This window comes from Burkholderia sp. PvR073, assembly GCF_054055695.1.
In genome coordinates, this window is sequence record NZ_JBSRXO010000021.1 from 1 (window position 1) to 57,671 (window position 57,671).

Annotated in this window: 51 protein-coding genes and 1 pseudogene (1 of these 52 running past the window's edge); 20 read left to right on the forward strand and 32 right to left on the reverse strand. The window is 64.2% G+C overall.

Annotated elements, in window-relative coordinates; all coding sequences use genetic code 11:
* From ACVK00_RS33190 to ACVK00_RS33210, 5 genes are all read left to right on the forward strand, one after another.
* On the forward strand, positions 1–1,569 hold a 1,569-nt coding region (locus tag ACVK00_RS33190; protein WP_456826985.1), incomplete at its 5' end, for a biotin/lipoyl-containing protein.
* 91 nt (positions 1,570–1,660) lie between these two features.
* Positions 1,661–2,593 carry a LysR family transcriptional regulator gene (locus ACVK00_RS33195; protein ID WP_284901883.1) on the forward strand — a complete coding sequence of 311 codons (933 nt, stop codon included), beginning with the start codon at positions 1,661–1,663 and terminating at the stop codon, positions 2,591–2,593.
* A gap of 407 nt (positions 2,594–3,000) precedes the next feature.
* A complete protein-coding gene (locus ACVK00_RS33200; RefSeq protein ID WP_284901881.1) occupies positions 3,001–3,870 on the forward strand; it encodes an IclR family transcriptional regulator in 870 nt (289 codons plus the stop codon).
* 7 nt (positions 3,871–3,877) lie between these two features.
* A complete protein-coding gene (locus ACVK00_RS33205) occupies positions 3,878–4,666 on the forward strand; it encodes an IclR family transcriptional regulator (protein ID WP_354123340.1) in 789 nt (262 codons plus the stop codon).
* 69 nt (positions 4,667–4,735) lie between these two features.
* On the forward strand, positions 4,736–5,191 hold the full coding sequence (locus ACVK00_RS33210) for a YybH family protein (RefSeq protein WP_284901876.1): 456 nt from the start codon (positions 4,736–4,738) through the stop codon (positions 5,189–5,191).
* 89 nt (positions 5,192–5,280) lie between these two features.
* Here ACVK00_RS33210 and ACVK00_RS33215 read toward each other — a convergent pair whose 3' ends face one another.
* Entirely contained in the window at positions 5,281–6,192 is a 912-nt protein-coding gene (locus ACVK00_RS33215) for an alpha/beta fold hydrolase (protein ID WP_284901885.1), read from the reverse strand.
* 497 nt (positions 6,193–6,689) lie between these two features.
* Between ACVK00_RS33215 and ACVK00_RS33220 the strand changes: the two genes are divergently transcribed.
* A complete protein-coding gene (locus ACVK00_RS33220; protein WP_456826986.1) occupies positions 6,690–7,367 on the forward strand; it encodes a TetR/AcrR family transcriptional regulator in 678 nt (225 codons plus the stop codon).
* A gap of 51 nt (positions 7,368–7,418) precedes the next feature.
* Here ACVK00_RS33220 and ACVK00_RS33225 read toward each other — a convergent pair whose 3' ends face one another.
* From ACVK00_RS33225 to ACVK00_RS33245, 5 genes are all read right to left on the reverse strand, one after another.
* A complete protein-coding gene (locus ACVK00_RS33225; protein ID WP_284901872.1) occupies positions 7,419–8,330 on the reverse strand; it encodes an alpha/beta fold hydrolase in 912 nt (303 codons plus the stop codon).
* Positions 8,331–8,490: 160 nt separating this feature from the next.
* On the reverse strand, positions 8,491–9,603 hold the full coding sequence (locus tag ACVK00_RS33230; protein ID WP_284901884.1) for a porin: 1,113 nt from the start codon (positions 9,601–9,603) through the stop codon (positions 8,491–8,493).
* A gap of 711 nt (positions 9,604–10,314) precedes the next feature.
* Entirely contained in the window at positions 10,315–11,133 is an 819-nt protein-coding gene (locus tag ACVK00_RS33235) for an SDR family NAD(P)-dependent oxidoreductase (protein ID WP_354123338.1), read from the reverse strand.
* 100 nt (positions 11,134–11,233) lie between these two features.
* Positions 11,234–12,688, reverse strand: a complete 1,455-nt coding sequence (locus ACVK00_RS33240; RefSeq protein WP_284901869.1) for an MmgE/PrpD family protein — start codon at positions 12,686–12,688, stop codon at positions 11,234–11,236.
* A gap of 92 nt (positions 12,689–12,780) precedes the next feature.
* Positions 12,781–13,602, reverse strand: a complete 822-nt coding sequence (locus ACVK00_RS33245) for an SDR family NAD(P)-dependent oxidoreductase (protein ID WP_284901867.1) — start codon at positions 13,600–13,602, stop codon at positions 12,781–12,783.
* Between the two features lie 343 nt (positions 13,603–13,945).
* Between ACVK00_RS33245 and ACVK00_RS33250 the strand changes: the two genes are divergently transcribed.
* The 8 genes from ACVK00_RS33250 to ACVK00_RS33285 all read left to right on the forward strand — a co-directional run bounded on the left by ACVK00_RS33250 (position 13,946) and on the right by ACVK00_RS33285 (position 24,127).
* Positions 13,946–14,752, forward strand: a complete 807-nt coding sequence (locus tag ACVK00_RS33250; protein ID WP_284901865.1) for an enoyl-CoA hydratase/isomerase family protein — start codon at positions 13,946–13,948, stop codon at positions 14,750–14,752.
* Positions 14,753–14,818: 66 nt separating this feature from the next.
* Positions 14,819–15,709, forward strand: a complete 891-nt coding sequence (locus ACVK00_RS33255; RefSeq protein ID WP_354123336.1) for an SMP-30/gluconolactonase/LRE family protein — start codon at positions 14,819–14,821, stop codon at positions 15,707–15,709.
* Positions 15,710–15,737: 28 nt separating this feature from the next.
* A complete protein-coding gene (locus tag ACVK00_RS33260; RefSeq protein WP_284901860.1) occupies positions 15,738–17,228 on the forward strand; it encodes an aldehyde dehydrogenase family protein in 1,491 nt (496 codons plus the stop codon).
* A 32-nt stretch (positions 17,229–17,260) separates the two neighbouring features.
* Positions 17,261–18,730: an aldehyde dehydrogenase family protein gene (locus tag ACVK00_RS33265; RefSeq protein WP_284901857.1), complete on the forward strand. Its 1,470-nt coding sequence runs from the start codon at positions 17,261–17,263 to the stop codon at positions 18,728–18,730.
* 15 nt (positions 18,731–18,745) lie between these two features.
* Positions 18,746–19,843: a zinc-dependent alcohol dehydrogenase family protein gene (locus ACVK00_RS33270; protein ID WP_284901855.1), complete on the forward strand. Its 1,098-nt coding sequence runs from the start codon at positions 18,746–18,748 to the stop codon at positions 19,841–19,843.
* 80 nt (positions 19,844–19,923) lie between these two features.
* Positions 19,924–21,279, forward strand: coding sequence for an MmgE/PrpD family protein (locus tag ACVK00_RS33275; RefSeq protein WP_284901853.1), 1,356 nt, complete (start codon positions 19,924–19,926; stop codon positions 21,277–21,279).
* 75 nt (positions 21,280–21,354) lie between these two features.
* Entirely contained in the window at positions 21,355–22,644 is a 1,290-nt protein-coding gene (locus ACVK00_RS33280) for an MFS transporter (protein WP_284901851.1), read from the forward strand.
* A gap of 58 nt (positions 22,645–22,702) precedes the next feature.
* Positions 22,703–24,127, forward strand: coding sequence for an MmgE/PrpD family protein (locus tag ACVK00_RS33285; protein ID WP_354123334.1), 1,425 nt, complete (start codon positions 22,703–22,705; stop codon positions 24,125–24,127).
* 211 nt (positions 24,128–24,338) lie between these two features.
* On the opposite strand, the gene ACVK00_RS33290 is transcribed toward ACVK00_RS33285, so the two are convergent.
* The 6 genes from ACVK00_RS33290 to ACVK00_RS33315 all read right to left on the reverse strand — a co-directional run bounded on the left by ACVK00_RS33290 (position 24,339) and on the right by ACVK00_RS33315 (position 30,216).
* A complete protein-coding gene (locus ACVK00_RS33290) occupies positions 24,339–25,190 on the reverse strand; it encodes an HpcH/HpaI aldolase/citrate lyase family protein (RefSeq protein WP_284901847.1) in 852 nt (283 codons plus the stop codon).
* 3 nt (positions 25,191–25,193) lie between these two features.
* A complete protein-coding gene (locus ACVK00_RS33295; RefSeq protein ID WP_284901845.1) occupies positions 25,194–26,384 on the reverse strand; it encodes a CaiB/BaiF CoA transferase family protein in 1,191 nt (396 codons plus the stop codon).
* A 10-nt stretch (positions 26,385–26,394) separates the two neighbouring features.
* Positions 26,395–27,252 carry an FAS1-like dehydratase domain-containing protein gene (locus tag ACVK00_RS33300; protein WP_284901843.1) on the reverse strand — a complete coding sequence of 286 codons (858 nt, stop codon included), beginning with the start codon at positions 27,250–27,252 and terminating at the stop codon, positions 26,395–26,397.
* 72 nt (positions 27,253–27,324) lie between these two features.
* Positions 27,325–28,257: an electron transfer flavoprotein subunit alpha/FixB family protein gene (locus tag ACVK00_RS33305; protein WP_354123333.1), complete on the reverse strand. Its 933-nt coding sequence runs from the start codon at positions 28,255–28,257 to the stop codon at positions 27,325–27,327.
* A gap of 16 nt (positions 28,258–28,273) precedes the next feature.
* A complete protein-coding gene (locus ACVK00_RS33310) occupies positions 28,274–29,023 on the reverse strand; it encodes an electron transfer flavoprotein subunit beta/FixA family protein (RefSeq protein WP_354123332.1) in 750 nt (249 codons plus the stop codon).
* Positions 29,024–29,043: 20 nt separating this feature from the next.
* Positions 29,044–30,216, reverse strand: a complete 1,173-nt coding sequence (locus ACVK00_RS33315; RefSeq protein WP_284901555.1) for an acyl-CoA dehydrogenase family protein — start codon at positions 30,214–30,216, stop codon at positions 29,044–29,046.
* A 112-nt stretch (positions 30,217–30,328) separates the two neighbouring features.
* On the opposite strand from ACVK00_RS33315, the gene ACVK00_RS33320 reads away from it, so the two are divergent.
* Complete coding sequence (locus ACVK00_RS33320) at positions 30,329–31,258, forward strand: LysR family transcriptional regulator (RefSeq protein ID WP_284901553.1); 930 nt, start codon at positions 30,329–30,331, stop codon at positions 31,256–31,258.
* A 14-nt stretch (positions 31,259–31,272) separates the two neighbouring features.
* On the opposite strand, the gene ACVK00_RS33325 is transcribed toward ACVK00_RS33320, so the two are convergent.
* The 9 genes from ACVK00_RS33325 to ACVK00_RS33365 form a co-directional block, all read right to left on the reverse strand.
* On the reverse strand, positions 31,273–32,769 hold the full coding sequence (locus tag ACVK00_RS33325; RefSeq protein WP_284901551.1) for a class I adenylate-forming enzyme family protein: 1,497 nt from the start codon (positions 32,767–32,769) through the stop codon (positions 31,273–31,275).
* A gap of 47 nt (positions 32,770–32,816) precedes the next feature.
* Positions 32,817–33,503 carry a nitroreductase family protein gene (locus ACVK00_RS33330; RefSeq protein WP_284901549.1) on the reverse strand — a complete coding sequence of 229 codons (687 nt, stop codon included), beginning with the start codon at positions 33,501–33,503 and terminating at the stop codon, positions 32,817–32,819.
* A gap of 12 nt (positions 33,504–33,515) precedes the next feature.
* Positions 33,516–34,682: a CaiB/BaiF CoA transferase family protein gene (locus ACVK00_RS33335; RefSeq protein ID WP_284901547.1), complete on the reverse strand. Its 1,167-nt coding sequence runs from the start codon at positions 34,680–34,682 to the stop codon at positions 33,516–33,518.
* 2 nt (positions 34,683–34,684) lie between these two features.
* Positions 34,685–35,923: a CaiB/BaiF CoA transferase family protein gene (locus ACVK00_RS33340; RefSeq protein WP_284901546.1), complete on the reverse strand. Its 1,239-nt coding sequence runs from the start codon at positions 35,921–35,923 to the stop codon at positions 34,685–34,687.
* A 106-nt stretch (positions 35,924–36,029) separates the two neighbouring features.
* The gene (locus ACVK00_RS33345) at positions 36,030–37,196 is read right to left on the reverse strand and encodes an acyl-CoA dehydrogenase family protein (RefSeq protein WP_284901544.1); all 1,167 of its coding nucleotides are present in this window, start codon (positions 37,194–37,196) and stop codon (positions 36,030–36,032) included.
* A gap of 25 nt (positions 37,197–37,221) precedes the next feature.
* Positions 37,222–37,683 carry a MaoC family dehydratase gene (locus tag ACVK00_RS33350; RefSeq protein ID WP_284901542.1) on the reverse strand — a complete coding sequence of 154 codons (462 nt, stop codon included), beginning with the start codon at positions 37,681–37,683 and terminating at the stop codon, positions 37,222–37,224.
* Positions 37,684–37,712: 29 nt separating this feature from the next.
* On the reverse strand, positions 37,713–38,600 hold the full coding sequence (locus ACVK00_RS33355) for an HpcH/HpaI aldolase/citrate lyase family protein (protein ID WP_284901539.1): 888 nt from the start codon (positions 38,598–38,600) through the stop codon (positions 37,713–37,715).
* A 207-nt stretch (positions 38,601–38,807) separates the two neighbouring features.
* Positions 38,808–39,422, reverse strand: coding sequence for a TetR/AcrR family transcriptional regulator (locus tag ACVK00_RS33360; RefSeq protein WP_284901537.1), 615 nt, complete (start codon positions 39,420–39,422; stop codon positions 38,808–38,810).
* Between the two features lie 329 nt (positions 39,423–39,751).
* Positions 39,752–40,666: an alpha/beta hydrolase gene (locus ACVK00_RS33365; protein ID WP_284901535.1), complete on the reverse strand. Its 915-nt coding sequence runs from the start codon at positions 40,664–40,666 to the stop codon at positions 39,752–39,754.
* Between the two features lie 379 nt (positions 40,667–41,045).
* Here ACVK00_RS33365 and ACVK00_RS33370 point away from each other — a divergent pair, with 379 nt between their 5' ends.
* A complete protein-coding gene (locus tag ACVK00_RS33370; protein WP_354123331.1) occupies positions 41,046–42,200 on the forward strand; it encodes an NADH-dependent flavin oxidoreductase in 1,155 nt (384 codons plus the stop codon).
* Positions 42,201–42,309: 109 nt separating this feature from the next.
* On the opposite strand, the gene ACVK00_RS33375 is transcribed toward ACVK00_RS33370, so the two are convergent.
* The 8 genes from ACVK00_RS33375 to ACVK00_RS33410 all read right to left on the reverse strand — a co-directional run bounded on the left by ACVK00_RS33375 (position 42,310) and on the right by ACVK00_RS33410 (position 49,184).
* Positions 42,310–42,972: a flavodoxin family protein gene (locus ACVK00_RS33375; RefSeq protein ID WP_284901532.1), complete on the reverse strand. Its 663-nt coding sequence runs from the start codon at positions 42,970–42,972 to the stop codon at positions 42,310–42,312.
* An 8-nt stretch (positions 42,973–42,980) separates the two neighbouring features.
* Entirely contained in the window at positions 42,981–44,252 is a 1,272-nt protein-coding gene (locus tag ACVK00_RS33380) for a carbohydrate porin (protein ID WP_284901530.1), read from the reverse strand.
* 100 nt (positions 44,253–44,352) lie between these two features.
* A complete protein-coding gene (locus ACVK00_RS33385; protein WP_284901529.1) occupies positions 44,353–44,838 on the reverse strand; it encodes a hypothetical protein in 486 nt (161 codons plus the stop codon).
* An 87-nt stretch (positions 44,839–44,925) separates the two neighbouring features.
* Positions 44,926–45,660 carry an SDR family oxidoreductase gene (locus tag ACVK00_RS33390; protein WP_284901527.1) on the reverse strand — a complete coding sequence of 245 codons (735 nt, stop codon included), beginning with the start codon at positions 45,658–45,660 and terminating at the stop codon, positions 44,926–44,928.
* A 12-nt stretch (positions 45,661–45,672) separates the two neighbouring features.
* A complete protein-coding gene (locus ACVK00_RS33395; RefSeq protein ID WP_284901525.1) occupies positions 45,673–46,308 on the reverse strand; it encodes an SDR family oxidoreductase in 636 nt (211 codons plus the stop codon).
* Positions 46,309–46,416: 108 nt separating this feature from the next.
* Positions 46,417–47,190, reverse strand: a complete 774-nt coding sequence (locus ACVK00_RS33400) for an SDR family NAD(P)-dependent oxidoreductase (protein ID WP_284901523.1) — start codon at positions 47,188–47,190, stop codon at positions 46,417–46,419.
* Between the two features lie 87 nt (positions 47,191–47,277).
* Positions 47,278–48,213, reverse strand: coding sequence for an alpha/beta hydrolase (locus ACVK00_RS33405; protein ID WP_284901521.1), 936 nt, complete (start codon positions 48,211–48,213; stop codon positions 47,278–47,280).
* A gap of 53 nt (positions 48,214–48,266) precedes the next feature.
* Complete coding sequence (locus ACVK00_RS33410; RefSeq protein WP_284901520.1) at positions 48,267–49,184, reverse strand: alpha/beta hydrolase; 918 nt, start codon at positions 49,182–49,184, stop codon at positions 48,267–48,269.
* A gap of 285 nt (positions 49,185–49,469) precedes the next feature.
* On the opposite strand from ACVK00_RS33410, the gene ACVK00_RS33415 reads away from it, so the two are divergent.
* From ACVK00_RS33415 to ACVK00_RS33430, 4 genes are all read left to right on the forward strand, one after another.
* Positions 49,470–49,691, forward strand: coding sequence for a hypothetical protein (locus ACVK00_RS33415; RefSeq protein ID WP_284901518.1), 222 nt, complete (start codon positions 49,470–49,472; stop codon positions 49,689–49,691).
* 14 nt (positions 49,692–49,705) lie between these two features.
* Positions 49,706–51,751, forward strand: a complete 2,046-nt coding sequence (locus ACVK00_RS33420) for a hydantoinase/oxoprolinase family protein (protein WP_284901516.1) — start codon at positions 49,706–49,708, stop codon at positions 51,749–51,751.
* Positions 51,752–51,758: 7 nt separating this feature from the next.
* Positions 51,759–53,729, forward strand: coding sequence for a hydantoinase B/oxoprolinase family protein (locus tag ACVK00_RS33425; protein ID WP_284901514.1), 1,971 nt, complete (start codon positions 51,759–51,761; stop codon positions 53,727–53,729).
* A gap of 271 nt (positions 53,730–54,000) precedes the next feature.
* A complete protein-coding gene (locus ACVK00_RS33430) occupies positions 54,001–54,792 on the forward strand; it encodes a helix-turn-helix transcriptional regulator (RefSeq protein ID WP_284901513.1) in 792 nt (263 codons plus the stop codon).
* Between the two features lie 195 nt (positions 54,793–54,987).
* Here the strand turns inward: ACVK00_RS33430 and ACVK00_RS33435 are convergent, their stop codons facing one another.
* The 3 genes and pseudogenes from ACVK00_RS33435 to ACVK00_RS33445 all read right to left on the reverse strand — a co-directional run.
* A complete protein-coding gene (locus ACVK00_RS33435) occupies positions 54,988–56,169 on the reverse strand; it encodes a porin (protein WP_284901511.1) in 1,182 nt (393 codons plus the stop codon).
* 440 nt (positions 56,170–56,609) lie between these two features.
* Positions 56,610–56,981 (reverse strand): hypothetical protein, encoded by a 372-nt coding sequence (locus ACVK00_RS33440; RefSeq protein ID WP_284901509.1) that lies wholly within the window; start codon positions 56,979–56,981, stop codon positions 56,610–56,612.
* Between the two features lie 283 nt (positions 56,982–57,264).
* Positions 57,265–57,671, reverse strand: a pseudogene (locus ACVK00_RS33445) (hypothetical protein); its annotated part runs 387 nt beyond the window's last position; the annotation flags it as partial.

Consider the following 57,671-nt stretch of genomic DNA (forward strand, 5'->3'; position numbering starts at 1 on the left):
CGCTTCTTCGTGCAGCAGGCCGCAAGCGCCGGCGTCGACGTGTTCCGCGTGTTCGACTCGCTGAACTGGGTGCGCAACATGCGCGTGGCGATCGACGCGGTTGGCGAAAGCGGGATGCTGTGCGAAGGCGCGATCTGCTACACCGGCGACCTGTTCGACACATCGCGCTCGAAGTACGACCTCAAGTACTACGTCGGCATCGCGCGCGAATTGCAGCAAGCCGGCGTGCACGTGCTCGGCATCAAGGACATGGCCGGCATCTGCCGTCCGCAGGCCGTCGCGACGCTCGTGAAGGCGCTCAAGGAGGAAACCGGGCTGCCCGTGCATTTCCATACGCACGACACGAGCGGGATCGCCGCGGCGTCGGTGCTCGCGGCGGTCGAAGCGGGCTGCGACGCGGTGGACGGCGCGCTCGACGCGATGAGCGGCCTCACGTCACAGCCGAACCTGTCGAGCATCGCGGCCGCGCTGGTCGGCGGCGAGCGCGATCCGGGGCTCGACGCGGACCGCCTGCACGAAGCGTCGATGTATTGGGAAGGCGTGCGTCGCTATTACGCGCCGTTCGAATCGGAGATCCGCGCGGGCACGGCCGACGTCTATCGTCACGAGATGCCCGGCGGCCAGTACACGAACCTGCGCGAGCAGGCGCGCTCGCTCGGCATCGATCATCGCTGGACCGAGGTGTCGCGCGCGTATGCGGACGTGAACCGCCTGTTCGGCGACATCGTGAAGGTCACGCCGACGTCGAAGGTGGTCGGCGACATGGCGCTGATGATGGTCGCGAACGACCTGAGCGTGGACGACGTGCGCAACCCGGACAAGGACCTCGCGTTCCCCGAGTCGGTCGTGTCGCTGTTCAAGGGCGAGCTCGGCTTCCCGCCCGACGGCTTCCCGGCGGAGCTGTCGCGCAAGGTGCTCAAGAGCGAACCGCCGGCGCCGTATCGGCCCGGCGACCAGATTCCGCCGGTCGATCTCGACGCGGTACGCACGCAGGCCGAGGCCGCCTGCGAGCAGCCGCTCGACGACCGGCAACTGGCGTCCTACCTGATGTATCCGAAGCAGACGATCGACTATTACGCGCACGTTCGCGCGTACAGCGACACGTCGGTGGTGCCGACGCCGGCGTTCCTGTACGGGCTGCAGCCGCAGGAGGAAGTGGCGATCGACATCGAACCGGGCAAGACGCTGCTCGTGTCGCTGCAGGGCCAGCACGCCGATGCGCAGGACGGCATCGTGAAGGTGCTGTTCGAGCTGAACGGCCAGTCGCGTTCCGCGCTGGTCGAGCAGAAGACGGTCGTGCAGGCGGGCAAGGAGCGCCACGGCTTGCAGCGTGCCGATCCGGCGAATCCGCTGCATGTCGCCGCGCCGATGCCGGGCTCGGTGGTGACGGTCGCCGTGCAGCCGGGGCAGCGCGTGACGGCCGGCACGACGCTGCTCGCGCTCGAGGCGATGAAGATGGAAACGCACATCGCCGCAGAGCGCGACTGCGAGATCGCGGCCGTGCATGTGAAGCCGGGCGAGCGGGTCGCGGCGAAGGATCTGCTGATCGAGTTGAAGGGAGCCGTGTAACGCTGGCTCGTTTGCCGGACCACGATTTCAGGCGCGTGTGGTTATCTGTCGCGTACCTTTGATCGGATCGATTTGATTAGGAAGTGATCGGTTGGACAAGCTTCAGGCAATGAAATTCTTCGTGCGCGTTGCCGAAGAAGGCAGCTTTACCGGCGCGGCAGAGCGTATGGGCGTGACAACCGCGCTCGTGTCGCGTGCGGTAGGTGCGCTCGAAACGCATCTGCGGACGCGGTTGATCAACCGAACGACGCGACGGATCGCACTGACGGAAGCGGGGGAACGCTATCTGAGTCGGTGCGAGCAGATTCTCGACGGCATCGACCTGGCTGAGGCGGAGGCCGCCGACGCGCATGCAAGGCCGGCCGGGCGCTTGCGTGTGCATGCGACACCGGGATTCGGCCAAAGCTACGTATTGCCTGCTGTCTTGGCATATCGGCAATCCTATCCGAACGTGCAGGTCGAGCTGACGCTGTCTCAGCATGTGCCTGACCTGATCGATGATGGCTACGACGTTTCATTGCAATTGAGTGCGACGGACCTGCCGGATTCTGGGCTCGTGTCGAAGCGTCTCGGCGGGCTCAGCAGCGTGCTATGTGCATCACAGGCTTATCTCGACACACATGGCGTACCGCTCGATACGCAAATGCTCGCCGAACACGCTTGCCTGCAAATCGTCTCGTCCGTGTTCCCGAACAACCACTGGCAGTTGACCGGGCCGCAGGGCGCCGAGCGGTTCGAACTGCCGCCGGCCAAGCTCCGGGTCAATACGGCAGAAGCGCTGGCCGTTGCCTTGCGTGCCGGCGCCGGTATCGGCGCGTTGCCCATGTCGACGGCCGTGCCGACACTGCGAGGTGGCGGATTGGTGCGGGTGCTGCCCGGCTACACGCTGCAGTCGCTGACCGCATACGCGCTCTATCCATCGCGCCAGTATCTCGATGCGAAGATCAGGACGTTCGTCGAGTCGCTGCAAGCGTCCATTCCGACCGCCCTCGAAGCGGATATGGCCGCGCTCAAAGTGACCTGAGGTTTCGAGATTGCTCCGGAGATCGCTTGATCGCCGGTCATTCGATGGCGCGGCATCGCGCCGAATGACGGTCGGGGTGCGGCCGCCGCACCCCGATGTACGCGGCTGCATCGGGATGTGTGTTCCGTACTTCGACGGATCCCGGTGCGCGCGCCTCGCCTCGAAAGGGGCGGGAAAACCCCGTGCCGTACCGTGATGCGGGACCGTTTGCACGTTTGGCCGTATTTTCAAAGTACGGAACATATCGCTGCTACGATTGACTCGATTCCTTCCAGCTCGTGTAATGCAAGACATCGGATGGCCGCACATCGTGCGTGCCGCCCCGATGCGCGGCGTTCCGCCGCGACCGCCGGTACATGCAGTTCATGGCCGCTTTCAGAGCCGGATCGAGACAAACGGAGCAATCGATGTCGCCTCAGGCAAACCGGGCAGCGCCGCGCGTGTCGGCGCAGGAGGAAGCGAGTTGGCATGCCACGTCGACCGGAGACGGCGACGGCCCGGACGGCGGGCACGCGTCTCGGGCGATGGTCGTGCCGTTGGCGCGCAGCCTGTCGATACTGGCCGCGTTTTCGCCGCATGCACCGTGGCTCGGCAATCAGGATCTCGTACTCGAAACGGGCATTCCCGCACCGACGGTATCAAGAATGGTGCGCTCGCTGGTCGCGCTCGGCTACCTCCGCTATTCGCCGCAGCGCCGCAAGTATCGGCTGGCAGCCCCGGTGCTGTCGCTCGGCTACGCGGCGATCGCGCATTCCAACGTTCAACTGCTCGCCCGCCTCGAAATGCAGGCGTTCGCGAACGCGAACGAAACCTACGTGATGCTCGGCACGCGCGATCGTCTCGACGTGATCGTCATGGAGACGTGCGCGGGCAAGCCGGCGTCGGTCGATCTCAAGCTGCACGCGGGTACGCGCCTGCGCATCGCGTCGTCGCCGATGGGCTGGGCGCTGCTGGCGGCGCTGCCGGAACTCGAGCGTTTCTACCTGCTCGGCAACATCGAACGCAAGACGGGGCGCGACTGGCCCAACCTGCGTCGCCGCATCAGCGAAGGTATTTCGCAGGTGCATAACGTCGGCTACTGCATGTCGCTCGGCGAATGGGAGCCGGACCTGACGATTCTCGCGGTGCCGCTGGTGGTCCAGGATCACACGCCGCTCGTGCTGGCCTGTATAGGCCGCAGCGAGCGGCTGGGGCGTGCGCGAGTCGAACGGGAACTCGGGCCGAGGCTGGTCGCAGCCGCGCAGCACTTGCAGGAGCAGGCAGTCGTCATCGACTGACACGAACATGAATACGACCGACAAGCAACAGGGCGTCACGCTGACCGTCGAACGCGGGCTCGAGGTGCTCCATGCGTTCCGCGCGGCCCGCGCGCCATTGTCCAACGCGGAACTGGTTCGGCGCACCGGGCTTCCGAAGGCCACGGTGTCCCGCCTGACGACGACCCTGATCTCGATCGGCTATCTGCGCAGGGTGGGCGGCGGGCGCCAGTTCGAGCTCAGTGCCGGTGCACTGAGCATCGGTCATGCGTACCTGGAGGCGAATCCCGTCACGCGCCTCGTCACCCCGGTGATGCAGAAGCTCGCCGACAAGCTGAACCTGTCGGTCGCGCTGGCCGTCCCGCATCGGCTCGACATGGTGTATATCGCGTGGCGCGCGAGCGCCAGGATCGCCACACTGCGCCTGGGCGTCGGTTCGCTGTTGCCGATGGCGTCGACCGCGGTCGGGCGCGCTTATCTGTACGGGCTGCCGGATGCGATGCGCGAGCCGCTGATCGCCGCGTTGCTCGAAGCCGCCGGCGACGATGCGAGCACGGTCCGCGAGAACCTCGATGCTGCGTTCGAGGATCTCAAACAGACAGGCGTATGCATGTCGGTGGGTGAATATCAACGCAATGCCTACGGCATCGCAGTGCCGATCGTGGTCGGCCGAACCCGCACGCTGATGGCGCTGAATTGCGGCGCGGTGGAACTGGAGCCGGACATGGCGGCAATCCGCCAGCGCGTGGCGCCCGAACTGAAGAGCGCGGCAGACACGCTGTCTTTCATCCTGAGCGATATCGACTGCGAGCCTTGATACGCGGCTGATGCCACCGTGTGCCGGTAGGCGCCGCAAAGGCACACGATCAGCTAACTAATGATAGTTTTGGATGCCGTATCCGGCGTTACCGAAAAGGAGAATGGCACGATGGTTGGAGTGAATGACGTTCCCGGCCCCGCGCTGGCGATCGTGCAAGCCGCATGGAACGCGGCGGCGCGCGATTGGAATCCGGATGCGCTGGCCGACGTGTATACGGCGGATGCGCTGTTCTTTGGCGGCAGGCCCGGCCACTCGACCGGAGACGATGCGATTCGTGCGTACTTTGCGTCATACAACGGTGTGATCCGGTCCGCCACGCTGGAGCTGGTGGAGCAGCATTTCATCCGGTTCGGCGACGACTGCTTTCTCGCGCAAGGTTATGGCGAATTCGCGTTTGTGCTCGGCGACGGCAACACCTCCCGTTCGCGGTTGCGCACGACGCTTGTGATCGCGTCGCAGGACGGTTCATGGAAGATCCGTCAGCATCATTTCTCGACGTCACCGGAGACGCCACCGATCTGAAGCGCGCAGCGGATCTGCGTGCGCCCGGCCGGGGCCGTGGCGCAAGCGGGAACGCACATTCTCCAGCCGCTCATTCGCTTGAACGGGTTCTATGCCGCGTTGACGTGACGCGCCAGGAACTGCTCGGCGGCTTGTCCGAACACATCGTTTCGATCGCCGGCGACCATGTGTCCCGCGGCGGCGACATTCACGTATTCGGCGTGCGGGCACAGTTCGAGAAATTCGCGCACGCCAGCTTCGCTGACCACGTCCGAACTGCCGCCGCGTACCAGGAGCGCGGGCAGTGTCAGGTTGCGCGCGCATGCCGAGAGGCGAGCGTGGCGCTCGGACAGGTCGATCGTGCGGGACAGGAACCGCGGATCCCAATGCCAGTGGTAGCGACCGTCATCGCCGAGCCGGACATTCTTGGACAGGCCGGCCGGATTGCCCTGACGTGTGCGGTTCGAGCGGTAGCGGCCGATCGCGTCGGCGACCTCGTCGAGCGAGCCGAATCCGTTAGCGTTCTGCTGCATGAATGTCCTGATTCGCGCGACGCCGGCCGGCTCGGTGTACGGCACGATGTCGACCAGGATCAACGCGCGCGCGTCGACCTGGCGCTCGCCGATCGCAACGAGACCGGTACCACCGCCAAGCGATGCGCCGATCAGCGCGGGACGACGCCCGCCGAGCGTGGCGACGACGTGGCGCAGATCCCGAACGAACGCGTCCTGGCTATAGTCGCCGTTGGGGCTCCAGTCTGAATCTCCATGCCCCCGCGCGTCGTAGGCGAGTGCGAAGTATCCCGCGTCGGCCAGCCGTTCGCCGGTGCCGCCCCATGCGTGGCGCGTCTGGCCGCCGCCGTGCAGCAGCACGACTGGGGGCGCCTCCGGTCGTCCCCACGTATCGCCGGCGAGCCGCACGCCGTCCGCTCCCTGCCATGTGTGCATGGGATCTGGTGTACCGGGAAGCCGGCTCCCTGATTTCGTCGGTGCTTGAATGAACGGTTCAGTCGATGGAGGCATGGGTTGGGCGATGGTTGGCCGAGTAGAGAAGGGCGCGCCGCTCGGGCGGCCCGCTAACGCTTCAAACTTCGCCGGTGCAAGCACGAGTGTCAACGTGCGTGCGCCCGGCGTTCCGTACTGTGACTCTGCGGGCGCTGAGTCGCTCAATGCGATCCTCTGTGGTGCCGACGCGCGAGGCGCAGCGATTTCCAGTTGCGGGCAGGAGATTCAGGCAATCTCGGCTGTGATGAATCGCGTCCGCCGTGTCGGCCAGTGATGACCCGGTTCGCTGGCCCGGCTGATGAAAATCAGATACCCTGTCAAACATTAGTTTTGTACCGGATGGCGGTGAGCAAGAGAATCGGGCAGCATCGTCGGCAGATGGAGACATGCCGTCGGTGAGCCGGCCGGCAACGGGATGATCGGCATGCGCGGCGTCCGGCGCGGCCGGGCACCGGCCATCCGGCATTCGAACTTCCTCATTCATCTTGATAACAGCGGACGGCTGATACACCAACGTGCGAAAGAAAAATGTAAGCCCCAGTGCGGATACCCGTGAGACCTTGTTGCGCCTGGCCGCGCGCTCCTTTGCGACGCAGGGCTATGCGGCGACGACGATGCGTTTCATCGCCGATCAGGCGGGGATCGAAGCGGCCAGCATCTACTATCACTTTTCGTCGAAGGAAGAGTTGGTCGACGTCGTGATGGAACACGGTGCGGACAGCATCGTGCAGCACATCAAGGAGCACTTCGACGCATTGCCTCCCGGCGCGACGGCGGAAGCGCGCTTCAGGGCGGCGCTGATTGGGCAGATGAGCGCACTGATCAAGTTCGGAGACTACGCGCTGGCGCACAGCCGGCTCCTGACCCAGCTTCCGGACAAGGTGCGGGAGCGCCAGATCAAGCGGCGCGAGCGGCATCAGCAGCTCTGGACCGCGGTGTTCGATGACCTGCGCGCCGAAGGGTGGCTGCGTGAAGATGTCGACGAAGCGCTGTGTCGCGTCTTCGTGCTCGGTTGCATCAACTCGGTCCAGACCTGGTTCGATCCGAAGAAAGGGTCGCTCGACCACGTCGCTGACCAGCTCGTCGCGATGTTCTTCGAAGGCGTGCGGCCGGCTGAGAAAACGCCTGCCGTGAAAGCCCCCGCCGCGAAAACGCGACGCGGCAGCCGCAAGACGGAACTCACCGCGTCCTGACCTCGGCGCCACCGATAGCGGCCGGCCGCACGGTGTCGTGCTGCCGCCGCGTCAGGCGGCTGCATGCAGCGACATCGCCGGGGCGTGCGCCGCCTGGCGTGCGAGAAAGCGCAGCACGGCGTGGGCGAACAGGTCGTAGTGTTCTCCTGCCACCGTGTGGCCGGCATCTTGCACATCCGCATATTCGGCATGCGGGCACAGCTTCAGGAATTCACGCGCGCCGTTCTTGCTGACGATCTCCGACGCTTCGCCGCGCACGAGCAAAGTCGGCAGCCTCAGGCGGCGGGCGCTCGCTGAAAAGCGCACATGGCGGCGCGTCAGGTCTCGCGGCCACGCGAGAAAGCGCGGGTCCCAATGCCACCGGTATTTGCCGTCATCGTAGCGAAGGCTGCGGGTCACGCTTTCCTGCGACAGCGCATACGCCGGCAGCGAACGATAGCGGCGGATCGCGTCGGCTGCTTCGTCGGGCGACCTGAACCCTTCCACGGGTTGCCGCATGAACGCATGCAGGCGCGACGCGCCGTCGGGTTCGATGTGCGGCGCAATATTGACAAGCACGAGCGCCTGCGCGTCGAGATACCCTTCGCCGACGGCGAGCAGGCCCGTGCCGCCGCCCAGCCCGGCGCCGACGACGATCGGCCGCCGGCCGTCGAGCGTGGCGACCACGCGTTCGAGATCGCGGATCATCGCGCTCTGGCTGTAGTTTGCGGTCGGCGACCAGCCTGAATCACCGTGGCCCCGCGCATCGAAGGCGATCGCACGAAAGCCCGCCGCGCCGAGCGAGCGGGCCATGCCGGCCCATGCGTGGCGAGTCTGCCCGCTGCCATGCAGCAGGATGACGGGCATGCCGTCGGGGTCGCCCCATGCACTGCCCGCCAGTTGAATCCCATCCCTGGTCTGCCACGCAAGCGGCGTGCCGGTCAGGCAGGCCGTGCGTGTTCCCGTCGTTATCGAAGTGTTCATGATCCGTTGCTTCCCGCGTTGCGATGTCGCGCCGCGCTGAAATCGACCTGTAGGTGCATAAGGTCGCGGCCGCATGCAGCCGGGTCAATCGGGATCGACGAAACGTTCCGTACTCCGGTCGAATCGGGCGAGGCGGGCCGGCTGCCCGGCCCGTGCCCGATCAGAACTTCTTGTTGATCCCGACGATGGTGCCGATGGTGGTGCCCGGCGCGCCGAACAGCGCATTGTCGATCGCCAGCCCGGTTTTCTCGGTGCCGCGATTGTTGACCGCGCCGAACTCCCAGTACAGCGAAGTCGATTTCGACAGGAAATACCGTGTCGTCAGCGCGCCCATGATCGAGCGGTTGTTCGAGTCGTGCGGGTCGCGAATGTACCACACGCCCGAGTTGATATCGACCTGCGGAACCGGGTAGTAGTCGAAGCCGAGATTCCACACATTGTTGGTGCCGCCGTGCACGGCGCCGCCGACGATCGACGCAGGCAATTTGTAGCTGGTGAACGACCCCTTCACCGTGACCGGGCCGAAGGTGTAACCCGCGCCGATCATGCGACCGAGGAACGGCTGCTGGAACGTCGTGAGTGTCGCCGTGCTCCTGCCCGAGGTCGAGTCGTACATCGCCGCGTTGATGAAGAGCCCGCGATACGCGTAGCGCAAGGCGACCGAATACTGTTGCCCCGCGCGAAAGTCGCCCGCGACGCCGCCGGGCGCGTACATCGCGCTCGCGGAAAAGCCGGCGATCTGCGGGCTCGAATAGGTGATCGCGTTTGGGTTGAACGTGCCCACGAAGGTTTGGTCGGCATAGACCGAGAACGCAGTGCCGAACTGCCCGGCGTTGCGCGGGTCGGATTCGTAGATCGCCAGCACGAACGGCGAGTACTGAACCCCGGCCTTCAGTTCACCGTAACGGCCGCTGAGCGCGAGCCACGCCTGCCGCCCGAAGAAGTTGCCGTTGCTGTTGTCGTAGCCGCCGTTGGCCACGCTGAAACCGTTTTCCAGCTTGAAGGTCACCTTCATCCCGCCGCCCAGATCCTCCTGCCCGAGCAGGCCGAAATTGGACGGTTCCAGCCCGCCGTTGATCAGCCCGAACTGCTTGCCGCCGTTGCCGCCGGTCGCCGGATTGCGCGTCTTGCTGGTGTACAGGAAGCCCGTATCCAGCGTGCCGTAGAGCGTGACGCTGCTTTGCGCCCAGGCCCATGCTGGCAGGATCGAGATGCCCAATGCAAGGATCGTCTTCTTTTTCTTGAATTGGCCTGACAGGGAGCGAACATTCATTTCGTTATCCGAATTTAATGGGTGACTGGAAAGGCATCGCTTCTGGTGAACTCGTTGCTGCAACGAACCGTGCGGAAATCCCCCCGGAGCAGGCGGTCGGGATCACGCTGAATTCAATCTAACGTTCGGTAGAGTGTATGGCGGGGCATCGAATCTCCATTGGGTCTAACCCGCATCGGATTCGCGCCTGCTTGACCGAACGAATCGATACGTTCCGTACTTCAATTTGTGAGCGGGTGGGAAAATCAGGATGTTATTTCGTCATGCGTAGTAATTTTCTCCGTTGTAGGTGGTGGAGACAGGTGTTGGTTCGATGTCGTGCGCATGTAGCAGGCGGTGATGACGGGCTGTCACATTTCGTCGAGCGGAACGATACTTTCTGGCAGATTTTTTTTGCCTGATCTGTGGCATCGACCAGGACTGAAAATGTGTTTCCGGATATTTCTTGCGTGATCTGTCCGGACGAGTTTGACCGCGACACGCTCCGTGTTCGCGGCGTCGATGAAGAAGGTGCGGGCCGGCATCTTGCGTGAGCGACGTGCGAAACACGCGGATCGATACGGGCGAGGCGGGCGCCATTGACGCATGCCATGCGACGGGTGCGCTGCGCGTATCGATCGCGCGAGCGGGATGGCCGCCCCGAACAGGGCGGCAGGCGGTTCGTGCGGAGAGGGCGCCGTACGGATTGCTGGCGCCGTCGATTCGCGCTGCCTACTTCCCCATCGGCTTCGCGAACATCATGTGCGACATGCCGCCGTCGCACGCGATCGCCTGGGCCGTGAGATAGCCGGCGGCCGGTGACGCCAGGTACACGATGAGATCCGCGACCTCGTGCGGCTGGCCCACGCGGCTCATCGGCAGCATGGTCGCAAGCTGGTCGAGCAGTGCCTGCGGGACGGCGCCGCGTGCCATCGGCGTGTCGATCACGCCGGGCAGCACGACGTTCACGCGCACGCCGTAGGGAGCCCATTCGTGTGCCATCTGGCGGCTGAGCGTGATGAGCGCCGCCTTGCTGGGACCGTACGCACCGCCCTGCGAATAGCCGTGCACGCCCGCGAGCGAAGCGGTGTTCACGATGGCCGCGTGCGGGCTCTTCTTCAGATGGGGCAGCGCGCTGCGGGCGAGCATCAGCGCTCCGTCGACGTTGACCTGGAAGCCGGCGCGCCATTCGTCGAGCGAGACGTCCTCGAGCATCGCGGCGCGCACGAGCGCGGCGGTGTTGATCACGACGTCGAGCCGGCCGAAGTGCGAGATCGTCCTGTCGATCGCCGTGTCGATGTCGAGCTGCTTCGACACGTCGAGCCCGAGTGCGATCGCGTTGCCACCTTGCCGCCCGATTCCGGCTGCGACGCGCTCGGCCTGGTCGGCATGCAGGTCGGCCACGGCCACGAGGCCGCCGTTTGCCGCGAAGGTTGTCGCGGCGGCTTCGCCCATGCCGCTGCCGGCGCCGACGACCAGTGCGACGAGGCCCTGGATGCGCGAATGGATCATCCAGTCGCGCGGCGATTCATGTCCGGATTCGATGCTCATGCGATATGTCTCCTGAGGGGATGTGTCTTCGTGTCGCGGTACGTCGCCGCGACACGATGTGGTGGTGATGCGAGGTGCCGATAAGGCAAAGGCGGCAAGCTCAGCCGGCCGATCGTGCCCGCACGACGGCACGGGCGGAATCGGGGCCGAGCATGCGCATGATCGACGCGACATCGTCGATGCGCTCGAGCGTGAAGACCGCGTCGATCACGTCGTCGATCCGGCCGGCGGACAGCAGGTTCTCGACGTTGCGGCGGAACTTTGCGATCAGTTCGTCATCGGTCATCAGGCTCGCCGGATCCGGCGACGGGCTGCCCTTCGGGTAACGCCGCTCGTCGACGAAAGTCCGGCCGCGCGCGGACACTTCGAGCTTCGCCGGCCGGCTGGCGGCGTGGCCGGACAGCAATTCGACATAGTTCGGATGCACTTCGTGCGTGACCTTGTCCATCAGCGCCATGACGGACGGCCCGAAGACAAGCGCGGGATCCTGCCAGGCCTTGCCGGGCGGCACGCGATGCGCGCCGAGCGCAAGGCCGTGCGCGATGCTGAACTGCGCGTCGTGAACGTGTTCGATGTGCCGGTTGAGCCACACGGGCTGCTCGACGAAGCCCTCGACCCAGGCCTTGATGCCGGTGATTTCGTGCGGTGCGATGTCGTTCGTTTCGACGATTTCAGTGAGGCCGTCGAGCAGCGCGTGAAGGATGCGGCAATGCGGGTAGGGCTTGAACGCCTGTTCGGATGGAAAACGCCAGTCGGCGCCCAGCGCGTCGGTAATGCACTGCGGTTCCCAGCGCTGCGTGCCGATGAAGCGCGGGAAGCCGTACTCGCGATCGTCGAGGATCTGCACGTCGCCGCGATGGCCGAGTTCGGCCATGTGCGCGGCCGTCATCGCCGCCTGCGTGAGCGCGCCCGCGAGCAGGTACTTGATCGTCGAGCTCGGTGCGTGCTGAAACCACGCAACCTGCGAATTCACCGGCGCAATGCTGCCTGCGATGCCGAGCGCGTTCGGCAGCACACAGGGCGGCAGCGCTTTCAGCCTGACGATCGCGGCCGTCGCACCGAACACGGTGCTGCTGTAGCCGTACACGGGCGGCGGCGCCACCTTGCCGTCGCGCGTATCGCGCAGGTAATCCATCGCCTTGCCGATGCGGTACGACATTTCGTGCGACAGCGCGATCGCCTCGATCAGCGCCTGGCCGCTCGCGTGTGACGTCTCGGCGACGGCGAGCGCGCCGGGCAGCACGTACGGCGTGACATGGCCGGGAGGCACGACGGCGTCCATGTCGAGCGCGTTGATGAGTTCGCCGTTCGCGAATGCCGCGCCGAACATCGACACGCGCTCGCCGGTGCCGATGATGGTCGCGTCGCCGTGGCCGCCCGTCAGCCGCGCATAGTCGATGCCGATGCGCCCCTTCGGTTCGTCGACGGCGGCGACCGCGCAGCCGATCGAGTCGAGCAGGATGCGTTTGCACGCATCGACGACGAGGGCAGGGAGCTGATCGTAACGGGTGCCTGCGGTGAAGTCCGCTAACTGCTGGATGATGGTGTCAGGCATGGTGCGGTGGGTCCGGTGGGAGCGGCGGTGAGGCGTGATGCATCGGCATCGCGCGGCGGGTCGGGTCTCGCAGCAGGGACGACCGTGCGCGGCTACGGCGATGCAGGTTCGGGATGCGTGTCTTGCTGCGCCTTCCTGCGCCGGTAGATCTCGGCCATGTAGCCGCCCGCGGCGATGAAGCCGCCGTCGACCGCGATCGTGACGCCGTTGAGAAACGACGCGTGCGGCGACGCGAGGAACCCGACCGCGTGGGCTACGTCCTCGGGTTTACCGAGCCTGTGGACCGGAATCCGCTCGGCGGCTTCGGCGACCATGTCGGCCGGCCAAGCCGCGCGCAGCAATTCGGTGTCGATCGGGCCGGGCGCAACCGCATTGGTGGTGATGCCGTGCTCGGCGAGTTCGAGCGCCATCGCCCGCATCAGGCCGAACTGGCCGGCCTTCATCGCGCCGTAGGCGGACAGCTCGATCGGCCCGGCGAGCCCAGTGACGGACGACACCAGCACGATGCGTCCGTAACGGGCCGCGCGCATCTTCCGCGCACAGGCCTGCGCTACCGCGTAGACGCCGGCGAAGTTCAGCGACATCTGGAACGCCAGCTCGTCTTCCGTGACCTCCAGGAACGGCTTGGCTTTTCCCGCTCCCGCATTGCTCACGAGGATGTCGATCCGGCCGTGTTTCGCGTGCAATGCGTCGACTACGCCGTGTACAGCTTGCGCATCCGTGACATCGAGCGTTGCGGCGTCGGCCGAGAACCCACGCGTGGTCATTTCCGCGGCCGTTCGCGCCGCGGCGTCCTGGTCGATGTCGGTGACAAGCACATGTGCGCCGTCTTCGCCGAGGCGCATTGAGATGGCTTTTCCGATGCCCCTTGCCGCACCCGTTACCAGTGCAATCCGGCCTGCCTGTTCGTTCACGAAAAACTCCTGCTGATCGTCGGTCCGTGGGACGTGCGCCGCACGAACGTATGTCGCCGTGCGCATGATCAGATCATTTAGTCGGGTGCGCGCTTGAGTACACAAGGTTTGCGATCAAAGCGTTCCATCGTTCGAAAATGCCGTTCAGCGCGGCGCGCACGGCTACGGGGATTCCCTGATGGGAAATCAGGATCAGAGAAATAGAATAACGATTGTTAGTTAGATTATCGGCGCTATGATGATCCCAAGCATTTCTCATGGCCGCCACGCGTCAACATACCTTCCATCCATCGGCGGGTTCGACACTTGTCATCCGCCACTCAACAGAATCTCCGGGCCACGCATGAAATACGAAGACTTTCAGTTCCTCTTGTTCGATCGCAAGCCGGACGGCGTCCTGCTCGTCACACTCAATCGGCCGGAGGTGATGAACGCAACGAACAACCGGATGCATTGGGAACTGACCAAGATCTGGGGCGTGATCGGCGACGACCCGAACGTCAAGGTAGTCGTCGTGACGGGGGCCGGCGATCGCGCGTTCTCGGCCGGCGGCGACCTGTCGATCGTGGAAGAAATGGCGAACAGCCAGGAGGCGACCCTGCGCGTCATGAAAGAGGCGTCCGACATCGTCTACAACATGCTCGCCTGCGACAAGCCGATTGTCTCCGCGATCAACGGCACGGCCGTCGGCGCAGGTCTTGCGGTCGCGCTGCTGGCAGACGTGAGCGTGATGGCCGAGGACGCGAAGTTGACCGACGGACATACGCGCCTGGGCGTCTCGGCGGGGGATCACGCCGCTATCGTCTGGCCCCTGTTGTGCGGAATGGCCAAAGCCAAGTATTACCTGATGACGGCCGATTTCGTCGACGGCAAGGAGGCGGAACGCATCGGCCTGGTCAGCTTTTGCGCACCGCGAGCCGAGGTGCTGTCGCGATCGCTGGCCATCGCCGCCAGTCTGGCGCGCGGCAGCCAGACCGCGATCCGCGCGACCAAGAAATCGCTCAACAACTGGATGCGCATCGCGGGGCCGGTATTCGACAATTCGCTCGCGCTGGAGATGCTGTGTTTCCTCGGCGCGGACGTCAAGGAAGGCGTCGCGGCATTGCGCGGCAAGCGCCAGGCCGACTTCCCGTCGGCCCGGCTGCCGTAGTCGCGAGCGGCCGCACGCGCCGGTAGCGATTCGTTCGCACTTCTCAACCTAACTAACAAACGGTAAATGAGACAACTCACCCTGCTTCTCGACGGCATGACGCATACCGAAGCCGCCCGTTGGCATGACGGTCGTTTCTGGTTCAGCGACCTGTACACCGAATGCGTGTATTCGATCCGGGAGGACGGCAGCAACCTGTGCGAGGAAATGCATGTTCCCCAATGCCCGTCGGGTATCGGGTGGTTGCCCGACGGGCGCCTGATTGTCGTGTCCATGCACGACCGCACGTTGCTGCGGCGCGAGCACGACGGTTCGGTGGTGCGCCATGCCGATCTGTTTCCGCACCTGGAATTCGAGCCCAACGACATGGTGGTGGACGTGCAAGGCCGTGTGTGGGTCGGCAATCTGGGTTTCGATGTGATGAAGCTCGCGCCGCGCCGTCCGGGCCGGTTGGCGCGCGTCGATCCGGATGGCACGGTCACGATGGTGAGCGAGCCGCTGCATTTCGCGAATGGCGCCACGATCATCGACGGGCGCACGCTGGTGGTGTCCGAATCCTGGGGCAACCGCATGTCGGCGTTCGACATCCGTCCCGACGGATCGCTGTCCGAGCGCCGCGACTGGGCGACGTTTGGCCCGGTGCCGCAGAACGAGGACGTGATCCAGTCGATGGCGGAAATCGTCGTGGCGCCGGACGGCATCTCGCCGGTCGACGCCGAGGGCGCGATCTGGGTGGCCGATTTCACGAAGACGCGGGTACTGCGCGCGGCACCTGGCGGCAGGATTCTCGAGGAAATCCAGACCGGCGACCGCAACTGTTACGCATGCGCGCTGGGCGGCGAGGATGGGCGCACGTTGTTCATGTGCGTCACGCCCGCCGACTTCAATCCGGAAGTGCGTCGCGCCAATCCGCTGAGCGCGGTGTTGTCGACCCGGGTCGACGTGCCGCTGGCCTGACGCACGACCTCACTCATATGGAGATTTCATGACGACAGTAACCGACGCCGCGCAAGCCGCGCGCGCGAAAGCACTCGCGTGGATCAACCAGGGCGCGAAGCGCCTGCTGATCGGCGGGCGCTGGGTCGATGCCGCATCGGGCAACACGTTCGAGACCATCAACCCCGCGACCGAACAGGTGCTGTGCCGCGTGGCCGAGGCCGACAGCGCCGACGTCGACGCCGCCGTGATCGCGGCACGCAAGGCCTTCGAAGCGCCGTCGTGGTCCGCTTTGTCGCCGCATGCCCGCACGCGCGCGCTGTTGAAGATCGCGGACGCGATCGAGCAGCATGTCGACGAACTGGCCGCGATCGAATCGCTCGACAATGGGATGCCGCTGTGGTTCGCGCAGGCCGCTGTGACAGCCACGGTGGATATCGTCCGCTACTACGCGGGCTGGTGTTCGAAGGTGCTGGGCACGACAATCCCATCGGACGGCAGCACGTTGATCTATACGCTGCGCGAACCGCTCGGCGTATGTGGCCAGATCATCCCGTGGAACGTGCCGATCCTGATGGCCGCGATCAAGTTTGCCAACGCACTGTGCTGCGGCAACACGGTCATCCTCAAGCCGGCCGAGCTGGCATGCCTGACTTCCATCCGTCTCGCCGAACTGATTCAGGAAACCGACTTGCCGCCGGGCGTCATCAACGTGCTGCCGGGCTACGGCCCGACCGCGGGCGCCGCACTGGCCCAACACCCAGGCGTTGACAAGATCGCGTTCACGGGCTCGACGCCCGTCGGCAAGCAGATCACGCGCGACGCCACGCTGAACCTCAAGAAAGTGACGCTGGAACTCGGCGGAAAGGCACCCAACGTCGTGTTCGCCGACGCCGACATCGAAAAGGCCGTGCAGACCGCCGTGAAGACCTTCTGCGGCAACTCCGGCCAGGTGTGCTCGGCCGGTACGCGCCTTTTCGTGCAGGAAAGCATCCACGAGCAGGTGGCCGAGCGCGTCGCGCAGGTGGCCGCGACGTGGAAGGCGGGCGACCCGTTCGCGTCCGATACGAAGCTCGGCCCGCTCATTTCGGCGAAGCAGCGCGATCGCGTGTGGTCGTACATCGGCGTCGGCCAGGAGGGTGGCGCGACGCTGCGGCTGGGCGGCGACCCGTGGCGCGGCGCTGGCTACTTCGTCGAGCCGACGGTATTCGACAACGTACGCAATGGCATGCGGATCGCGCAGGAAGAGATCTTCGGCCCGGTGCTGTCGATCATCCCGTTCAAGGACGAGGACGACGCGGTGCTGCAGGCCAACGACACGACCTACGGTCTTTCGGCTGCAGTGTGGACACGCGATGTTGCGCGGGCTCACAAGGTGGTGCGCGCGCTGAAAGCCGGGCGCCTGTGGATCAACACCTTCGGCGAATCCGATCCGGCCATGGCCTTCGGTGGGTACAAGCAATCGGGCTGGGGTCGCGAGTTCGGCCAGGAATCGATCGACGCGTACACGCAGACCAAGTCGATCATGCTCCGCATGTGAGCGCCCCCATAACAACATCGAAGGAGACGCCGGTGAGCGTGAACATTCCGAACTTCGTCCAGGGCAACAAGAAACTGCTGATCGGCGGCAAATGGGTCGAGCCTGCCGGCGGCGAACATATCGAAGCCATCAATCCGGCCACCGGCGAGGTGCTGTGCCAGATCGCGAAGGGCGGCACGCAGGACGTGGACCGGGCCGTCGCGGCCGCGCGCTGCGCATTCGAGGGACCGTGGAGCCGCTTCACGCCGCACGAGCGGCGCAAGCTGCTGCTGCGCGTGCATGACGTCATTCTCGACCACTTCGACGAGCTTGCGCTGATCGAGACGCTCGACATGGGCGCACCGCTGGCGCGCACGCGGGGCTACAAGGAATGGCTGTCGCAGCTGCTGCAGTTCTACGCATCGCAAACCGGCGCAGGCGCGGTGCAGACCGCGCCGATGTCGATCGCGCCCGGCTTCACGGCGCTCAAGCAGCTGATGCCGGTGGGCGTGGTCGGCGGAATCATCCCGTGGAACGGCCCGCTGATGGGGCTGTGGTGGATCTATGGCCCCGCGCTGGCCACGGGATGTACGGCAGTGCTCAAGCCGGCCGAGGATGCGTCGCTGTCATCGTTGCGCGTGTCCGAACTGATGATGGAAGCAGGCGTGCCCGACGGCGTGATCAACGTCGTGACCGGCTACGGCAAGGACGTCGGCCAGGCGCTGGCCGAGCATCCGGACGTCGACCGGGTCGCCTTCACGGGCTCGGTGGGCACCGCGCAGGCGATCGTGCGCGCGTCAGCCGGCAACCTGAAACGCCTGCAACTCGAACTCGGTGGCAAGTCGCCCGACATCGTGTTCGCCGATGCCGACCTGGACAAGGCCGTACCCGGTGCGGCGATGGGCGTGTTCACCAACACCGGCCAGGTGTGCGTGGCCGGCACGCGCATCTTCGTGCAGCGCACGATCCACGATGAATTCGTGCAGCGGATCGCCGCGTTCGCAAAGACGATCCGGATCGGCGACGGTCTTGCACCCGATACGCAGATCGGCCCGCTGATCTCGCAGCGCCAGCTTGAGCGCGTGATGCACTACGTCGACATTGGCGGCAAGGAAGCCTCGCTCGTGCAGGGCGGCCAGCGTCCGGGCGGCGCGCTCGCGCGCGGCTACTTCGTCGAGCCGACGGTGTTCGCCAATGTCAGCAACGACATGACCATCGCGCGGGAAGAAATTTTCGGGCCCGTGGCGTCGGTGATCCCGTTCGACACGATGGAGGACGCGCTGCAACTGGCGAACGACACGCCTTACGGCCTGGCCGGCGGCGTGTGGACGAACAGCCTGTCGACGGCGCACAAGGTCTCGCAGGGTATTCGCTCGGGCACGGTCTGGGTCAATTGCTACGGCGTGATCGATCCGGCCGTGGGCTTCGGCGGCACCAAGATGAGCGGCTACGGATGGAAGGGCGGGAAAGAGCACGTTGAGAGCTTCCTGTACCCGAAGGCCACTTATATCAATCTGGGTTGAGCCGGCAAGCGGCCGTTGCTCGACCCGTCAGGAGACACAAACATGAAAGGCGTAGTGTTCAGAGGCGAAAGGACGCTGGAGATTCTGGATTTCGAGGACCCCACACCCGGCCCCGGCGAGGCCGTGATCGAGATGAAGGCGTCCGGCATGTGCGGCAGCGACCTGCACTTCTATCGCAACAAGCCGGCCGATGTGATCCGGTCGCTGGGCTTCAAGGATCTGGCGTCGCGCGGCATGTCGGAGGACACGCCCATCATCGGCGGCCACGAGCCTTGCGGCCAGATCGTCGCGGTCGGCGCCGGCGTCGATCCGCGCGTGTTCAAGGTCGGCGATCGCGTCGCGGTGTTCCACTACGAAGGCTGCCTGCATTGCGACCACTGCCGCACCGGCTGGACGCAGATGTGCAGCCACGGCGCGGACATTCACGGCGTGATCAAGCACGGCGGCCACGCGCACTACATGAAGGTGCCTGCGACGTCGCTGGTCCACCTGCCAGACGAAGTGTCGTACGCCGCCGGCGCAGCTATTTCCTGCGGAACGGGGACGGCCTGGGGCGCGCTCCTGCGCCTGAACATCAGCGCGCGCGACACGCTCGCAGTGTTCGGGCTAGGCCCGGTCGGCCTGTCCGCCGTGCAGTTGGCAGCGGCGATGGGCGTGGAAGTCATCGGCGTCGACATTGCGGCCGATCGCGTCGCACGCGCAAAGGAGTTCGGCGCGACTCACGTAATCGACGGCAGTAAGCAGGATCCCATCGAAGAAATCCAGAAGCTCACCGGCGGCCTGGGCGTGACCTGCGCGATGGACTGCGCGGGCGGCGAAGTGCCGAAGCAGCAGGCCGTGCGCAGCACGCGCCCGTGGGGCCGCATCGCACTGGTGGCCGTGGGCGGCAACCTCAACGTCGACGGCATGAAGGACGTGATCGGCAAGCAGCGCACCATCATCGGGTCCTACACCTTTTCGGAAGTCGGCATGAAGGAATGCATCCACTTCGTGGCGGATCACGGCGTGGACGTCGACAAGCTGTTCACCGATTACTGGAAGCTGGAGCAGGCCGACGAGGCCTACCGGCTGTTCGATGGGCAGGCGGGGGGCAAGGGCGCGTTCCTGTTCTGATTCAGCGGAAGAAAGGAGACTGAAGAATGGCGAGATTTGCCCGGCAGGGGATCGAGGATCCGATGGCCACACTGTGCCGCATGGCGCTGCAGACGCAGTATGAGGATCTGCCGGCCGACGTGGTGCGCCATGCCAAGCAAACGTTGCTCGACGCAATGGGCGTCACCATCGGCGGCTCGGCAATGGAGGGCATTCCCGAGATCGTGTCGCTCGTGAAGGAACGCGGCGGCAACCCGCAGACGCCGCTGCCCTTCTACGGCGGTCGCGTGCCCGCCCACGAGGCGGCGCTGGTCATGGGGCCGATGCCGCGCGCGATGGACTGCGGCGATCTGCACGAGGAGGCCGGCCACGTCACCGAATACGTCGTGCCGACGTTGCTGGCGGCCACCGGCCTGTGCGGCAACGTGTCGGGCAAGGCGTTCCTGGCCGCGATGGCGGTGGGCCAGGAAACGCTCGTGCGGATCGGCACCGCGTACAAGGTGATCAACCGCGCGATCAAGCACCACGAATGCGGCGGCCACTACATCTTCGGCGCGGTGGCCGCCGTGGGCAAGCTGCTGGGGCTTACGCAGGAGCAACTGGAAAACGCGCAGGGAATCGCGCGCACGATGACGCAACCCAACACGATGGGTATCTATTCGCCGGCCACGCTGATGGTTCGCATGCATCACGGCCTGGTGAGCCAGGCCGCGATCACGTGCTGCCAGCTCGCCCAGCGCGGCATTACCGGCCCGCGCGCCGAGGTGCTGCTCGGGCCCAAGGGCTATCTGAGTACCGCACGCTGGGAAACCGATCCCGATTTCATCCTGCACGAGCTGGGCGAGCACTGGGAGATGGAGAACATCATCACCAAGGGCTACAGCGCCTGCTATTTCTCGCATTCGTCCATCGATGCGATCCGCGCGCTGATGAAAGAGAACGGATTCGGCGCGGCCGATATCGCCAGCATCCACATCGAGACGTCCACTCCGAGCTGGCGCGCGGTGTGCGAGCCACAGGACAAGAAGTGGCATCCCGTCACGGTGCCCGAGTGTCAGTTCAGCCTGCCTTATGTGGTGGCGATCGCCGCGTTCGACGACAAGGTGTTTCTCGAATCGTACAGCGACGCGGCGCGCGCCCGCCCCGAGGTGCGGGAACTGATGACGCGCATCACAGCCGAGGAGAACCCGGACGTGTCCGATTGGGGTGCGCGGATGGCCGTCAGGCTGCGCGACGGGCGCAAACTCAAGAGGGAATGCGTGTACGTGAAGGGCCATCCTCGCAACCCGTTCACGGAGGAGGACTTCATCGCCAAATTCAGGCTCTGCGTGCCGTATTCCGTTATCGAACTGTCCGCGCAGACCATCGACAGGATGATCCACGACGTTCTGCACCTCGACGAAATGGACGACGTGGCCAGCGTGCTGCTCGATCCGCTTGCGCCTCCCGGAATCTGAGGTCCGGGTGAAGCGGGAAGTTCACGCCGGGGGGATTGCGATTCTTCCGGCCTAAAAAAAGATTCAGGAGACCCCATGCATTCGCTCGAGCAGGTCACGATGGCCAAGGTGTTTAGACGCCTGGTTCCGTTTTTCATCCTGTGCTACTTCATCTCGTTCCTGGATCGCGTCAACGTTGGCTTTGCCAGCCTCCAGATGAACGATGCCATCGGCTTGACGCCGGCCCAGTACGGGCTGGGATCTGGACTGTTCTTTCTGCTCTATTTCGTATTCGAGGTGCCGTCCAACCTGCTGCTGGTGCGCGTGGGCGCCCGCATCTGGATTGCTCGCATCCTGATTACCTGGGGGCTGATCTCGGGTGCCACGGCCTTCGTGGTCGGTCCGTGGAGCTTCTATGCGGTCCGCCTGCTGCTCGGCCTTGCCGAAGCAGGCTTCTTTCCCGGTGTCGCGTACTGCCTCACATTGTGGTTTCCGTCGGCCTACCGTGCTCGCGTCATGGGCTATTTGCTGGTGGCCGCGCCGCTGTCGTCGGTGATCGGCTCGCCCATCTCCGGCATGTTGCTGGGGCTGCACGGGCTCGACGGCCTGGGAGGTCTGCAAGGCTGGCAGTGGATGTTCCTCATCGAGGCCGCACCGGCCGTCATTCTGGGCTTCGTGACGTTGCGATACCTGAAGGGGGCGCCGCATGACGCGCACTGGCTGCACGCGGACGAACGCGCATGGTTGAGCACTCGCATGACGAGCGAAGACAGCCGGCGTCGCGACGATCACGACATCCCGGTGGCTCGGGTGTTCAGCGACAAGCGCGTGTGGATGCTGGCGGCCATGGCGTTCGGCTTCTTCCTGACGATCTACGGCGTGGGGTTCTTCCTGCCGCAAATCGTCAAATCGTTCGGTCTGACCAATGTGCAGACCGGCTTCGTCACGGCAATTCCCTATCTGATTGGCTCGGCGAGCCTGGTGTTCTGGGCGCGGCGTTCCGACCGGGCAGGAGAACGGCGCTGGAACATCGCGATTCCGGCGCTCATCGCCGCGGTGTCGCTGGTGGGGGCCGGCTTGATCGATGCGCCGGTGCTCAAGCTCATGTTTTTCTGCCTGGTTGCGTTCGGCGTGTTTGGCGCGCTGCCCGCATTTTGGGCGATCAACACGGATTTGCTGTCCGGTGCGGCCGCCGCGGCCAGCATCGCGTGGATCGGTGCTGTCGGCAACCTGGGTGGCTTCGCCGGGCCGTACTTGTTGGGCGTGACCAAGACAAGAACCGGCGGCTATGCGGCGGCCCTGATGCTGATGGCCGTGGTCGTGTTGATCGCCGCAGGCATCGCGCTTTCGGTGGGGCGACAACACCGCGCATACCGCCATGCATGAAGCGATGTGGCCCGGGAGCGTGCCGGGCCATCCATTTTCGATTATCAAGGAGACTGCTATGACCGTTACCCGCGAGACCCGGCCCGTCGCGCCGGACAACTGCCCGCCGCTCGAGCAAGCTGTGGTGCGCTTCATCCAGGAACTGAAATACGAGCATCTCGACGCGCGCGCGCACGCCGGTATCAACCGGCTGATGCGCGATCAGATCGCGTTGCAGGTCGGTATCTCGAAGCTGCCGTGGTCCGAGCAGCTGCTCGCCTATGCGATTGCCCAGCAGCGCCCGGGCAACAGCCGCGTGAGCGCGTCGGCGCTGACGATGAGCGCGGCAGATGCCGCCTTTGTCAATGGCTCGTACGGCCACGGCTTCGAATACGATGACGCGCATGGTCCCAGTTACAGCCACCCCGGCAGTTGCGTGATTCCGGCCGCGCTCGCGATCGGCGAGGAGCTGGGCTCGTCGCTCGAGGACATCATCGTCGCGATCGTGGCCGGCTACGAGGTCTATGCCCGTATCGGCATGCTGGCGGCGCCCGATCTGCTTCAGCGCGGCTATCACCCGCACGGAACGTTGTCCAATTTCGGTGCGGCGGCCGTGGCGACCAAGCTGCGCGGCTTCGACGCCGAGACGACGCTGCACGCGCTGGCAATCGCGCTGAGCCACGTTTCGGGCACCACCGAATACACGTCCACCGGTGGCTCGATCAAGCGCATTCACGCCGGCATCGGCACGCGCAACGGCATGGCGGCGGCCGACATGGCCCAAGCCGGCATCACGGGCCCGCGTGCGTTCCTGAGCGGCAACAAGGGCTTCTTCCGCACGTTGCTGCAACGCCCGGCAGGCGAGGCGGCCGAACGGCGTTTCGTCGTCGACCGACCTTTCGAGATCGGTACGGTGTGGCTCAAGGCCTACTGTGCATGCTACTGCACGCATGCCTATATCGATGCGCTGCGGCCATTCGCGGCGCGCCGGGATGAAATCGCCGACGTCCACCTGAAGATCACGCCGCACTTCAATGTCGTCGTCGGCACGGCCAATGCCAACGCGTACGAGCCGAAGAATATCGAACACGTGCAGTTCAGCCTGCCGATCCAGGCAGCGTTCACGCTGCTGGGCAAAGGCAACGGTTACCCGATTCATCGCGACTACCTGGCCGGCAAGGTGGACATGGCGCCCGTCATCGAGATGGCGCGCAGCATCCGCATCACCGAGGAGCCCGCGCTGGAAAAGCAGTATCCCGGCAAGTTCGTCGCCGACGCAACCGTGACGTTCAAGGACGGCCGTACCGAGCATGTGTTCGTCGGCGACCCGATCGGCACCGACACGAATCCGATGCCCGAGGCTGAGCAGGACGCGAAGTTCATGGATCTGACCACGGATGTGCTGGGCGCCGAACGGGCCCGGCAACTGCTGGCCGCGCTGCGCGAGTTGAACCCGGCGCTGAAAGCCGCCGAGCTGACCCGCATGTGGGCCGTGGAACGCTGATCGGGAACCTGGACGGGGACGCGTGAGCGTCCCCCGGTTCAAAACGATGGGCGGCATCTGGTTACCAGATGCCGCCCATGTCTTTTTCCCGGGGGCAGCTACCCGCCGGAATGGCCGGCCCGCCGCGTTCGGGGCGAGCCACGCGATGGTCCGAGTCGGATCCTCGCTGTCGCGGTTCTCGCCGCGGCCGCGCCGGAATTGCGCGCGGCGATCATTTTTGCGTGCTGGCGACGATCGTCTCGGCCACGCGGATCACCGGCAGATCGACCATGCGGCCGTCCAGGCTGAACGCGGCGCCGCCGTGTTTTGCGGCTTCGTCGAGCACGCGGCAGGCCCAGGCCTGCTCGTCTTCCGAATACCCCATGGCTTCGTTCACGCCGGCGACCTGGGCCGGGTGGATGCACAGCTTGCCGCCGAACCCGAACGCGCGTGCGCGCCGGGCATCGGCCGAGAGGCGTTCGGCGTCGTCGGTGCGCGTGGTCACGCCGTCGATCGGCGCGGGCAGCCGGGCGCGGCGCGACGCCGCGACCAACGCATTGCGCGCAAAGGCCAGTTCCGGTTCGTCGGGTGTCGCGCGCATGCCGAGGTCGAGCTGGAAATCGAGGTGACCGAACGCGATACGCGCGACCTGCGGGTCGCGCGCCAGCGCGTCGGCATTGTCGAGTCCTGCAAGCGATTCGATCAGCGCCACGAGGCGTGCTTCCGCGCCGAGCTGTTCCGCAGCGCGACGCAGCGCATCGGCGTCTTCGGACTTCGGCAGCATCACGGTCACGCCGTGCTTCGTCCAGTCGCGCAGCAGCGCGATGTCCGCGTCGTGCCACGGCGTGCCGACCGCGTTCACGCGCACGGCGGTACGCGCGCGCTGCTCGATCGTCAGTAGCGGCAGGTGCTGCGCGAGTTGCGCGCGTGCGCTGTCCTTGCTGTCCAGGCCGACTGCGTCCTCGAGGTCGATGACGATGCAGTCGGCCGCCGAATCCAGCGCCTTGGCGAAACGCTCGGGGCGAGTGGCAGGCACGAACAGGAGACTGCGCGCGTGCTGCATAGGGAAGAGGGGGGTGGTCATGGTTCAGATCACGTTGGCGGCGCGCAATTGTTCGATATCGGCGTCGGTGCGCCCGAGTTCGCGCAGGATTGCCGCGCTGTGCTCGCCCAGCGCGGGCACCGGATCCATGCGCACGTCGAAGCTGTCGATCGTGGCGGGCGGCAGCAGCGCCTGCAGTTCGCCGGCCGGCGAGTTGATGGTGCGAAAACGCTGGCGTGCATGCAGTTGAGGATGCGTCCAGAGATCACTCACCTGATTGACGGCGGCGTTGGCGATCTGCGCGTCGTCCAGACGCGCAATCACCTCCTGCGCGGTGAGGTCGGAAAACGCCTGTTCGATCACGACCTTCAGTTCCGCGCGGTGTTCCACGCGGCGCACGTTGGCATCGAAACGCGGGTCGGTCGCGAGTTGCGGGTTGAGCAGTACGACGTCGCAGAACACTTTCCATTCGCGCTCGTTTTGCAGGCCGAGCATCACCACCCGGCCATCGCCCGCCGTGAACGGGCCGTACGGGTAGATGGTCGCGTGCGCTGCGCCGTTGCGACCCGGTGGCTGCTGGTCGTCGTACGCGTAATACATCGGAAAACCCATCCACTCGCCGAGCGCTTCGAGCATGGAAATTTCCACGTGCGAGCCCACGCCCGTGAGGCTGCGCTGCAGGAGCGCGCTGAGGATCCCCGTGTATGCATACATGCCCGCCGCGATGTCGGCAATCGAGTTGCCGGCCTTGCTGGGCTCGTCGGCCGTGCCCGTGATCGACAGGAACGCCGCCTCGCTCTGGATCAGCAGGTCGTAGGCTTTCTTGTCACGGTAGGGCCCGTCGGCGCCGTAACCCGAGATGTCACAGACGACCAGCCGCGGATGCTTCGCATGCAGCGCGTCGAATGATAGTCCCATGCGCGCGGCCGCACCGGGTGCGAGGTTCTGCACCAGCACGTCGGCCTGGGCCACCAGTTCACCCAGCACCTCCTGCGCGGCGGGTTGCTTCAGGTCCAGCGTGAGACTTTCCTTCGACCGGTTGGTCCATACGAAGTGCGACGCGAGACCTCGCGTCCGGTGATCATAGGCGCGCGCGAAATCGCCCACGCCAGGGCGTTCGACCTTGATGACGCGAGCGCCCAGGTCGGCGAGCTGGCGTGTGCAGAAGGGTGCGGCGATCGCGTGTTCGAGCGTGACGACGGTCATCCCGCTCAGGGGGCCTTTTCGAGCTTGCATGATCGGATCGTTATTCCAGTTCGACGCTGGCCTGCATGGCCAGCTGTCCTTGCGGGCCGCGTGCCCACAGGCGAGCGGCATGGGTTTCGAGCTTGCCGTTCACCGTGAACGGCGCGGTGTCAAACAACGGGCTGACGGCCTTGAACTCGAAGCTGCGAATGGTTTTGGCGGGGTGCATGCGGCGCAGTTCCTCCATCAGCAGCATCGCGATCAGCGGGCCGTGCACGACCAGGCCCGGATAGCCTTCTTCCTGTATCGCGTAGGGCCGGTCGTAATGAATCCGGTGGCCGTTGAAGGTGAGGGCGGAAAAGCGCATCAGCAGCACCGGATCGGGCGTGACGACGCGTGAATACTGCTCGTCGGTCGGCGCCGGTGCCGGCTGGGATGCTGGTGCACCGGCCGCGGCGGGGGGCGGCGCGTTGCGATACACGATGTCCTGCTCTTCGCGGATAGCCACGCCGTCGGCGTCGCCGATTTCGTGCTGCACGGTGACGAAAACCAGTTCGCCGCTGCGGCCGGACTTGCTTTGCACGCTGCGGATCGTGGACCGGCGTTGCACGGACGCATCGACGGCCAGCGGGCGCAGGAATTGCAGCCGTCCGCCGGCCCACATGCGGCGCGGCAGCGTGACGGGCGGCAGGAAGCCGCCGCGCTGCGGGTGACCGTCGACGCCGATGTTCGACTGTCGCTCGCCCGGCAGGAAGTACAGCCAGTGCCACAGCGGCGGCAGCGTCGCAGGCAGTTCGGATGCGTTCGCGTAGTCCAGTGTCGCCTGCAGCAGACGGACGGGGGCCCGGGTAATCTGGTCCGCACAGTCTTCGCTGCGACCGACCCACGCGTCGAAGGATTCGGAGGGTTCGAGACTCATGGTGTTTCGTGCGCGATGGTTGAAGCGTCGGACAGGCGGCGCCTGCATGTCAGGCGCCGCCCGCCATTGCCGTCAGAGTGCGTTGACCAGCTCAGGCACCGCCGCGAACAGGTCGGCTTCGAGGCTGTAGTCGGCCACGCTGAAAATCGGTGCTTCCGGATCCTTGTTGATCGCGACGATCACCTTCGAATCCTTCATGCCCGCCAGATGCTGGATCGCACCCGAGATGCCGACCGCGATGTACAGCTGCGGTGCCACGATCTTGCCGGTCTGGCCGACCTGGTAGTCGTTCGGCACGAAGCCCGCATCGACTGCCGCGCGCGAGGCACCCAGTGCCGCCGACAGCTTGTCCGCCAGCGGCTCCAACACCTTCGTGTAGTTCTCGCCGCTGCCCAGACCGCGGCCACCCGATACGATGATCTTCGCACTGGTGAGCTCCGGACGGTCCAGCTTCGTCACTTCGCGGCTCACGAACTGCGACTTGCCGGCATCGGCCGCCGCTGTGATTTTCTCGACCGACGCGCTGCCGCCTTCCGCTGCCACCGGATCGAAACCCGTCGCACGCACCGTGATGACCTTGATCGGGTCGCCCGACTGCACCGTCGCGATCGCGTTGCCCGCGTAGATCGGGCGCTCGAACGTGTCTGCCGACACAACCGCCGTGATCTCGGAGATCTGCGCGACGTCCAGCTTCGCGGCGATGCGCGGCGTGACGTTCTTGCCGTAGGCGGTAGCCGGCACGAGGATGTGCGAGTAATCCTTCGCAATGTTCAACGCGGTCGCTTCGACGTTTTCCGCGAGGCCCGCTTCGAGCTGCGGTGCGTCGGCCAGCAACACTTTCGAAACGCCGGCAAGCTTCGCCGCCGCATCTGCTGCGCCTTGCGCATTGTGGCCCGCGACCAGCACGTGAATGTCGCCGCCGATCTTCGCTGCCGCCGCCACCGTGTTCAACGTCGCGGCCTTGATCGACGCGTTGTCATGTTCTGCAATCACCAGAATCGTCATTTCTTTGCGCTCCCTCTTACAGCACCTTGGCTTCGGTCTTCAGCTTCTCGACCAACGTCTTCACATCCGGCACCTTCACGCCGGCTGCGCGCTTCGGCGGCTCGACCACCTTCAGCGTCTTCAGACGCGGCGCGACATCCACGCCGAGGTCTTCCGGCTTCACGGTTTCCAGCGGCTTCTTCTTCGCCTTCATGATGTTCGGCAGCGTCACGTAGCGCGGCTCGTTCAGGCGCAGGTCGGTGGTCACGACCGCCGGCAGCGTCAGCGACAGCGTTTCCGCGCCACCATCGACTTCACGTGCAACGGTTGCCTTGCCATCGGCGATCGTCACCTTCGACGCGAACGTCGCTTGCGGCAGGCCGGCCAGTGCGGCCAGCATCTGGCCCGTCTGGTTCGAATCGTCGTCGATTGCCTGCTTGCCGAGAATCACCAGTTGCGGCTGCTCCTTGTCGACCAGCGCCTTCAGGATCTTCGCGACGGCCAGCGGCTCGACGCTGTCGTTCGATTCGACCAGGATTGCTCGATCCGCGCCGATCGCCAGCGCCGTACGCAGCGTTTCCTGCGCTTGCGCCACGCCGACCGATACGGCGATCACTTCGGTCGCCACACCGGCTTCCTTCAGGCGTACGGCTTCTTCAACCGCGATTTCGTCGAAAGGGTTCATCGACATCTTCACGTTCGCGAGGTCGACGCCGGTGCCGTCTCCCTTGACGCGAACCTTGACGTTGTAGTCCACCACGCGCTTGACGGGTACGAGAATCTTCATGGAAAGGAGTCCTTCTAGAATCAGTAGGAACGGGGGAGCTGCAGCACGTGCTCGGCCACATGCCCCAGGATCATGTTGGTGGAAATCGGCGCGACCTGGTACAGGCGCGTTTCGCGGAACTTGCGCTCCACGTCGTATTCGCACGCAAAGCCGAAGCCGCCGTGCGTTTGCAGGCACGCGTTGGCGGCTTCCCAACTCGCTTTCGCGGCCAGATACTTGGCCATGTTGGCCTCGACGCCGGCGTTCTGGCGCGCGTCAATCTTCTCGCACGCACGCCAGCGCATCAGGTTCGCCGCTTCCAGCTCGATGAACGACTCGGCCAGCGGAAACTGGATCCCCTGGTTCTGCCCGATCGGGCGGCCGAACACCTTGCGCTCGACCGCGTAGTCGCGCGCCTTCTCCAGGAACCAGTAGCCGTCGCCGATGCACTCGGCCGCGATCAGCGTGCGCTCGGCGTTCAGGCCGTCGAAGATGACCTTCAACCCCTTGCCTTCGGTGCCGAGCAGCGCGTCTTCCGGCAGCTCCAGGTTGTCGAAGAACAGTTCGTTGGTCTCGTGGTTGACCATGTTGAGAATGGGGCGAACCGTGAGGCCGTTGCCGATTGCCTTGTCCAGCTCGACGATGAAGCACGACAGCCCGTCGCTCTTCTTCTGCACCTGGTCGAGCGGCGTGGTGCGCGCGAGCAGGATCAGCAGGTCGCTGTGCTGGACGCGCGAGATCCACACCTTCTGGCCGTTGATGACCCAGCGGCCGTCCTTCTTCACGGCCGTGGTCTTGAGCTTGGTGGTGTCGCTGCCAGTGGTGGGCTCGGTCACGCCCATCGACTGCACGCGCAGTTCGCCCGCCGCGATGCGCGGCAGGTAGCGCTGTTTCTGCGCTTCGGTGCCGCTGAACACGATCGTGTTCATCACGTACATCTGGCCGTGGCACGCGCCCGAATTGCCGCCGGAGCGGTTGATCTCTTCCATGATGACCGACGCCTCGGCCATCGACAGGCCCGGGCCGTCGTATTCCTGTGGAATCAGCGCGGCCAGCCAGCCGGCCTGCGTGAGGGCCGTGACGAAGGCCTCGGGGTAGCCGCGGGCCTCGTCGATCTTGCGGTGGTATTCGGCCGGAAACTGACTGCACAGGCCGCGTACCGCGTCGCGGATTTCCTGGTACTGGTCGGGGGCGGAAAAAATGGAGGCGCTCATGAATCTTGTCTCGTCATTGGCATGGGTTGAGTCCATAATAAGTTTTGATGGAATTCTTAAACAATAGAATTTTCTGATCGTCGAATCAGTTTTTGGCATCGAGGTATCCGCGATGGATCTGAAGCAACTGCGCGCGTTCGTCACCGTGGCTGAAACGGGCAACGTCACCCGTGCGTCGAGCCTGTTGAATCTGGTGCAGCCCGCGGTGTCGCGCCAGCTGCGCCTGCTCGAGGAGGACATGGGCACGGAGCTGTTCGACCGCAGCCGTCATGGCATGCAGCTCACCCCGTCGGGCAAGACGATGCTCGAATACGCACGCCGCATCCTCAACGAGGTGGCGCGAGCCAAGGCAGAGATCCAGCCGACCGAGGGGCCGGTGGCGGGCATCGTGAGCATTGGGCTGCTGGCCAGCACGTCGGATCTGCTGGCCACGCTACTGGCGGGGGAAGTGGCGCGGCGCTACCCGCATATCCGGCTGCGGCTCACGATCGGCTACGCGGGCCACCTGCAGGACTGGCTCGAAGCCGGGGATGTCGACGCGGCGCTGCTGTACGGGCAGAAGGAGACGCCCGCGCTGCACGTCAAGGCATTGATCGAAGAGAGTCTGTGGGCCGTCGCGGCACCGTCGGCCGGGCTGTCGCGCAAGCGGCCGTTGACGCTCGAGCGGGTCGCGCGCGAGCCGTTCATCCTGCCTTCCGCACCACAGGGCCTGCGCGCCGCGATCGAGCACGCGGCAGCCGAGGCGGGCGTAACGTTGCAGGTGTTCGCCGAAACCAATGCGCTGAGCGTCCAGAAGGAACTGGTCGCGCAGGGCCACGGCTGGACGATCCTGCCTGCCGTCGGCGTGACTCGGGAGGTCGAGCAGGGCACCCTGAGCGCTGCGCCGCTGGCTTCCCCTGGGCTCAGGCGCACGATCGTGCTGGCGGCGCCCAGCAGCCGGCAAGCGACGGCGCCGGTTCGCTGCGTGGTCGGCGTGCTGCTCGATTGCGTGAAGACCACGTTCGAGCAGGGCGACTGGCCCGATGCGCGCTGGCTGGGCTAGCGGGTGGGTACGCGCTACAGCAGCTCCAGCAATTGCCGCCGCATGAGCTTGCCGTTGCCGTTGAACGGTAGCGCGTCGATGGGAATGATGCGCGCAGGGTACTTGTAAGGCGCGAGCCGTTCGCGCAAATACCGGCTCAACGCAGCTTTGTCGAGCGGCAGGGTGCCGTCGAGCTCGACGAACGCGACGACGGTTTCGTTGCCGTCCGCCTCTTTCTGGCCGACGACGGCCGAGTTCAGGATGCCGGGGAAGCGATTGAGCACCTGTTCGACCTCGCCCGGATAGACGTTGAATCCGGAGCGGATGATCATGTCCTTGAGCCGCCCCACGATGAATAGTGCGCCGTCGCCATGGAGCTCGCCCAGATCGCCGGACGCGTACCAGCCGCCGTCGCGCATCACGCTGGCGGTGGCCTCCGGGTCACGGAAATAGCCGGGCATCAGGCCCACGCCGCGCAGCCAGATTTCGCCGCGCTCGCCGGCAGGCAGCGTCCGGCCGCTGGCCGGATCGACGACGCGCAGTTCGGCGCCGGGGAATGCGTAGCCCGCGCTGGTATCGCGGCGCGCTTCGCTCAGGCGCGTGGCGTGCAGCGAGCCCGCGTATTCCGACAGCCCGTAGCCGTGATGCAGGGTCTGGCCGAACATCGCCTCGACCTTTTGCTTGAGTACGGCGTCGAGCGGCCCGGCGCCGGCGTAGAGATAGCGCAGGTGTGGTGCGTCGGGGTGCGCGATGCGTTGCTCCGCGCCATGCTGAAGCAGCCGGGAAAACAGCATGGACGGCCCCTGCACCTGGCTCACGCGTCGGTGCGCCAGCGCGTCGAACAGCTCGGCCGGCTCGAACCGCGAGCGCATCTCGAGCCCGGCGCCCGCATGCAGCGATGCGAGCAGTACTGTGCCCAGCCCGAAGATGTGCGTCATCGGCGCATACGCGTAGACCTTGTCGTCGGGACCCAGTGCGCGCGATTGCGCGGACACACGGGCGAAATGCAGCACGCCACGGTGGGTCATCATCACGCCCTTGGGCATTCCCGTAGTGCCGGACGTGAAAATGATGGCAGCCACGTCGCTTGCCAGCGGCTCCGGCTCGACCCGTGCCGCGACATTCACAGCGCTGCGCACCAGGCCGCTCACACACGACGGGCGTGCGCCGTGCCTCGCGGCATGGCGGGCGGCAGTCGGCGACACGTCAGAAGTGAAATACAGCACGCGCGCGTCGGCCTTGCCGGCGAACGCGTCGATCTCACCCGGTGCCATGCGCGCATTGACGCCGCACGACCATGCGCCGACGCGGCTGCACGCGATCAGCAGTGCCGCATGCTCGGGGCAGTTCTCGGCCACCACCAGCACGCGGTCGCCGGGACGCACGCCGTCGGCCCGCAGTTCATGCGCGAGCGCATCCGCCAGCGCGCCGACGTCCGCATAACTCAGCGTGCGGTCGGCGAGATGGATGAACGGCCGCTCAGGTGCGTCGGACAGCCAGCGATCCAGCAATTCGTGAATGCGTGTGGCCATGCTCGATTCTCCTTGCGTCGTTCTCCGTCGTGCACCGCATACTGTGTTCAGGCGAAGCGCGCCAGGTCGTCCACGCCGGCGCGCGTGGTACGGAAGCGGTTGACCGGATGCTCGTCTTGCGCGTAGCCGAACGAGATGGCGCAGATCATGTGCTGCGTATCCGGAATGTCGAAATACGCGCGAACGAATTGCGCATGACGGGCCAACGCACCTTGCGGCGTGGTGGCCACGCCGTGCGCATAGGCCGCGAGCAGGAAGGAGGACACGAAGCCGCCCGCATCCACGAGCGCATAGGGGCCCAGTTCCACGGGCACTGTGACGATCGCCACGTGCGGCGCATCGAACATGCGGAAGTTGCGGAACGCTTGCTGGGCGCTGCGCTCGGCATCCTTCGGACCGATCCCCAGCGACGAATACAGCGCAATGCCGGCGCCGCGTCGGCGCTCGCCGTAAATACCCTGATAGCTCGGAGGAAAGGGCAGGTCCGATTCATTCTCGGGATGGTCCTTGGCCCGCTGCATCAGTGCCTCGCGAAAGCGCTCGGTGCTCTCCGGGGTTTCGGTAATGACCAGTTGCCACGGCTGCACATTGCACCACGAAGCAGAGCGACCGGCCATCGCGACGATGCTGCGGATCAGATCAATGCTCAGCGCCTCGTGCCGGTAGGCGCGGCAGGTGGAGCGACCGCTCGTCAGGCGGTCCAGCGCCGCGAGTTCGGGAGTAGAGGTTGTCATGTCAGTCAGGTCTCAGATGAAGATGCCCCGCGCGCGATAGGCTTCGATCTGCACGTCGGGCAGCCAGTCCTGCAGCGCGGCGATGGCGTTGTCGGTTGTCGGCGTCGCGGGCGCCTCGGGTCGTGGCGCCGGCGTGCGCGAAAAGCGCGGGCCGGGCGCCGGATGCGTCACGCCGTTCAGGTCGATGAACGTGCCGCGCGCTTTCACATGCGGATGGTCCGGTGCTTCGTCGAAGTCGAGCACAGGCGCCACGCATACGTCGAGGTGGCCGAGCAGTTGTGCCCATTCGTCACGCGTGCGTTCCTTGAATTTAGCGGCGAGTATCTGCTTGGCGTCGGGCCAGTGCGCACGGTCCATCTGTGCTTGCAGCATCGGATGGTCTTGCAATTCGAGTTTCTCGAGAAGCAGCCGGTAGAACTTTCCTTCAATGGGGCCGACGCTGACGTATTTCCCATCGGCGCACGCGTAAACCTCGTAGAACGGCGCGCCGGTGTCGAGCAGATTGGTGCCGCGCGCCTTGTCGAGCATGCCGGCGGCATGCAAGCCCATCGTCACCGTCATGATCGACGCCACGCCGTCCACCATCGCGGCATCCACCACCTGGCCCTTGCCGGAACCACGCGCCTCGAGAATGCCCGCGAGCAGCCCGAAGGCCAGATACAGTGAGCCGCCCGCGTAATCGCCGAGCACGTTGAGCGGCGGCGTCGGCGCCTGCCCCGCGCGGCCCATTGCGTGCAGCGCCCCAGTGATGGAGATGTAGTTCAGATCGTGTCCGGCGACCTGCGCCAGCGGGCCGTCCTGCCCCCAGCCTGTCACGCGGCCATAGACGAGGCGCGCGTTGCGCGAGAGGCACGGTTCGGGCCCGAGGCCGAGGCGCTCCATTACGCCGGGGCGAAACCCTTCGATCAGCGCGTCGGCTTCGGCGATCAGCTCGAGCACCATTTCTACGGCGGCCGGATCCTTCAGGTCGACGCGTATCGACTTGCGGTTGCGCAGCCCGAGATCGAATTGCACCGGGCGCGGCGCGCCGAGTCCGGACGGCTCCTTGCGATCCACGCGGATGACGGTGGCGCCCAGGTCGGCGAGGAACATCGCGGCCAACGGCCCGGGGCCGATGCCCGCGATCTCGACGATTTTGATGCCCGCGAGCGGGCCGCAACGGGATGGCGCAGCGGACATGATCAGATCACTCCCTCGTCGCGCAGTTGTTGCAAGCGATCCTCGGGCAGCTTGAGCAGCCCCCGGTAGATCTCGTCGTTGGCGGCACCGAGTTCCTGCGCGGGCTGGTCGAACTGCACGGGTGTACTGGACAGCTTGATCGGCAGCCCCATGCCCATGGCATCGACGTCGGCGAGCCCGGGATGCTCGAGCCTCACCACGGCGCCGCGTTCCTGCAGCACCGGATCCTTGAGCACGTCGAGCGGCGAGCGAACCGGGGCGGCGGGGATGCCGCGCTTGACCTGCAATTCGCTGATGACTTCTTCCGTGCTGTGCCGACGCGTCCATTCCTCGATGATCGCGTTGATCTCGGTCGCATGCTTCATGCGCGGGCCGCGTGTCGCGTAGCGCGGATCGGCGGCGATCTCAGGTCGGCCCACGGCTTCCATCAGGTTCTGGAACCAGTCGGGCTGAAAAGCCACCATGGCTACGTAGCCGTCGCGCGTGCCGTAGACACCGAAGGGCACCAGGCGATCCTGGAAATTGCCCGAGCGCTTCGAGTAACCGTGCTTGAGGAACACGTCGAAATGCTCTTCGGCCACCAGAGACGACAGGCAATCGAGCATCGACACCTGCACGCACTGGCCAACGCCAGTCCGGCCGCGGTGAATCAATGCGGCGAGGATGCCGTTGACCGCGTACAGCGGTGCGATCAGGTCGGCGATCGGCAGGCCCGAGCGCGTCGGCGGGCCGTCGGCGAAACCGGTCACGTCCATGATGCCCGACAGCGCCTGAACGATGATGTCCATGCCCTTCAGGTTCTTGTAGGGGCTCGGTTCGCCGAATGCCTTGATCGACGCATAGACGATCTTCGGATTGACCTTGCACACGCTCTCGTAGTCCACGCCCAGGCGCGCCGTGACGCCTTCGCTGGCGTTCTCGATGATGACGTCGGATTCCTTGACCAGTTCCATGAACAGCGCCTTGCCCTGTTCAGACTTGAGGTCGAGCGTGATGCTCTTCTTGTTGCGTGCGCGGTTGAGGACGGTCAGCGATACCTCGTCGTCGCCCTTTACGCCGAAGTGGACGCCGTCCTTGCCGACGTAAGGGGGATTGTTGCGCGCGATATCGCTGCCGCCGGGGGACTCGACACGAATGACTTCGGCGCCCAGGCCACCCAGCAACAGCGATCCGTAAGGACCGGCCAAAGCCACGGTCAAATCGAGGACGCGAATACCGTCCAAGGGTCTTGCAGCTGACATGCTTGTCTCCTGAATCTTGTGTGCGACCGGTGACTCGCCCGCATGAGCTGGCACCGGTCGCGGTCCGGCGGCTCCCGGCGCGGGAACCGTCGGCGAATTGCCGGGCTCAGTAGGACTTCGGCAATCCGAGCTTGCGTTCAGCGATATTCGACAGAATGAGTTGCGGGGTGACAGGGGCAATGTAGCCGATCCACGCCTCCCGCATGAAGCGTTCGACGTGGTACTCCTTCGCGTAGCCGAAACCGCCGTGCGTGAGGATCGCGGTCTGGCACGCGTTCATGCACGCCTCGGATGCCAGCAGCTTCGCGGCGTTCGCCTCGGAGCCGCACGGCAGCCCGCGGTCGTACAGGTCAGCGGCCGCAAAAATCATATGGTTCGCCGCTTCCAGCTCGGCCCAGTTACGGGCCAGCGGATGCTGGACGCCCTGGTTCTGGCCGATCGGCCGACCGAACACCACGCGGTCCTTCGCGTATTGCGTCGCGAGACTGAGCACCGCACGACCGATGCCGACCTGCTCGACGGCAACCAGCACGCGCTCGGCGTTCATGCCGTGGAAAATGTAGCTCAGCCCCTTGCCTTCCTCGCCGATCAGCTCGTCCTTCGACACCGGCAGGTCGTCGATGAAGATTTCGTTGGTGTCGACCGCAGCGCGGCCGAGCTTGTCGATCTCGCGGATGTCGACATACTTGCGGTCGAGCTTGGTGTAGAACAGGCTCAGCCCTTCGCTGTGCTTCTTCACCTGATCGATCGGCGTGGTGCGCGCGAGGATCAGCATGTGGTCGGCCACTTGCGCGGTCGAGATGAAGACCTTCTTGCCCGAGATCAGGTAATTGCCGTCGGGCTGCTTCTTCGCGACGACCTTGAGCTTCGTGGTGTCGAGGCCGGTGTCCGGCTCGGTAACCGCGAAGCACGCCTTGTGCTCGCCGCGGGAGAACGGCGGCAGCCATGCCTTCTTCTGCGCTTCCGTACCGAAATGCACGACCGGCTGCAAGCCGAAGATATTCATGTGAATGGTCGACGCCGCAGCCTGGCCGCCGCATTCGGCGACCGCGCGCATGAACAGCGCGGCTTCCGTCACGCCCAGGTTCGCGCCGCCCACGTCCTCCGGCATGCAGATGCCGAGCCAGCCGCCGCTCGCGACGGCGTCGAAGAACTCATGAGGAAACTCATGGTTCTTGTCCTTGTTGCGCCAGTACTCGAGCGGAAAGTCGGCACAGATTTTTTGCGCGGCGTCGACGATCGCTTGCTGATCGGCACTGAGTTGGTAGTTCATGATCGGGTCTCCTGCAGAGTCGAAATCACGCGTTGCCGGCGGGGCGCAGCATCATCAGGCCCGTGCGCACGGCCGTGCACACGATCTCGTCGCGCTGGTTCTTCGCCACGTGCTTGAACGTGACGATGCCTGAGTCGTTGCGACTCTTCGACAGACGCGTGTCGACGATTTCGGTTTCGACGCGGATCGTGTCGCCGTGGAAAGTAGGCTTCGGGAATGCGATTTCGCCGAAACCCAGGTTGCCGAGCGTCGTACCGAGCGTGGTTTCGTACACGGTGATGCCGGCCACCAGCGCGAGCAGGAACATGCTGTTCACGAGGCGCTGGCCGTACATCGTGTTCTTGCTGTACTCGGCGTCGATGTGCAGCGGCGCGCAGTTGTATGTCATCGCCGAGAACAGGATGTTGTCGGTTTCGGTCACGGTACGGCGGATCGCATGCTCGATCACCATGCCGGGCTTGAATTCTTCGAAGTAAAGGCCTGCCATTTTCTGTCTCCTGGGGGCTGGATGAACGATCAGCGATCGAACGACTGAGCGAGTTCGATGATTTCGCGCGCCGTCTTCGCGTGGGCGATGTCGATGTGCTCGCCGTCATAAATGCACGATGCGCGCCCTTCGGCCTGAGCCTTGTCCAGCGCGTCGATCATGCCTTGATAGAAGGCCACTTCCTCTTCGGTCGGGCTGTAGGTCCGGTTGACGATCTCGACGTTCGACGGATGCAGCACCAGTTCGCCGCTCATGCCGAGTTGGCGGTCGTTCGCGGACGAAACCTTCAGTCCCTCCAGATCGTGTACCTGCTGCCAGACGCCGCCGATCGGCAGCTTGCCGGCGGCGCGCGCGGCCATCACGATGCGCGATTTCAGGTACTGGGTTTCGCGGCCTTCGAGCGACCAGACGGTCTTCAGTGCGCGTGCGACGTCGGCGTTCTTCGCCGTGGCGCCGACGATCGCCGGCACGCGCTCGTGCTGCGCGATGTCGTAGGCCAGTTCGAGCGAGCGGGCAGTCTCTAGCAGCGGGATCACCTTGGTATGGCCGACCGGGACGCCCGCACGGTACTCGGCCTCGGCCAGCATCGACGACACCGTGTGGATGTCTTCCGGGCCACAGGGCTTCGAAATCACGATGCCTTCGACCACCGGGTTCACGATCGCCAGGATGTCATCGAAGTCGTACAGGTGCGCGCTGCGGTTGATACGCACCCAAATGCGCTGCTTCTGCTCGGCCAGCCACGCCAGCTTGGATCTGACGATTTCGCGCGCTTCGACCTTCTGCGCCGGCGGCACGCTGTCCTCGAGATCCAGGATCAGCGCATCGGCCTTCGATTGGATGGACTTCTCGATCCAGGTCGGCTTGTTGCCTGGAACAAAGAGAAAGGAGCGTATGGGTTTCATCTGCGTCGTCATGATTGTCTCGGCCTGTTGATGGGGGCGCCAGATTCATCGTTAGGCATTCACCTAACAACTGGTAGTTAGTTTGGCGCTCAAATCGCGAGACCGTCATTGGGGTTTATACCGAGGCAGTGCGGATTCGGCAGAATGGACAAAGCGCGCCGCAGGCTGGAGGCCGATGCACGCCGGCCGCAACGTGCGTGATGAAGGTGGGAAAGGGCTTTACCGCAGTGGGCCCACGCCGGAGAAGAACATGTTGCAGAGTTGATCGGCAACCCGCTCCAGCGAGCCCTTTTGAGGATTGAACCAGGACTGGACGGAATTGATGCTGCCGAGGATGTGGATTCGAGCAAGAGGAATGTCCACGTCTTCGCGCAACCGGCCCTCGGCGCGCAGGTCTTCCAGCAACTCATTCCAGAGCGTCTGGTGACGCTCGCGCCGCACGACCTGCCGTTCGCGGATCAGGTCCGGCAACTGGCCCAACAGCCGGCTGTGCGCGACGGCGAAATCACCATGGTTGACGAGGCCCTGCATCTGCCCGAGGACCGCGGCCCTGAACCGTTGTTCGGCCGTCGCTCCCGGGCCGAGCGCATCGACACGCGCGTTCAGGTGATGGACGATGCGTTCGACACCTTGTTCCATCACCGCCTCGACCAGTTCCTCCTTGGATGAGAAATGGTAGTAGATGCTCGCGGCCTCGATGCCCGCCTGATCGGCAATGCTGCGCATGGTGGTGGCCGAATAGCCTTGTGTACCGAACGTGCGGGCAGCGGACCGGATGAGCGTCTCGCGGGTTTCGCACGGTCCGGCGGAGGTCGACTTCTGTCGCTTTGCCATTCTCTGTTGTGCTCGGGCAGATGGGGAATGCCGTTATACTAACAGCCGTTAGGTTTGCGTCCAGAGCGTTTGACGGAAAGCGGTATCCGGGCGTCGGTGCGGCTTGACGGTCGATGGGGTGTCAAGCCGTCTGCGACCGCAGGGGAAGTGGGGTGCGCACAACGGCGGGCAGGTTGCTTTCGCCATTGCACGGCGCCCCGGCTGTCGCGTGGTCGCGCGCTTGCACGACTGCACCAATGCATTCGGCCGGATCGCCTTGAGGACGCGATCCGGCCGCTGTTCACATCGTCGGCGTGTGCTCGGTTGCACGCGTCGCACGTGTCGGTGCGTTACAGCTTGCTCTTGAAAAACGGCGCGAGCACGGAGACCGTCTCGTCCACATACTGCGGCACGTCGTAAAGCGACATGTGGTTAGCGCCCTCGACCACGTGCAGGTGCTTGTCGGCGCTGGCCGCTCGAGCGAGCAGGTCGTCGCTCATCCACTTGCTGCCCGCGACGCTGCCGGCCACGATCTGCAGCGGTTGCGTGAGGAAGGCCTCGGCCTTGTTGTACGCGTCGTACGTGATGATCTGGTTGAGGCTGCGGGCGGTCATGAAGCCGGGCGCGTTCGGATGCTCGCAACGCGGCGTATGGTAGTACTCCCATGCTTCTTCCAGTTCCTTGTTCGGCGCGTCTTCTTTGCGCATCGGCGCGAGCGGTAGCGTGGCGAGTTGCGCGCCGGATGCATCGCTGGTGCGGGCCTGCGAACCGGCCGCGACGTACGGAATCGCATCGGCATCCTTCACGGTGTTTTCCCAGCCATTGCGGAACATCGAGCCGATGTTCACCGCGCTGACCGTGCCGAGCGCCTTGATGCGCCGGTCGTTGATGGCCGCGTTGGCCGCATAGCCGCCGCCCGCGCAGATGCCCATCGCACCGATCCGCTCAGCATCGACATACGGCAGCGTGGTCAGGTAGTCGACCACGGCGCTGACGTCTTCCGTCCGGATGTACGGGTTCTCGAGCTGGCGCGGCTCGCCCGTGCTTTCGCCTTGGTACGACGCATCGAATGCGATGGCGACGAGGCCGTTTTCGGCCAGCTTCTCTGCGTACAGCCCGGCCGTCTGTTCCTTCACGCCGCCTCCCGGGTGCGCAACGACCACGGCGGGGTACCGGTTGTTCCGGTCGAAACCTTCCGGGAAGTGGATGACTGCGGCAATCGTGATGCCCTGGCCGTTCAGGTTCTTGAAGCTGACTTTCTGCATGATCGGTAACTCCGGTGGTGGGTGGCTCAAGTGAAGCGGTACGAAGCCATCATAGGCAGGAAATTGATCCGGATATATCGCCTAAATGAAACTTCAGTGTTAAGTACGGCTTTACAGTGCGCCGCTGCGGCGAAAGCGCGGGAAGCGCCGCATGACGCCTCGATTGTTAAGGACTGGATGCAACTGTTGTCAGTTTTGTGCGCTTGAGTAATTCAAATCGCGCCATACGATACGTAGGGTTCGCGAAGGAACCGATCCGTGGCGGCGTCCCGTCGCCCGCCGGAAGCGACCGCGATGCAATGGCGGCCCTGAGCCGCGCCCTTCATATCCGTGCCATCCCGCGAACGCGACGCGTCGCGACGGCCCCCGAGGAATTCCCATGACCCAGCAATTTGCTTCCCTGTTTCAGCCGTTCACTTTCCCGAACGGTGTCACGCTGCGCAACCGCGTGCTGATGGCGCCGATGACCACGTGGTCGTCCAATCCGGACGGCACGGTGTCCGACCAGGAACTCGCGTATTACCGTCACCGCGTGAACGGCGTCGGCGCGGTGCTGACCGGATGCACGCACGTGACGGAAAACGGTATCGGCTTCACCGACGAATTCGCGGCCCACGACGATCGCTACACGCCGAGCCTGCGCGCGCTGGCGCAGGCCACGAAAAGCGGCGGGGCGCCGGCGATCCTGCAGATCTTCCATGCGGGGAACAAGGCCGTGCCGGCGCTCGTGCCGGACGGCGTGCTCGTCAGCGCAAGCGCAATGAAGGCGCCTCCGGGGCCGTTCAACAATGGCGAGCTCGAAAGCCGCGCCCTGACGCACGACGAAATCGGCGAGATGATCCGGGCGTTCGGCGAAACCACACGACGCGCGATCGAAGCGGGTTTCGACGGTATCGAGTTGCACGGCGCGCACGGCTTCCTGATCCAGAATTTCTTCTCGCCGCTGTTCAATCAACGCACCGATGCATGGGGCGGCTCGCTCGAGAATCGGATGCGCTTTCCACTCGCACTGGTCGCTGAAATCCGGCGCGTGATCGCGCAGCATGCGGATCGTCCGTTCCTGATCGGTTACCGGATCTCGCCGGAAGAACCCGATGCGGGCGGGCTGCGCGTAGACGATGCGCTGACGCTGATCGACCGGCTGATCGTCGCGGGCATCGACTACATCCACGTGTCGCTGTCCGACCTGCTCAACGCGAAGCCGCTCGACTCGACCGATGGGCGTCGCACGATCGAGCGCGTCGTGGAGGCCGTGCAGCAGCGCGTGCCGGTGATTGCCGCCGGCCAGATCGGGACGCCCGCGCAGGCGGAAGCCGCGCTTGCGCTCGGCCTGTCGGTAGTGGCAGTGGGTAAGGGACTCGTGATGAACCCCACGTGGGTCGAGCATGCGATGCGAGGGGATGCCGTCGCGATCAGGACTCGGCTGAATCCGGCTGACGTGCCGCACCTTGTCATTCCGGACAAGCTCTGGGGCATCATCGACGCGATGAAGGGATGGTTCCCGGTGCATCGCGACGAACCGGCGACAGTCTGAGCGTAGTTCGCCGCCGCCGGTCGATTCCGGTGGCGGCACGCGTCGTGCCTTCCCGTCGGTCGATGAAGAGAGGGGCAATTTCGGCCCGCAGTTGATCAAGAACCCGGGATTACGTCGATTCGTCCGCCCCGAACCACTGGTCGTCGATCGAACGGAGCATCTCGTCGGGCGTCAACTGCCGCGTCATGCGTCCGCGCAGCACGGCACGGTGTTCGAACGATGCAGCGCCGCGTGCGATCACCCGGGCCTTGAACAAGGCGATATGGTCAGCGCCGAAATGGCTGTTATGCGTGTTGAACAGCACGACGTGCTGGCCATCGAAGCGGTTGTGCTCGACGAAGGCCCAGATCGGCGGGGCAGGGCTATACAGCCACACGGGGGAGCCCAGCCATACCGTATGAAATGACGTCAGGTCGATGCTGGGGGGCGTGATGTTTGGCAGCGCCTCCGGTTTTCGCTTGAGCCTGTTCGCGTCGCGCAATGCGCGTGCAAGGCCGAAGAAACCAAGTCGATAATCGGTCGACTGCAGAGCGAAAGACCGGGCGTCGAGCCGCTTGGCCACGCGGCTGGCAGCCAGCGCGGTGCTGCCGGAGCGAGAAAAATACACCACGGCCGTGCGAGATGGGTGTGACGCAATAACGCGAGGCAGGCGCTGCCTTTTCTCCAGTTGGCGTGCCTGGCGACGTTCGATCCAGGTAACAGACAGCAACACGCCGAACGCGCCCAGCAGCATCAGAATGACCGCGGCACAAAGCCAATAGAAGAGAGACATTTTTTCCATCAAAACAGCGTCTGAAGCCGCAAGCCGGTGACGATCGCGTTTTTGTAGCCAACCTGCGAAGTCCGGATCCACTGGATATCGGCGCCGAGTTGCATCCATGGGGTAAAGGCGTAGTTGTAGAACCCTTCAAGCCCTTCCTCGGGTTGATAGTAGTAACCATACTGCGCAAGGCTTTGCAGAAGATCGTGGCTCCAGCCGTACTTAAAGTATCCGACGCCCCAGCGATCGTAGGGGCGACTGTCGAAAGTGCCGGTGCCGCCCAATCCGGCAAACGCATGCCATCTGACTGCGTTCGGGTTGCCGTCCGAGATGCCCGCGTCGAGGAATGCCCCCCAGCCGCGCGAGTGATCGGCGCTCTGGTAGAAATATTGGTGGGCGGACACGCTGAAATACCAGTAGCGGTTCTTGTACGAATTCTGTGCAACGGTCGGGAACAGCAGTTGTGACGCATTCGCGAGGTTCGCGCCCCTTGCCGTGCTATAGACCGCGCGGACGCCGTAGCTGCCTTCGAGTCCGCCGAACTGCGTGGGGACAATTGCCCAGAGGCTCGCGGTTGCCCCGTGCTGAAACGGATTCGACACAACGTCGTCGGTCTGCGCGTCGCGCGGATCGTAGACCATCAGCGCGAAAGTCGCGGGTTTCGTCTTCAGTGTCGCAACCGCGCCAAGCACGTACGGCGGAGTCAGGCCGCTGTTCGGGCACGCGAATGCCATGTTCCAGAACGTATTTGCACCGCCCCCGCCGAGGATCGGCGTCGCGGCAGCGGCCTCGACGAGGTTAAACTTTCCCGCGCTTATCGAAAAATTCTCGTTGAATACCTGCGTCAGCACGACCGACGTGTCGTGATTCTTGCCGCCGACACGCGGAAACGCGAGCGCCGTGTTCAGCGGCAGACCTGTGCCGGTGCCGCGCGTGTTCACGTCGCTTCCGTATTCGAGCTCCTGATCGACGTTGACGTAGAAGCCCCGCCACAAGCCGAGCCTGTTTCCATCGAACGTTACCGACAGATTGGCCTTGCCGCCGTATTGCCAGCCATGCTGGCCGGATCCCGCCACGACACCCTGATAGAACTGTGTCAGCGAACCCTCGACAGTGATGCCGTGCTCCTTCAGCGACGCCGTCGGACTACCCGGATAATCGAGCAGCCGCGGGCGCGTCCAGATCGAAGACGAATTATCCAGCGTAGATTGCGCGTAAGCAGAAAGTGGGTAGGGTGCAATCGACATGATCGCGAGTATCAACGCGCTCTTGCAAGAAATTCGTTCCAGCATAGCTGACTCTCCAGTGAAAATTCAGCTTTCCATACAATTTAGAGGGGCGTCACTTTTTTATGGCGCATCGTTAATATATTGGTTGCAGAAGCGCAACCTATCAGACGCGGAAGAAATATTTTAATTTGTTACTGGCGTCTTCCCATTGCTGTTCATGGGCTGCAGTTTCCACGCCGCGCTTTTCATTGGGCAACGGTATCGAATCATTGCTTCTCGCAGTCTCGACGAGTACCTCATTGCAACGGCAACAGACCGCCTTTCCGGCATATCGGGTCATCAGGCGATGCACTGCTTCGCGGTCATGTTCCACGATTCCGATCAAGCGTTCGGTGCCGTCCTGGTGCTGGTTTTTTTTGTTCGATTCCGATGCGATATCATTTTTCATTTCTTTTTCGTAAAGATAGCGAAACAGAAACCCTTCGCAAATTCCCAGGTCCGCCTCGAATTGACTGATGCAGTCATCGAAACTGCGATCAGTTAAATCGGCCTTAATATCAAGAAATGAGGATGAAATTCCAGATTGAGAGGTGGGGAGGTGTGCCGCACCCTCTTCATCGCGGACGGCAAGAATGATGCAGAATTTCATATCGCCTCGATAGTAAAAACTACATCATTATTCCAATATTAAATATCGTTATATTTGATATTTCCCGGTAAAAACGACGGCTCGACGCTACAGCGTGAGTTGCAGGCTGGGACGGATCTCGATGTCGCTTACCAGCACATCTGGTGGCTGCGCGAAGCTGTACACCAGCGCGCGGGCCACGTCGTCAGGTAGCAGGGCGCGGATCGCGTCACGGCGCTCGCGCATCGTTTCGGTAGGTACGTTGTGCCCCCATTCGGTATGCACGGCGCCTGGGTAAATCAGCGACACGCGGATGCCATCGCCAGCCAGTTCCTGACGCAAGCCTTCGCAGAAACCGCGGACCGCGAACTTGGTCGCGCAGTACACGGCCCAGTTGGGTGCACTCATCTTGCCGCCGACGCTGGAGACAGTGGAGATCATCGCGCCTTCACGGCCCTTCATCAACGGAATGGCCGCGTGCGTACAGTGCAGCACGCCGTACAGGTTTGCGTCGATCTGCGTGTGCCAGTCGCCGGGGTGACTGGGCGCGAACGCACCGGCAATGCCCATGCCCGCGTTGTTGAACAGCAGATCCAGCCCGCCGAAGCGCGCGTGCACGGAGTCGAACAATGCGGCGACCTGCGCGGCGTCGGACACGTCCATTGCGACGGTGAGGGCTGCGTCGCCCAGTTCGTCCGCGAGCGCGTCGATGCGTGCCTTTCGGCGCGCGGCCAGCACGACCTTCATTCCTTCGGCGACGAGTAGCCGTGCGGCTGCTTCGCCGATGCCGCTCGACGCGCCGGTGATGACGGCGACCTTGCCGGTCAGGTCCTGCAGTTTCATGAGCCAATTTCCTTACATGAAGTACGGCTTGTCGCCATCGCTGTTCGGCTTGTTCACGCCCAGGTTCTCGCGCACATGTAGCTCCGGAGATGCGATGACCTTGAGGATCAGGTCGCCAACGCTCCTGCGCGAGACAACCGTCCCCTTGAACGGCGCGTCGCGAGACGTGAGTTCGTAGTCCACTTCGTCTTCGTCCGTCAGCCAGGCCGGTCGCAGGATGGTGTACTGAAGATCCGATGCCTCGATCGCATCGGCTGCGCGACGGAACGGCTTCAGGTCTTCGCCGATGATCGCGTTGTTCCAGTCGCCGAACTTGCCCGGTACTTCGTCGTAGATACCGAGCGACAACACGAAAACGAGCCGTTTGACGCTCGCGGCCTGCATGGCGGCGATCACGCTCGCGGCCTGTGCATCGAGGTCCGCACCGGTGAGGTTCGCATAAACAATGTCCTGTCCCTTCACGGTTTGCAGCAGCAGCGTCTTGTCCAGCACGTTGCCGACGACGACCTTTGCATTTGACGGCGTATCGCCCAGTTTTTTGGGGTGGCGGACGAGCAGGGTCTGGCTGACATTCCTGTCGGCCGCGAGCGCCTTGATGACCCATTTGGCAATCTGGCCGTTTGCGCCCAGGATGAGGACATTTTTCACGGTAACGACTCCTTTCACGATGGTTGTGATGCCTTGGCACGAGAGCGGGCGCAGGCACCGATGCTGCTGGCGGCGCCCCCAATCCCGCCCGCGCGCTTGCTGCGTTCGTCAGGCGCCGATGTAGGCGCCGTTGTCCACGACCAGCACGCGCCCCGTAACGGCCTTGCTCAAGTCGCTGGCGAAATAGAGGATCGCATTGGCCTGGTCAGCGGGTTGGGTGTAGGGCAATGCCTGGTTCGCATACTTGCTCGCGTACTCCATCATCTTCGAGCCGCCGGCCAGTTCGCCCGCCGCCCAGGCCTGGGCCATCGGCGTGTCGGTATTGCCGGGCGCCACCGCGTTGCAGCGAATGCCGGTACCCGAGAAGCGCACGGCGATATTGGTCGTCATCGTGTTCACCGCACCTTTGGTCGACGTGTACGCAACGCCGCCGACCGGCAACGAACCATTGATCGAGGTCACATTGACAATGACACCCTCGTTGCGCGGCAGGTAGTGCTGGATGGCTTCGCGACAGAAGCGGAACACGCCCGCGTAGTTGACTTGCACCACCATGTCGAAGTGCTCGTCCGAGCATTCCTCGATGGAAACCATGTCCCCGTAGCCAGCGTTGTTGACCAGGATGTCGACTTGGCCGAAAACGTCGATGGCTTTGGCGAACACGGCCTTGGGTGCCTGCGGATCGGCCGAGTCGGCCAGTATGCCGATGGCCTTGCCGCCGGCGGCGACAAGGCCGTTGACGGCCTCGTCTAGCTCGGCCTGCTTGCGGGCGGTGAGGATCACGTTGGCGCCTTCTTGCACAAAGAGCTGCGCAGTCGCCAGACCGATTCCCTTGCTCGCGCCGGTAATGACGGCGGTTTTTCCGGAGAGAAGTGGCTTCATTGCCTGTTATTTCGTATAACTAAAAAATCAGCGAGCGCCCTACGCGCTCGCCGGGCGGGCGCCGGCGGCGCTATCGGCCGCCGCCCCTTACAGGTTTTCCTTGAAGAACGGCACGACCTTCGCCATCGCGATGCCGACGGGTTCCGGCTTGTCGTACAGGTCATAGTGCGACCAGCCTTCGGCCACGACGATCTGCTTGTTCTGCGACGCCGCGCGGCTGTAGATCTCCCAGCCGTCGCGGTACGCGCCAAATCCACCCGGCTTGTCGCCGATGACAACCAGCAACGGCTGGGTCAGCAGCACTTCGGCGTTCAGGAACGCATCCCAGCCCATCGCGGCGCTGCTGAACGACATCAGCTGGCTGGTGGCGCCATTGGGCTGTTGGCCGCGCGCGGTCTTGTAGTAGTCGGTGGCTTCGAGCACATCGATGTCGGTGATGCCCGCCTTCTTGCCCGCTTCGACGGAGTCGGGCAGCAAGTTGGCCACGTGCCGTTCACCGCCTTGGGCTTCTTCGGTACGCATCGCGGCCATGTTCTCGATGAATTCGCGCGGCTTGAAATTGGCGAAGCCTTCGCGGATCAGGCGACCGTAGTTCACGCCCGTGATCGACACCAGCGCCTTGATACGGTGGTCGGTGATACCTGCATGCACGGTGTAGGCCCCCCCGCCGCACACGCCGATCGCACCAATACGGCCGGCATCGACATAGGGCAGCGATTGCAGGTAGTCGACTGCGAAGCGAATGTCCGACACCCGGATCGACGGATCCTCGATGAAGCGAGGGGTACCGCCGCTCGCGCCCTGGAAGCTCGCGTCGTGCACCAGGACGACAAAGCCAGCCTCGGCGAGGCCTTTGGCGTAGATGTTGCCGGCGGTCTGCTCCTTGCAGCTGCCGATCGGGTGCGTGCTGACGATGGCGGGGTACTTCTTGCCTTCGTCGAAACCCGGCGGGAAATAGAGGTCCGCGGCCGCGTCCCAGCCCAGGTTCGGGTAGGTAACGCTCTTGATGTTGCTCGTGCTCATGAATTGCTCCTGTTGGGTGGCGAGTTGAGCGCAGGCGTGCGCTCGTGCAGTTGTTACTTCAACGTCCGCCGGAAGAACGGTGCGAGCACGGATACGGCTTCGTCCACGTACTGCGGCACGTCATACAGCGACATGTGGTTCGCGCCGTCGACAACGTGCATCTGCTTGTCCTTGCTGGCAGCGCGGGCCAGCAGGTCGTCGCTCATCCACTTGCTACCGGCCACGCTGCCGGCCACGGCCAGGATCGGCTGGGTCAGGAAGGCTTCGGCCTTGTTGTAGGCGTCGTAGGTGATGATTTGGGTCAGATTGCGTGCCAGGGTGTAGCCGGGGGCATTGGGGTGTTCGCAGCGCGGCGTGTGGTAGTACTCCCACGCCTCTGCCAACTCGGCATTCGGGGCGTCTTCCTTCTTCATCGGTGCGAGCGGGAGGGTGGCGAGGTCGGCATGGCCGGCATCGTGGGTGCGCGCCTGCGAACCGGCTTCCAGCAGCCCTATTGCGTCGGCATCCTTGACCGTGTTTTCCCAGCCGTTGCGGAACATCTGGCCGATATTGACCGCGCTCACCATGCCCAGTGCCTTGATGCGGCGATCGTTGATGGCCGCGTTGGCGCTGTAGCCTGCACCGGCGCAGATGCCCATGGCGCCGACGTTGTCCTGGTCCACGTAAGGCAGCGTGGTCAGATAGTCGATGACGGCACTAACGTCCTCGGTGCTGACATAGGGGTTTTCCAGCTGACGCGGCTCGCCCGTGCTCTCGCCTTGATACGAGCGGTCGAACGCGATGGTGACGAAGCCGTGTTCCGCGAGCTTCCCGGCGTACAGGCCCGCCGTCTGCTCCTTCACACCGCCGCCCGGGTGGGATACGACGATGGTTGCGTACTTCTTGCTCTGATCAAAGCCGGCGGGAAAGTTGATCACCGCGGCCATGGTAATGCCTTGGCCGTTGAGGTTCTTGAAGTTGACTTTTTGCATGGGGGACTCCTGGGTTGCAGGGGAAGGGGATTTTCCACCGACTACCGGCGCTGTTTGGTCCGCGCTGAACGGGACGCCGTACGACTCGCGAGAGATCATCCTCCAGCGTGTTGATCAGGTTCAAATGGTAGGAACCGAATCGGTGATCGACAAGCGCCGGCCGGCGACTACACATGTAAGCCGGACTTGACAATCAGGCCGCGCCGCTTGTCCCCCCGGAAGGTGATGGTTGCCGGCAGGCCGCCTTCCTATCATCGATCCCGTTGCTTACTCGACGAGGACACCATGACATCAACGAGCGTGACGAGCCACGCGCTGACCCTGGAACGCGAAGCGGTGGAGGGCACTTGCCCCGCCTGCGAATCGACGGCGCTCGCGCGCTATCCCGTGCATTCGGAAGGCGGCTGGTTCGACGTCGTCAAGTGCCAGGCATGCCTGCATTCCATCGCGCGCAAACCCGCGTCCCGGCTCGGCCCGGTGCTGCGCCTGTTGTCGGACACCCTGTAAGAGAGAACCACGAGATGATCGCTATCGACGTAGGCGGGACCTTTACCGACGTAGTCTCACTGCGGGACGGCCGTATCGAGACCGTGAAGATCTCGACGGACTATGACGACGTCACGAAACCAATTCTGGCCGGCGCGCGGGAATTGAACGTCGCCGGTGCAAAAGCCTTCAACCATGCCAGCACGCACGGCCTGAATGCCGTGATCACGCGCCGGCTGCCCAAGATCGGTTTTCTGACCACGGAAGGCCATCGCGACATTCTCGACATGGGGCGCGTCTGGCGTCCAGCATCGGCGATCCTCGATCCGCGGTGGCGTCGCAGCTTCGGCGACGCGACGCGCCCGCTGGTGCCGCGCTATCTGCGCCGCGGCATCCGCGAGCGGATGCTCGCCGACGGCTCGGTGCTGTTCCCGCTCGACGAAGCGCAGGCGCGCCAGGAACTGGAGGTTCTCAAGCGCTGCGGCGTGACGGGCGTATCGATCTGTCTGCTCAATTCGTATCTGAATCCTGCCCATGAGTTGCGCCTCAAGGCACTCGTGCAGGAGGTGCTGGGCGACGTCGAGTGCTCGATCTCGAGCGAGGTTTCGCCGCTCGCACGTGAATATCCGCGTGCGTCGACGACCGTGATCGATACCTTCATGAAGATCATCTACTCGGACTACACCGAGCGGCTCGAGAATGGCTTGAAGGCGGCCGGCTTCAGCGGCGAGCTCAACTTCGCAGACTGCGCGGCGACGCTCGTGCCGGTGCGGCGCGCGATGGAGCAGCCGTACCGCATCGTGTTCTCCGGCCCCTCGGCCGGTGCGATCGGCAGCGCTCATTTCGGCGCGATGATCGGTGAGCCGAACCTGCTGTGCGCCGATGTCGGCGGCACCTCGCTCGACATCAGCGTGGTCACGGGCGGCGCACCGTTCGTCAACACCTCGTTCGAACTCGAGCACGACATGGTCGTCAACTCGCTCGCGATCGACGTGACGGCGATCGGGGCCGGCGGCGGCAGCATCGTTGCGGTCGGGCCGGCCGGCGAGATCCAGGTTGGACCGGCCAGCGCCGGCTCGACACCCGGGCCGGCCTGCTACGGCCGCGGCGGCACGCAGCCAACCACCACCGATACCTTCCTGATGATCGGCGTGATCGACGAGCTCGGCTTCGCGAACGGCGCGATCAAGCTCGACCGCGCGCTGTCGCGCCAAGCGTTCGACACGCTCGATACGAATTTCCCGCTGGCCCGGCGCGTGCGCTACGCGTACGAGATTGCGATTCACAACATCGCCGAAGGGCTGCTCAATGTGGCGATCAAGAACGGCATCGATCCGCGCGACTACAGCCTGATGGCATACGGCGCGGCTGGGCCGATGCTGTTGCCGGGCGTGCTCGATTCGCTCAAGTGCAAGCAAGTGATCGTGCCGCCGAATCCCGGCCTGTTCTCGGCGCTCGGGCTGCTGTCGGCCGACCAGGTGTTCACCGCCAGCCGCAGTCTCTATGCGGTTCTTGCGGCCGATCTTGCGCCTCAGGTCGACGCACTCTACGCGAGCATGGAAGCGCAACTGCGTGAAGGTATCGACGCCGACGCCAAAGTCACATTCGAGCGCAGCTTCGACGCGCGCCTGGCAGGCCAGAGCTGGGAGACGCCCTTCGTGCCGGCGCCGAACGGCACGATCGATACAGCCGCGATCGAGACCATGATCGCCGCGTTTCACCAGAGCTACGAACTGCGCTCGGGCAACCGTTTCGAGGCCTTTCCGGTGCAGGGCGTGACGTTCCGCGTGCGCGCCGTGCTCGAGACGCCAAAGGTCGTCTATCCGGAGCTACCGATGCGCGATGACGCGCCGCTCCAGCCAACCGGACGCGTGACGCTGCGCTACCTCGGCGATCTGTCCGACGCGAGCGGTGAGGGGCGCCAGGATGCGGCCGTCTACCGGCGCGACGCGCTGCGTCGCGGCGACGTGATCCACGGCCCGGCCGTTGTCAACGAAGGGCTGTCGACGACGCACATCGGCGCGCGCCAATACGCGACGGTGGGCCGTTTTGGCGAAATGCTGATTCGCAACGAGGAATGACCGCATCATGAATCTGATGACCGATATTGCTGCCGCTCCGCGTGTTGTCGACGCTTGCGTGCGCATCCGCGAGCTGTCCGACGCGCAGTTCTTCGAGCGTTACGCGTGCGAACGCTTCACGGCGTCCGTACTGATCAACCGGCTGCGCTACGCGGTCGAACACATGTCGACCGGCTTCATGCGCGAAGCATTCTCGCCGATTATCCGCGACTGGTACGACTTTGCGTGCACCATCAGCGGGCCGCCAGAAATGGACTATCCGATGCCCGTTGTCAGCAACAGCCTGATCGTATTCCTCGGCACGATGGGCGACGCCGTGCGCAACGCGGTGCAGGAATACGGGCCGGACAACCTCGAACCCGGCGATATCCTGATCTGCAACGACCCGTACCGTGTCGGCACGCATGTCAACGACGTCTGCTTCATCCGTCCGGTGTTTGTCGACGGCCGGCTCGTGTCGTTCGTCAACATGCGTGCGCACCAGCTCGATATCGGTGGCGTTGTGCCGGGTGGTTTCTCGGCGACCAAGCGCAACGTCTACGAGAACGGCCTGGTGATCCCGCCGATGCTGCTGTGGTCGAAGGGCAAGCCGGTGCGCTCGACGTTCAGCCTGATCTTCGACAACTCGCGCTTCGGCGGCCTGCTGCTGCCGGACTTCTACAGCATCGCCCATCAACTGGAGCTAGGCGAACGCCTTGTCCGAGAAAACATCGCCCGCTACGGCCTCGACGCCTATCTCGGCAGCCTGACCTACGCGTGTGACGTGTCGGCCGAACGCATGCGCAGCGCCATCGAGCGAATTCCCGACGGCGATTACCATGGCACCGCGCTGATCGATGCCGATGGCGTCGATGACAGCCTCGACTATCGCGTCAGCATCACCCTGCGCAAGCGCGGATACCGGATCGAAGCGGACCTGTCGGGCAGTTCGGCACAGGCGCGCTCGTCGATCAATTGCGGCATCCTCGACACCAAGACCGCACTCGGCGTCGCGCTGACGCTGCTGCTCGATCCCGAGGCGCCGTTCACCTCCGGCACCTGGCGCGACATCGATCTGGCCGCGCCGGCCGGCACGCTGCTGACCTCGCTGCCGCCCGACGGCGCGATCATGATGTTCTGGGAGAGCAGCGGGGCGCTGGTCGCGGCGATCCTCAAGGCGCTCAACCCGGTGCTCGGCGAGAACGCGGTGGCGGGCGACTACGGCTCGACCAGCACACACAACGCGTATGGCGTGACTGGCGCCGGCACGCCGTGGGCCAACGTCTGCCAGTGCGGCGGCGAGCACGGCCCGTGGGGGGCCACCAAGGAAGCCGACGGCGACAGCTACACCGTGCTGCTGACGCTCAACAACCTCGACCCGGCAACCGAGTCGATCGAGGCCGATTCACCGGTCGTGCTGCTGCGCAAGGAACATGCGATCGACGGTGGTGGCGCGGGCACGCACCGTGGCGGCGCCGCACACCTGAAGGACACGCTGTGGCTGACGGCTGCCAGTCACCACAGCTCGCCGTTTCGCACGCGTGAGCCGAGCGGCGTCGGTGCGAACGGCGGCGACGCGGGGCCATGCGGCGGCGTCTGGTTCTTTCCGCCCGCGGCTACCCTCGATGGCCGCCCGAACACGCTGCTCGGCACCGGCCCGGAGGTCTACGCATCCAGCACGCCGGTTGCGGGCGTACTGGATCCGCAGAGCAAGGTGCTCGATCCGCACAATGGGCGCTACCACTACTACGCGAGCCAGCCGGTCTGGCAGACCGAACCGGGCGCGATATCGCGCTATATTACGAACGGCGGCGGCGGCTGGGGCGATGCGTTCGGCCGCGATCCGGCCAGGGTACTGGCCGACGTGCGCGATGAGTACGTCAGTATCGCAGGCGCGGCGCGCGACTATGGCGTGATCGTGGTGGGGGATCCGCATCGCGACCCGGAAGGGCTGCGAATCGACGAGGCCGGAACGCGGCGCTTGCGCGCCGCGCGCTGACAGGGTTCGTACCCGCGACGTTCGTGCCGAAGCAACCCGGCCCGGGTGCCGTCAATCCGGCGATCGGACTGTTCAACGGCAGTGCCGGGTTTGAACCCGGCCTGCGGTTGTCCGCGCAGGGCTCGAATCCTGTGTCCTACAGGAAAGTACCAGCTATGAAGCCTCTGTCTGAATACCTAACATTTGATCGGTTACAGTTCCGGTCCGCGCCCGTCGTCAGGCCGGATCGAAACCTCGATGGATCAATGCTGCGGGGCAGACGGAGGCGAGCTTGTCCGGTACTGCAATCGAATCGAATCATTCGCTGGACAACCTGATCGGTGCGATCGGGAGCGCAGCGTTTGCCGAGCGGATCGGTGCCACCTTGCGCGAGCTGTGTGGCGCCGAGCTCGCGTTCATTTTTCGACTGGCCGATTCGATCCCCGTCGAGTTCGCGTCGATCGGATGCGACGGTTCCAATCGCGTCGAGCATGTACGCGATACCTATCTCGGCGGCAAGTGGTGGCAGTTCGACGACGAGATCAACGAACTTGGCACGAGCGACGGTGACGCATGTCGGCTGTTCAAGACCGACTTCAAGCTGTCGGCGTCGCCGCGTTTGCGTCAGGCGCTTTACGGAGAGCTCAACATCCGTGAAAGGGTGCTGATGTGCAGCCGCATCGACGGCGCTCCGCTCGTGCTCGGCATCACGCGTTCGGAGCAAAATGGCCCGTTCGCAACGCGTCATATGGATGCGCTGGCCGAACGTGCGGCAACGCTTTTGTCGATCGTCGCCCGGCATTGCGACCTCGCGATGCGCGCGCGCCGCCTGCCGAACCTGTTGACCGATCTGGTCGAGATCGAACGGCAGATCGCGTTGTCCGGCGAACGCATGACCGCTCGGGAATCCGAGGTCTGCGCGCGCTATCTATACGGTTTATCGACGTCGGGAATCGCCGCCGATCTCGGCATCGGCACCGAGACCGTCGTCACGTATCGAAAGCGGCTTTATGAACGGCTGGCGATCGGCAGCCATCGTGAACTGCTGCTCTGGTACCTTGATCTCTGCAGCCAATTGCACTGAGGGTCGACAAGGTTGTCTGCCGCTCGCATTACGCGGTAGGCCGTCGATTCGGATGCTTGTCCGGCTAACCGACTCCGACACATCGCGCCGACAGCCGGCGTGACGCGTCCGCCGCAAACCCTCCGGACGATGTTGCTCTGGAGGGCTCGTGGCGGCGCGGCGTGTCGAAATGTCGATCAACGCGAACGCGACATATCAGAACTTATGCCGAATTGCCACGCGAATCGCGACCTGATGATTGGACGTCGACGGCGTCAACTGGTTGATGGAGGCGACCGCAACCCGACCGGTCGAATCGGTGCCGCTGGCGCGCTGATACGTGCTGACGAAGTAGAGATCCGTCCGTTTCGACAGGAAGTAGTCGGCGCCAACCGATGCCTGGTTATAGTGAGCGCCGTTCTGGCCATCAGCGCCGCTGTTCTTCGTATAGACATACGCAGCGCCGACGAGAAATGCCGGCGAGATCTGGTACTTCACGTTGAACTCGGCATTGTTGAATTTCGCGGTGCCTCCGATGCCACCGGCCGGCACCGGGCCGGTCGACGTGTCACCGAGGCCGCGGAACTGCGTATTCGAATAGGTTGCGCCCAAGGTCAACGCGCCGATCGAGTACGCGGCGCCCGTGCCGATGATCTGCAACGTGTGCGCCGACGCATAACCCGAAATCACGGGTGATGCACCGAAGTTCGAGCCGGGAACTTCGTTGACGGTTGCCGCGACGGTTCCGCCTGAGCCATAGAAGGACGTGTTCGGATTTCTCACGTTGAGATAGCCGGCGCCTGCGGAGAACGGGCCGTTCGTGTAGCTGGCCGCGGCCGACCATATCTGGTTGCGTCCCGTACGCCCAGGCACGCCACCGAGCGAGTAGAGCGCGGTGACGATCATCCCGCGAAATACCGGGCTGGTGTACTTGATCGCGTTGTTGACGCGGTTGGTGTTGTTGTAGTTGTCGTTGTCGGACGGGTGGGACGCCATGTATCCGCCCCATTGATTGCCCGCTTCGAACACGCCGACAGTATCGGCGATGGAGTCGTATTGCCGCCCGAGGGTAACGGTGCCGTAGCGGCTGGAAAGGCCGACAAAGGCTTGCCGGCCGAATTCGAGGCCGCCTTGTCCGAGCTTGCCGGTATTGACGTCAAAACCGTTTTCCAATACCGCGATGACGCCGTAGCCGTCGCCGAGATCTTCCCGCACGCGCAATCCCCAGCGGCTGCCGTTCAGCACGCCGCTCGCAAGCGCGTAGAGATGGTCGCCGTGCGCATTGCTGACGTAATTGACACCTTCGTCGAGAAGGCCGTACAGCAGCACGCTGCTTTGCGCATTTGCTGCACCACTGACACATCCCATCGCTGCGCAAAGCGCAATCGTCTTTCTCATTGAACGTCTCCAAAGTTTCTTCTGAATCCATGTTTTTTGACGCAGCGAGTCGCGGACGGAATTTTTATAAGTACTGCATATCAATCAAGATGGTTTTAAGATCATATGAAACGATCTTCTTGATCGACGCAGCCGAATCCAGACCGTCCCGGGATCGCAACGTCCAGTGATTAGATTCGGGGCGGACGTTAGCGGTCAACCGGTCGCGTCGCTAGATTCCGTGCATTGGAAATGATGCTGCGGCGGGCCCGGCAATCAGCGTGGAGACCCTTAAGGGTAAAGCCGCATGAGGCCGACGAGATTGACAAAATTTCCGGTGGGAAGCCTGTCTGGCGCGTGTGTGTCGGTGCAATCGTTGTTGGCCCTGTAATGTCATTTTTGTGGGCCTGAAGCGCTTGAACAAAATGCTGGATTTTGCTCCGGATGAGTATCTTTCCGGCTCACTGGACCCGCTTACGTTTCCGGGAAGCGTCGACGCGTTCGATGTCATCGGTATCGACGTTGGCCTTTGCAATACGCATAGCCTGATCGAATTGCGTGCCGGTCGCGACGTGACGATGATCCACGCTGATCAGCCATCCGCGACCACTGTGGCACCAACGTATCCGTCGTTCGTCCAGCAACGCGGCAAACCATCGCCAAAGAGCGGCATCTTCCGCGTTGGCGTTGTCGCGCGCTGCCGCGCGCGCCAATCTCATGTTAGGTGCATGGCCTTCGGTTCGCCGCTTTTGCACGGTGTCAGACCTGCAATCGGCCGCGCCGAGCTTGATGTTCGCGTCGACGACGCGCTCGACTGGGAGCAATACCTTCATTCCGCGTCTCCTTTCCATTCGACAATCCACTGCCAACCACAAGACAAAACTGATGGCACTCGGGTGGAACCCACAGTGTCGGCTCGACTGTCATGGCGTCAAGACTGCTTGCCCGACGATTCCGTACTTCGGAAGTCGCGTGAAGCAAGCGGAACGCGTTGTGCTAGCTGGATTGCGCAAGACAAGCGAAAACGCAAAACGAGACAGATCCGATGTACGGAACAATGCCCTCGCGTGCATTGACGCGTTCGGCGACAGCACACACGATGGGCATCGAGGCCAATCAAGTCTTGCGATAGCATCGGTCGCGTTCGATGCTGTCACGATGTGCCTGCCGATGCAGGCGGCCGGCATAATCGCCACGCCGCTCCGTGAGCCAAACATGGAAAGGGAAAATCATGTCCGAAAGCAGGCAGGACGCGTCCGTCTCCGTGACGTATTCGAGTCTCGCGTTCGACTGCCAGGTGAATGATGTGTTGCGCATCATCGGGGAGGCCGAGATGCGAGAAGGCATGAAGTCGTTCCACGGGAGGCGCGCGCCTGAATTTCCTGTCGGCCCGGCGGTGTTGCCCGCACGGCGGACATGATCGACATGGCACATGTGATTCGGGGTTGCGCGAACGATGGCCGTGCGCACGGCAGTTGCCTGGATCTTTCCGTGTTCATCCGTCCCGGCGATACCGTGATGTG

Excerpts from the sequence above, each read along its gene's own strand:
- ACVK00_RS33200 (WP_284901881.1), top strand. The coding sequence starts at position 3,001 with ATGTCGCCTCAGGCAAACCGGGCAGCGCCGCGCGTGTCGGCGCAGGAG.
- ACVK00_RS33205 (WP_354123340.1), top strand. The coding sequence starts at position 3,878 with ATGAATACGACCGACAAGCAACAGGGCGTCACGCTGACCGTCGAACGC.
- ACVK00_RS33215 (WP_284901885.1), bottom strand. The coding sequence starts at position 6,192 with ATGCCTCCATCGACTGAACCGTTCATTCAAGCACCGACGAAATCAGGG.
- ACVK00_RS33225 (WP_284901872.1), bottom strand. The coding sequence starts at position 8,330 with ATGAACACTTCGATAACGACGGGAACACGCACGGCCTGCCTGACCGGC.
- ACVK00_RS33230 (WP_284901884.1), bottom strand. The coding sequence starts at position 9,603 with ATGAATGTTCGCTCCCTGTCAGGCCAATTCAAGAAAAAGAAGACGATC.
- ACVK00_RS33235 (WP_354123338.1), bottom strand. The coding sequence starts at position 11,133 with ATGAGCATCGAATCCGGACATGAATCGCCGCGCGACTGGATGATCCAT.
- ACVK00_RS33240 (WP_284901869.1), bottom strand. The coding sequence starts at position 12,688 with ATGCCTGACACCATCATCCAGCAGTTAGCGGACTTCACCGCAGGCACC.
- ACVK00_RS33250 (WP_284901865.1), top strand. The coding sequence starts at position 13,946 with ATGAAATACGAAGACTTTCAGTTCCTCTTGTTCGATCGCAAGCCGGAC.
- ACVK00_RS33255 (WP_354123336.1), top strand. The coding sequence starts at position 14,819 with ATGAGACAACTCACCCTGCTTCTCGACGGCATGACGCATACCGAAGCC.
- ACVK00_RS33260 (WP_284901860.1), top strand. The coding sequence starts at position 15,738 with ATGACGACAGTAACCGACGCCGCGCAAGCCGCGCGCGCGAAAGCACTC.
- ACVK00_RS33275 (WP_284901853.1), top strand. The coding sequence starts at position 19,924 with ATGGCGCTGCAGACGCAGTATGAGGATCTGCCGGCCGACGTGGTGCGC.
- ACVK00_RS33280 (WP_284901851.1), top strand. The coding sequence starts at position 21,355 with ATGCATTCGCTCGAGCAGGTCACGATGGCCAAGGTGTTTAGACGCCTG.
- ACVK00_RS33285 (WP_354123334.1), top strand. The coding sequence starts at position 22,703 with ATGACCGTTACCCGCGAGACCCGGCCCGTCGCGCCGGACAACTGCCCG.
- ACVK00_RS33290 (WP_284901847.1), bottom strand. The coding sequence starts at position 25,190 with ATGACCACCCCCCTCTTCCCTATGCAGCACGCGCGCAGTCTCCTGTTC.
- ACVK00_RS33295 (WP_284901845.1), bottom strand. The coding sequence starts at position 26,384 with ATGCAAGCTCGAAAAGGCCCCCTGAGCGGGATGACCGTCGTCACGCTC.
- ACVK00_RS33300 (WP_284901843.1), bottom strand. The coding sequence starts at position 27,252 with ATGAGTCTCGAACCCTCCGAATCCTTCGACGCGTGGGTCGGTCGCAGC.
- ACVK00_RS33305 (WP_354123333.1), bottom strand. The coding sequence starts at position 28,257 with ATGACGATTCTGGTGATTGCAGAACATGACAACGCGTCGATCAAGGCC.
- ACVK00_RS33310 (WP_354123332.1), bottom strand. The coding sequence starts at position 29,023 with ATGAAGATTCTCGTACCCGTCAAGCGCGTGGTGGACTACAACGTCAAG.
- ACVK00_RS33315 (WP_284901555.1), bottom strand. The coding sequence starts at position 30,216 with ATGAGCGCCTCCATTTTTTCCGCCCCCGACCAGTACCAGGAAATCCGC.
- ACVK00_RS33320 (WP_284901553.1), top strand. The coding sequence starts at position 30,329 with ATGGATCTGAAGCAACTGCGCGCGTTCGTCACCGTGGCTGAAACGGGC.
- ACVK00_RS33325 (WP_284901551.1), bottom strand. The coding sequence starts at position 32,769 with ATGGCCACACGCATTCACGAATTGCTGGATCGCTGGCTGTCCGACGCA.
- ACVK00_RS33330 (WP_284901549.1), bottom strand. The coding sequence starts at position 33,503 with ATGACAACCTCTACTCCCGAACTCGCGGCGCTGGACCGCCTGACGAGC.
- ACVK00_RS33335 (WP_284901547.1), bottom strand. The coding sequence starts at position 34,682 with ATGTCCGCTGCGCCATCCCGTTGCGGCCCGCTCGCGGGCATCAAAATC.
- ACVK00_RS33340 (WP_284901546.1), bottom strand. The coding sequence starts at position 35,923 with ATGTCAGCTGCAAGACCCTTGGACGGTATTCGCGTCCTCGATTTGACC.
- ACVK00_RS33345 (WP_284901544.1), bottom strand. The coding sequence starts at position 37,196 with ATGAACTACCAACTCAGTGCCGATCAGCAAGCGATCGTCGACGCCGCG.
- ACVK00_RS33350 (WP_284901542.1), bottom strand. The coding sequence starts at position 37,683 with ATGGCAGGCCTTTACTTCGAAGAATTCAAGCCCGGCATGGTGATCGAG.
- ACVK00_RS33355 (WP_284901539.1), bottom strand. The coding sequence starts at position 38,600 with ATGACGACGCAGATGAAACCCATACGCTCCTTTCTCTTTGTTCCAGGC.
- ACVK00_RS33360 (WP_284901537.1), bottom strand. The coding sequence starts at position 39,422 with ATGGCAAAGCGACAGAAGTCGACCTCCGCCGGACCGTGCGAAACCCGC.
- ACVK00_RS33365 (WP_284901535.1), bottom strand. The coding sequence starts at position 40,666 with ATGCAGAAAGTCAGCTTCAAGAACCTGAACGGCCAGGGCATCACGATT.
- ACVK00_RS33370 (WP_354123331.1), top strand. The coding sequence starts at position 41,046 with ATGACCCAGCAATTTGCTTCCCTGTTTCAGCCGTTCACTTTCCCGAAC.
- ACVK00_RS33375 (WP_284901532.1), bottom strand. The coding sequence starts at position 42,972 with ATGTCTCTCTTCTATTGGCTTTGTGCCGCGGTCATTCTGATGCTGCTG.
- ACVK00_RS33380 (WP_284901530.1), bottom strand. The coding sequence starts at position 44,252 with ATGCTGGAACGAATTTCTTGCAAGAGCGCGTTGATACTCGCGATCATG.
- ACVK00_RS33385 (WP_284901529.1), bottom strand. The coding sequence starts at position 44,838 with ATGAAATTCTGCATCATTCTTGCCGTCCGCGATGAAGAGGGTGCGGCA.
- ACVK00_RS33390 (WP_284901527.1), bottom strand. The coding sequence starts at position 45,660 with ATGAAACTGCAGGACCTGACCGGCAAGGTCGCCGTCATCACCGGCGCG.
- ACVK00_RS33400 (WP_284901523.1), bottom strand. The coding sequence starts at position 47,190 with ATGAAGCCACTTCTCTCCGGAAAAACCGCCGTCATTACCGGCGCGAGC.
- ACVK00_RS33405 (WP_284901521.1), bottom strand. The coding sequence starts at position 48,213 with ATGAGCACGAGCAACATCAAGAGCGTTACCTACCCGAACCTGGGCTGG.
- ACVK00_RS33410 (WP_284901520.1), bottom strand. The coding sequence starts at position 49,184 with ATGCAAAAAGTCAACTTCAAGAACCTCAACGGCCAAGGCATTACCATG.
- ACVK00_RS33415 (WP_284901518.1), top strand. The coding sequence starts at position 49,470 with ATGACATCAACGAGCGTGACGAGCCACGCGCTGACCCTGGAACGCGAA.
- ACVK00_RS33420 (WP_284901516.1), top strand. The coding sequence starts at position 49,706 with ATGATCGCTATCGACGTAGGCGGGACCTTTACCGACGTAGTCTCACTG.
- ACVK00_RS33425 (WP_284901514.1), top strand. The coding sequence starts at position 51,759 with ATGAATCTGATGACCGATATTGCTGCCGCTCCGCGTGTTGTCGACGCT.
- ACVK00_RS33435 (WP_284901511.1), bottom strand. The coding sequence starts at position 56,169 with ATGAGAAAGACGATTGCGCTTTGCGCAGCGATGGGATGTGTCAGTGGT.
- ACVK00_RS33440 (WP_284901509.1), bottom strand. The coding sequence starts at position 56,981 with ATGAAGGTATTGCTCCCAGTCGAGCGCGTCGTCGACGCGAACATCAAG.